This window comes from Sphingomonas melonis, assembly GCF_013409985.1.
Classification (GTDB): domain Bacteria; phylum Pseudomonadota; class Alphaproteobacteria; order Sphingomonadales; family Sphingomonadaceae; genus Sphingomonas; species Sphingomonas melonis_A.
Genome location: NZ_JACCBY010000003.1, coordinates 444,484 through 502,154, shown reverse-complemented (window position 1 = coordinate 502,154; position 57,671 = coordinate 444,484). Strand labels below are relative to the sequence as shown.

Annotated in this window: 39 protein-coding genes (1 of these 39 running past the window's edge); 10 read left to right on the top strand and 29 right to left on the bottom strand. The window is 68.8% G+C overall.

What is annotated here, in order from left to right; genetic code table 11:
• Positions 1-35 precede the first annotated feature (35 nt).
• Positions 36-887, top strand: coding sequence for a class I SAM-dependent methyltransferase (locus HD841_RS13125; protein ID WP_179509306.1), 852 nt, complete (start codon positions 36-38; stop codon positions 885-887).
• 30 nt (positions 888-917) lie between these two features.
• On the opposite strand, the gene uxuA is transcribed toward HD841_RS13125, so the two are convergent.
• The 10 genes from uxuA to HD841_RS13075 form a co-directional block, all read right to left on the bottom strand.
• The gene (uxuA, locus tag HD841_RS13120) at positions 918-2,066 is read right to left on the bottom strand and encodes a mannonate dehydratase (RefSeq protein WP_257015528.1); all 1,149 of its coding nucleotides are present in this window, start codon (positions 2,064-2,066) and stop codon (positions 918-920) included.
• A gap of 109 nt (positions 2,067-2,175) precedes the next feature.
• Positions 2,176-2,973 carry a FadR/GntR family transcriptional regulator gene (locus HD841_RS13115; protein ID WP_179509304.1) on the bottom strand — a complete coding sequence of 266 codons (798 nt, stop codon included), beginning with the start codon at positions 2,971-2,973 and terminating at the stop codon, positions 2,176-2,178.
• Positions 2,974-3,063: 90 nt separating this feature from the next.
• On the bottom strand, positions 3,064-3,453 hold the full coding sequence (locus HD841_RS13110; RefSeq protein WP_179509303.1) for a response regulator: 390 nt from the start codon (positions 3,451-3,453) through the stop codon (positions 3,064-3,066).
• Between the two features lie 55 nt (positions 3,454-3,508).
• On the bottom strand, positions 3,509-5,929 hold the full coding sequence (locus HD841_RS13105; protein ID WP_179509302.1) for an ATP-binding protein: 2,421 nt from the start codon (positions 5,927-5,929) through the stop codon (positions 3,509-3,511).
• 2 nt (positions 5,930-5,931) lie between these two features.
• Positions 5,932-7,212, bottom strand: coding sequence for an EAL domain-containing protein (locus tag HD841_RS13100; protein WP_179509301.1), 1,281 nt, complete (start codon positions 7,210-7,212; stop codon positions 5,932-5,934).
• A gap of 354 nt (positions 7,213-7,566) precedes the next feature.
• Entirely contained in the window at positions 7,567-9,039 is a 1,473-nt protein-coding gene (locus HD841_RS13095) for a flavin-containing monooxygenase (protein ID WP_179509300.1), read from the bottom strand.
• Between the two features lie 7 nt (positions 9,040-9,046).
• Positions 9,047-13,285, bottom strand: a complete 4,239-nt coding sequence (locus HD841_RS13090) for a translocation/assembly module TamB domain-containing protein (RefSeq protein WP_179509299.1) — start codon at positions 13,283-13,285, stop codon at positions 9,047-9,049.
• The gene (locus tag HD841_RS13085) at positions 13,285-15,501 is read right to left on the bottom strand and encodes an autotransporter assembly complex protein TamA (RefSeq protein ID WP_257015563.1); all 2,217 of its coding nucleotides are present in this window, start codon (positions 15,499-15,501) and stop codon (positions 13,285-13,287) included. Before HD841_RS13085 ends, HD841_RS13090 begins: the two co-directional genes overlap by 1 nt.
• Positions 15,502-15,707: 206 nt before the next feature.
• The gene (gene dapD / locus HD841_RS13080; RefSeq protein WP_179509298.1) at positions 15,708-16,535 is read right to left on the bottom strand and encodes a 2,3,4,5-tetrahydropyridine-2,6-dicarboxylate N-succinyltransferase; all 828 of its coding nucleotides are present in this window, start codon (positions 16,533-16,535) and stop codon (positions 15,708-15,710) included.
• Positions 16,532-17,197: a pyrimidine 5'-nucleotidase gene (locus HD841_RS13075; RefSeq protein WP_179509297.1), complete on the bottom strand. Its 666-nt coding sequence runs from the start codon at positions 17,195-17,197 to the stop codon at positions 16,532-16,534. The genes dapD and HD841_RS13075 overlap by 4 nt, the downstream gene beginning before the upstream one ends.
• Positions 17,198-17,310: 113 nt before the next feature.
• Between HD841_RS13075 and HD841_RS13070 the strand changes: the two genes are divergently transcribed.
• Positions 17,311-19,683, top strand: a complete 2,373-nt coding sequence (locus HD841_RS13070) for a S8 family peptidase (RefSeq protein ID WP_179509296.1) — start codon at positions 17,311-17,313, stop codon at positions 19,681-19,683.
• A gap of 36 nt (positions 19,684-19,719) precedes the next feature.
• Entirely contained in the window at positions 19,720-20,718 is a 999-nt protein-coding gene (locus tag HD841_RS13065; RefSeq protein WP_179509295.1) for an LLM class flavin-dependent oxidoreductase, read from the top strand.
• Here HD841_RS13065 and HD841_RS13060 read toward each other — a convergent pair.
• The 4 genes from HD841_RS13060 to HD841_RS13045 all read right to left on the bottom strand — a co-directional run bounded on the left by HD841_RS13060 (position 20,678) and on the right by HD841_RS13045 (position 24,069).
• The gene (locus HD841_RS13060) at positions 20,678-21,355 is read right to left on the bottom strand and encodes an HPP family protein (RefSeq protein WP_179509294.1); all 678 of its coding nucleotides are present in this window, start codon (positions 21,353-21,355) and stop codon (positions 20,678-20,680) included. The two genes, HD841_RS13065 and HD841_RS13060, sit on opposite strands and share 41 nt — an antisense overlap.
• Positions 21,356-21,659: 304 nt before the next feature.
• Positions 21,660-22,982: a sensor histidine kinase gene (locus HD841_RS13055; RefSeq protein WP_179509423.1), complete on the bottom strand. Its 1,323-nt coding sequence runs from the start codon at positions 22,980-22,982 to the stop codon at positions 21,660-21,662.
• Positions 22,983-23,084: 102 nt separating this feature from the next.
• The gene (locus HD841_RS13050; RefSeq protein ID WP_037533025.1) at positions 23,085-23,750 is read right to left on the bottom strand and encodes a response regulator transcription factor; all 666 of its coding nucleotides are present in this window, start codon (positions 23,748-23,750) and stop codon (positions 23,085-23,087) included.
• Between the two features lie 10 nt (positions 23,751-23,760).
• The gene (locus tag HD841_RS13045) at positions 23,761-24,069 is read right to left on the bottom strand and encodes a hypothetical protein (RefSeq protein WP_257015526.1); all 309 of its coding nucleotides are present in this window, start codon (positions 24,067-24,069) and stop codon (positions 23,761-23,763) included.
• 135 nt (positions 24,070-24,204) lie between these two features.
• Here HD841_RS13045 and HD841_RS13040 point away from each other — a divergent pair, with 135 nt between their 5' ends.
• Positions 24,205-25,983 (top strand): ABC-F family ATP-binding cassette domain-containing protein, encoded by a 1,779-nt coding sequence (locus HD841_RS13040; RefSeq protein WP_179509292.1) that lies wholly within the window; start codon positions 24,205-24,207, stop codon positions 25,981-25,983.
• Here the strand turns inward: HD841_RS13040 and HD841_RS13035 are convergent.
• The 6 genes from HD841_RS13035 to HD841_RS13010 all read right to left on the bottom strand — a co-directional run bounded on the left by HD841_RS13035 (position 25,980) and on the right by HD841_RS13010 (position 34,686).
• A complete protein-coding gene (locus tag HD841_RS13035; protein ID WP_179509291.1) occupies positions 25,980-26,969 on the bottom strand; it encodes a sensor histidine kinase in 990 nt (329 codons plus the stop codon). The two genes, HD841_RS13040 and HD841_RS13035, sit on opposite strands and share 4 nt — an antisense overlap.
• A gap of 86 nt (positions 26,970-27,055) precedes the next feature.
• Positions 27,056-27,895, bottom strand: coding sequence for a DUF815 domain-containing protein (locus HD841_RS13030; protein WP_179509290.1), 840 nt, complete (start codon positions 27,893-27,895; stop codon positions 27,056-27,058).
• Between the two features lie 40 nt (positions 27,896-27,935).
• Positions 27,936-29,927: a tetratricopeptide repeat protein gene (locus HD841_RS13025; RefSeq protein ID WP_179509289.1), complete on the bottom strand. Its 1,992-nt coding sequence runs from the start codon at positions 29,925-29,927 to the stop codon at positions 27,936-27,938.
• Positions 29,920-31,275 carry a PEP-CTERM-box response regulator transcription factor gene (prsR, locus tag HD841_RS13020; RefSeq protein ID WP_179509288.1) on the bottom strand — a complete coding sequence of 452 codons (1,356 nt, stop codon included), beginning with the start codon at positions 31,273-31,275 and terminating at the stop codon, positions 29,920-29,922. Before prsR ends, HD841_RS13025 begins: the two co-directional genes overlap by 8 nt.
• Positions 31,272-33,293: an XrtA/PEP-CTERM system histidine kinase PrsK gene (prsK, locus tag HD841_RS13015; RefSeq protein WP_179509287.1), complete on the bottom strand. Its 2,022-nt coding sequence runs from the start codon at positions 33,291-33,293 to the stop codon at positions 31,272-31,274. The genes prsR and prsK overlap by 4 nt, the downstream gene beginning before the upstream one ends.
• Positions 33,294-33,297: 4 nt before the next feature.
• Complete coding sequence (locus HD841_RS13010; RefSeq protein WP_179509286.1) at positions 33,298-34,686, bottom strand: TIGR03013 family XrtA/PEP-CTERM system glycosyltransferase; 1,389 nt, start codon at positions 34,684-34,686, stop codon at positions 33,298-33,300.
• A 159-nt stretch (positions 34,687-34,845) separates the two neighbouring features.
• Between HD841_RS13010 and HD841_RS13005 the strand changes: the two genes are divergently transcribed.
• Positions 34,846-35,886: a mannose-1-phosphate guanylyltransferase/mannose-6-phosphate isomerase gene (locus tag HD841_RS13005; protein ID WP_179509285.1), complete on the top strand. Its 1,041-nt coding sequence runs from the start codon at positions 34,846-34,848 to the stop codon at positions 35,884-35,886.
• Between the two features lie 21 nt (positions 35,887-35,907).
• Here the strand turns inward: HD841_RS13005 and HD841_RS13000 are convergent, their stop codons facing one another.
• The 7 genes from HD841_RS13000 to HD841_RS12970 form a co-directional block, all read right to left on the bottom strand.
• On the bottom strand, positions 35,908-36,369 hold the full coding sequence (locus HD841_RS13000; protein WP_179509284.1) for a DUF3429 domain-containing protein: 462 nt from the start codon (positions 36,367-36,369) through the stop codon (positions 35,908-35,910).
• A 1-nt stretch (position 36,370) separates the two neighbouring features.
• On the bottom strand, positions 36,371-36,553 hold the full coding sequence (locus tag HD841_RS12995) for a hypothetical protein (protein WP_179509283.1): 183 nt from the start codon (positions 36,551-36,553) through the stop codon (positions 36,371-36,373).
• 184 nt (positions 36,554-36,737) lie between these two features.
• A complete protein-coding gene (gene groL / locus HD841_RS12990; protein ID WP_179509282.1) occupies positions 36,738-38,381 on the bottom strand; it encodes a chaperonin GroEL in 1,644 nt (547 codons plus the stop codon).
• A 78-nt stretch (positions 38,382-38,459) separates the two neighbouring features.
• A complete protein-coding gene (gene groES, locus HD841_RS12985; protein WP_179509281.1) occupies positions 38,460-38,747 on the bottom strand; it encodes a co-chaperone GroES in 288 nt (95 codons plus the stop codon).
• Between the two features lie 304 nt (positions 38,748-39,051).
• Complete coding sequence (locus HD841_RS12980) at positions 39,052-40,368, bottom strand: MFS transporter (protein ID WP_179509280.1); 1,317 nt, start codon at positions 40,366-40,368, stop codon at positions 39,052-39,054.
• A 1-nt stretch (position 40,369) separates the two neighbouring features.
• The gene (gene manD, locus HD841_RS12975; protein WP_179509279.1) at positions 40,370-41,581 is read right to left on the bottom strand and encodes a D-mannonate dehydratase ManD; all 1,212 of its coding nucleotides are present in this window, start codon (positions 41,579-41,581) and stop codon (positions 40,370-40,372) included.
• Between the two features lie 11 nt (positions 41,582-41,592).
• The gene (locus HD841_RS12970; RefSeq protein ID WP_179509422.1) at positions 41,593-43,914 is read right to left on the bottom strand and encodes a glycoside hydrolase family 3 N-terminal domain-containing protein; all 2,322 of its coding nucleotides are present in this window, start codon (positions 43,912-43,914) and stop codon (positions 41,593-41,595) included.
• A gap of 182 nt (positions 43,915-44,096) precedes the next feature.
• On the opposite strand from HD841_RS12970, the gene HD841_RS12965 reads away from it, so the two are divergent.
• The 4 genes from HD841_RS12965 (at position 44,097) to HD841_RS12950 (ending at position 53,436) form a co-directional block, all read left to right on the top strand.
• Positions 44,097-46,190, top strand: coding sequence for an alpha-glucuronidase family glycosyl hydrolase (locus HD841_RS12965; RefSeq protein ID WP_179509278.1), 2,094 nt, complete (start codon positions 44,097-44,099; stop codon positions 46,188-46,190).
• 781 nt (positions 46,191-46,971) lie between these two features.
• On the top strand, positions 46,972-47,406 hold the full coding sequence (locus tag HD841_RS12960) for a hypothetical protein (RefSeq protein WP_179509277.1): 435 nt from the start codon (positions 46,972-46,974) through the stop codon (positions 47,404-47,406).
• 1,053 nt (positions 47,407-48,459) lie between these two features.
• On the top strand, positions 48,460-51,525 hold the full coding sequence (locus HD841_RS12955) for a TonB-dependent receptor (RefSeq protein WP_179509421.1): 3,066 nt from the start codon (positions 48,460-48,462) through the stop codon (positions 51,523-51,525).
• 270 nt (positions 51,526-51,795) lie between these two features.
• Positions 51,796-53,436 carry a Na+/H+ antiporter gene (locus HD841_RS12950; protein WP_179509276.1) on the top strand — a complete coding sequence of 547 codons (1,641 nt, stop codon included), beginning with the start codon at positions 51,796-51,798 and terminating at the stop codon, positions 53,434-53,436.
• Between the two features lie 3 nt (positions 53,437-53,439).
• Here the strand turns inward: HD841_RS12950 and HD841_RS12945 are convergent, their stop codons facing one another.
• Positions 53,440-54,537, bottom strand: coding sequence for a GGDEF domain-containing protein (locus HD841_RS12945; protein WP_179509275.1), 1,098 nt, complete (start codon positions 54,535-54,537; stop codon positions 53,440-53,442).
• Positions 54,538-55,027: 490 nt separating this feature from the next.
• On the opposite strand from HD841_RS12945, the gene HD841_RS12940 reads away from it, so the two are divergent.
• A complete protein-coding gene (locus tag HD841_RS12940) occupies positions 55,028-57,016 on the top strand; it encodes a putative bifunctional diguanylate cyclase/phosphodiesterase (protein ID WP_179509274.1) in 1,989 nt (662 codons plus the stop codon).
• A gap of 9 nt (positions 57,017-57,025) precedes the next feature.
• Here HD841_RS12940 and HD841_RS12935 read toward each other — a convergent pair whose 3' ends face one another.
• Positions 57,026-57,671, bottom strand: partial view of a crotonase/enoyl-CoA hydratase family protein gene (locus HD841_RS12935; protein WP_179509273.1) — the 3' portion only. Its footprint extends 281 nt past the window's final position; 646 of the gene's 927 nt are visible here — the last part of the coding sequence; its start codon lies beyond the right edge, outside the window; its stop codon occupies positions 57,026-57,028.

Genomic DNA, 57,671 nt, shown 5'->3' with positions numbered 1-57,671 from the left:
TGTCGCGCACCGCCGCAACAGGCACAAGCCGGGTGGTGAACGCCAACGCCATCTTCGATCGCCCTGCCCGCCGCCTGCGCCGCGACCGCGCCGCCGGGGGCTATCCCGCCCACGCCTTCCTCCGCGACGTCATGGTCGAGGGGCTGGTCGAGCGGCTCGCCGCGGTGAAGCGCACCTTCACCGACGTGCTCGACATCGGCGTGCCCGACCGCAGCCTGACCGTGCCCGGCGCGCGGATCGCGCGGATCGATCCCGGCTTCCGCTTCGCGCACGCCGCGGGCGGGGTGCAGGGCGAGGAGGACCGGCTGCCCTTCGCCGATGCCAGCTTCGATGCGGTGCTGAGCGCGGGGGTGCTCGACCAGGTCAACGATCTGCCCGGCGCGCTGACGCTGATCCGCCGCGTGCTGCGGCCCGACGGGCTGTTCCTCGGCGCGTTCCTCGGCGGCGGCAGCCTGCCGGCGCTGCGCGCGGCGCTGCGCGTCGCGGAGGGCGAACGGCCGGCGGCGCGGCTGCACCCGCAGATCGACGTCCGCTCGGCGGGCGACCTGCTGATGCGCGCCGGCTTCGCGCTGCCGGTCGCCGATATCGAGACGTTCGACGTTCGCTATGCGAGCTTCGGGCGGCTGCTCGACGATCTGCGCGGCATGGCGGCGAGCAACATCCTGATCGGACGCTCGGCGATGACGCGCGACACGCTCGCCCGCGCGGCGGCGGCCTTCGCGGCGGCGGCGGGGCCGGATGGACGCACGACCGAGCGGTTCTCGATCGTCTTCCTCACCGGCTGGGCGCCCGATGCGTCGCAGCCCAAGCCGGCGCGCCGCGGCAGCGCCACCTCCTCGCTCGCCGCCGCGCTGCGCGTCCCGTCCTCGCCGCCACAGCCGGATTAGCCGCCTGCCGGCCCGGTCACGGCCGCCGCCTCACCCGCGCGCGTGGATCAGTCCGGTTTCGAGGCCGCGCAATTCGGCGAGGCCGCGCAGGCGGCCGATCAGCGAATAGCCGGGGTTGGTGCGCTTGTGCAGATCGTCGACCATCTGGTGGCCATGGTCGGGGCGCATCGGCAGCGAGCGGCCGGTGCGGTGTTGCAGGTCGACCACTTCGGCGACGATCGCCGGCATGTCGGCATCGCCGCGCAGATGCTCGGCCTCGTGGAACGCGCCGTCCGCCTCGCGCTGCACCGAGCGGAGATGGAGGAAGCCGATCCGTTCACCCAGACGCCGGACCATCCCCGGCAGGTCATTGTCGGCGCGCACCCCGAACGAGCCGCTGCAAAAGCACAGGCCGTTGGCCGGCGACGGCACCGCGGCGAACAATGCGGTCACGTCCGCCTCGGTGCTGACCACGCGCGGCAGGCCGAAGATCGGGAACGGCGGATCGTCGGGATGGACGACGAGCCGGATGCCCTCGGCCTCGGCGACCGGGCAGACCGCGTCCAGGAAGGCGACGTGATTGGCGCGCAGCCGGTCGGCATCGATTGCCGCATAGGTGCCGATCTGGCGCAGCAGCTCGGCCGAGGTGAAGCTTTCCTCGCTGCCCGGCAGGCCGGCGATGATCGTCCGCTCCAGCCGATGGCGCCCCTGCTCGTCGAGCGCGGCGAACCGCTCCGCCGCCGCGGCCACCACGGCGGGCGGATAGGCCGCCTCGGCGCCGGGCCGGCGCAGCAGGTGGATGTCATAGGCGGCGAGCGCGTGCATCTCGAACCGCAACGCGCGCGCGCCGTCGGGCAGCTCCCAGCCGAGGTCGGTGCGCGTCCAGTCGAGCAGCGGCATGAAATTATAGGTCACCACGTCCACGCCATGCGCGGCGAGACGGCGGAGGCTGACCACATAGGCCTCGATCAGACGGTCCCATTCCGCCGAGCGGGTCTTGAGCCCTTCGGCGACCGGCAGGCTCTCGACCACCGTCCAGTCGAGCCCCGCGTCCGCGATCATCCGCTTGCGCGCGGCGATCTGCGCATCGGGCCAGGCCTCGCCGTTCGGCACCTCGTGCAGCGCGGTCACCACCCCGGTCGCGCCGGCCTGCCGGATCGCGGCGAGCGGCACCGGGTCGTTCGGGCCAAACCACCGCATGGTTTGGGTCATCATCATCTGCCGGCTATCCCCATCCTAATTGGGGAGGTGACTAGCAGCAGGATGATTGGTCTGACAACATAGAAGCGTGCGGTTTGCCAGCTTGGTATCAACCGGCAGGCAAAGCCGTATAGCGCTGGCGCGTACTGGCGAGCGAGCGGCGCACCTCCTCGACCGCCAGCTCCTCGGTGCGGAACAGCAGATGATCCATCACCGCCGACAGATGCGCGCGCATCGCGGCGCGGGCGGCATTGGCGTCGCGCGCGCGCAGCGCCTCGATGATCGCGGCATGTTCCTCGACCACCGGCCGCACCTTGGCGTTGCGCGCCTTGGCATGGAGCAGCGCACATTCGGGCGAGGTCGAGCGCAGATGCCACAGATCCTCGATCGTCCGCACGATGCCCGCATTGCGGGTCGCCGCGGCGATGGTGAGGTGGAAATCGCGATCCGCCTCCTCGGTCACCTCGGGCAACAGATTCTCGGTGGCCATCGCGGCGACGAGCGCGTCGAGCCGATCGATCTGGTCATCCGTCACGTGCAAGGCCGCCAGCGCCGCCGCCTCGCCTTCGAAGATCAGCCGCGCCTCGGTCAGCTCGAAGGCGGTGATCGCAAAGCCGGGCTCCTCGCCCTGCCCGGGCAGGCGGCAGACATAGGCGCCCGATCCGACGCGCACTTCGATGAAGCCCTGGACCTCGAGCGCGATCAGCGCCTCGCGCACCGCCGGGCGGCTGGCGCCATATTCGATCGCCAGTTCGCGCTCGGCGGGCAGGCGATCGCCGATCGCAAAGGCGCCCGAGGCGAGCTGGTCGAACAATTTGCGTGCCAACCGTTGGTACAGCCGGTCGTTGGTGGCGCTCTCCTTACCGAGATCGACGTGCGAAGGCCTGCGAGTGATCGTCTTGGACATCGGACTTACCAATTAGAGCGTCTGAACATCCTCATTACTACGACATGTCCGTGCAAGGAAAGGCCGCTGCGTCGCCCGTCGTCGGTTCCGTCAGACGAGCATGCCGCCGCCGGCATCGCGCGCGAGGATGCGGCCCATCGCCTCGAACAGCGCATCCATCGCCACCGGCTTGAACAGCACCTCGTCCGCCCCCGCGGCGATGCACCGCTCGCGCAGGTCGAGCGCGGTATCGGCGGTGATGACGATGATCGGCACCCGCGCCTTGGCGTCGGGACGGGCGCGGATGTGGCCGATCGCGGTGATGCCGTCCATGCCGGGCATGCGCAGATCGATCAGCAGCATGTCGAAATCCTGCGCGTCGATGATGCTCAACCCGATCTCGGCGCTTTCCGCCTCCATCATCTGGACGCCAGCGACATCGAGCATGTCCCGAACGACGCGCCGGTTCATCCGGTCATCCTCGATGAACAGGACGTTCATCGGAAGGTCTGCAAGGTCGGTGGGATCAGCGAAAACATGCTCATGCGTCTACGCGTCAAGCTGCCTGTGATACAAGCGCCACATGGCCTGTCGGATACAGTAATGCGACCAATTCCGCACCGCTGACGGGTTTAAGAACGCTACGGAAAGCATGGTCCGTTTCGGATGCGATACGATCCGGCACGGCGCCCGCCGGCCAGAGGATCGTGACGTCGCTGCCGACGGCGGCGGCGGCGAGCTGACGCAGCGGCGCAACGGCATCGTCACCGTCGTATAGCGCGCTCGCGTCGATGAGCAATCGCTCGAAACGCGTGCCGGCGAGCGCCGCGATCGCCTCGTCCACCGTCGCGGTCGCCACCACCGATCCGGCATGCGGCATCATCAACGTGCGCAACATGCTGCGCGTGATCGGATTGCGGTCGAGCACCAGCAGGCCCGCCATACCCGGCGTGGCGACGGCGCTGACGGCGGGCGCCTCGGCCCGGACCAGCGGCAGCTCGACGATGAACCGCGACCCCTCGCCCATGACGCTGGTCACCGTAACGTCGCCGCCCATCGCACGCGCCAGATTGCGGCAGATCGCGAGGCCAAGGCCGGTGCCGCCGAAGCGGCGGGTGGTGCTGGTGTCCGCCTGGCGGAAGGATTCGAAGATCGCGTCGCGGGTCTCCGCCGGTATGCCGATCCCGGTGTCGGCGACGACGATCCGCAGCCGGTCTTCGCCGACGGCGGCGGCGTGCAGGGTGACGCTGCCCGTCGTGGTGAATTTCAGCGCGTTGGACATCAGGTTGAACACGATCTGGCGCAGCCGCGCGGCGTCGCCGACGATCATCCCCGGACAATCCGCAATGTCGCGGTGGAAGGCGATGCCCTTGGTCTCCGCCTGATCCTGCCAGAGCCGGGTCGATTCGCCGAGCATCGCGCGCAGGTCGAACGGCGCCTCCTCGACGGTGAGGTTGCCGGTCTCCATCTTGGCGACGTCGAGGATGTCGTCGACGAGCGTCCGCATCGTCACGCCGGCGCTGTGCACCACGCCGAGCCGGTCGCGCGTCGTCCCGCCGATCCGTGCATCGGCGAGCATCACCTGCGTCATGCCGAGAATGCCGTTGAGCGGGGTGCGGATCTCGTGGCTGGTGGTGGCGAGGAATTCGGTCTTGGCCGCGAGCGCCTTGCCGAGCGCGGTGTTGGTGACGGCAAGGTCGTTGTTCGCGGCACGCACCTCGTTGCGGCTGCGGCGCAGCGTGAGCAGGCCGAAGCCGAGCAGGCCGATGGCGAGGATCGTCGAGGCGACGACGCCGAGGAAGATGTTGCGCTGCGTGCGTGCGCGCGCCTGTTCGTAGGCGACGTTGCGGCGGGCCTCGTCGCGCTGCAGGCTGGCGATCTTGAGTTCCTGATTCGCGAAGTCGAACCGCGCCGCCATCAGCGCCGCGCTGGTCGAGCGGGCAAGCGCGGTCGATTCGTCGTCGAGCCGCTTCAGCGCGACGAGATGACGCAGCGCCAGTTCGGGTTGGCCGGCGGCGCGATAGATCGTGTAAGCGGTGCGATGCGCCTCGCGGTCGATCAGGGTCGTGCGGTCGAGGTCTTCGCCGGCAAACCGCTCGGCGATCAGCGCCAGGGCACGTGGAATGGTGCCGCGCTGGTACGCCGCCTGCGCGTCGAGACCGATCAATGTCTTGCGGAAGCCGGCGGCTTCGCCGCGGGTCGACAGCCTGAGGCCCTGGTCGATGGCGCGCTGCGCGCCGGCCACGTCCTTGTCCATCAGCCGCGCCTCGGCGATGTTGCCGAGGATGAGGACGCGGAGCAGCGGGCTGTTCATCCGCTCCGTCAAGGCAAGACCGTTCCGGAACTGCGCTGCCGCCTCGCGATAACGGCCAAGATCCTTCAGCGAATTACCGCGATTGTTGTACAGCGTAAGCGCCAGCATCGGGTCGGATTTGTAAAGCGACAATGCCTGATCGTAATAGCGTAGCGCGCTGACGTGATCGTTGGCATCGGCATACAGCGAACCGATCGATTGCAGTGCCTTCGCTTGACTGCGGGTATTGCCTAGCGCCTGGAAGATGCCGTGGGCGCGCTGATAGTCGCTGAGCGCCTGCGCGACATCGGCATGGACGGTGCTGATCCAGCCGCTGGCGAGCAGCGCGTCGCCCTGCAACTCCGATCCCGGCGCAAGCCGAGAGGACAACGCGACCGCCTTGTCGATCAGCGGCTCGGCAGCCTCGACATCGTTAAGGCGCATCAACGCCTCGCCGCGGAGCCAGCTTGCCGTGGCCTGGCGGATCGCGCGTTCACGCGACGGAGGCTGGCGATCAGCCAGTCGCTCCGCAGCCAGCGCGCGATCGGCGGTCCGATTCGGGTCGCTGAGCATCGCGGTCTTGGCGTCGGCCACCAGCCTGTCGAAACCGTCCGCCATCGCGGAATTGGGGATCAGCGCCAGCAGGGCCGCCGCCAGCCACGCCCGCCACGGCCTGTCGCGCATCGTCACACGACGCGCCGGGTCGCGGCGAAGCCGCCGAAACCGGCGAGCGGATCGGGCGCGGGCGCGCGATGACGCCCTTCGTCCAGATACTCGATGAGCGAGTCGAGCACGACCGGGCGGCTGATCAGGAAACCCTGCACCATGTCGCACCCCATGACGGTCAGCAGCGCGAGCGCGGCGTGCGTTTCCACGCCCTCGGCGACGACCTCCATCTCGAGCGCATGGGCGAGATCGATGGTCGAGCGGACGATGAGCGGATCGCGGTTCGAACTGGTGAGTTGCGTGACGAACAGCTTGTCGATCTTCAGTTCGCGCGCGGGCAGTTGCTTGAGATAGGCGAGCGAGGACAGGCCGGCACCATAATCGTCGATCGCGATGGTGATGCCGAAATCCGCGAAGGTCTGAAGGTTGGCGATCGCGCTCGCGGGATCGCGGATGACCGAGGTTTCGGTAATCTCGAAGCCGAGCTTCGCGTCGCTGCCGCCGACGAGGTCGCAGGCGGCACGCACGAAGGCGCTGTCGGCAAGCAACTGGCCGGCGATGTTGATGAACAGCCGCAAGTCATGACCGCGCGCGGCGAGTGTGCGCTGATCCTCGATGGCGCGGCGGATCGTCCACAGGGTCATCCGGTCGATCAGCATGCACTCTTCGGCGACCGCGATGAAGTCGTTGGGCATCACCAGCCCGCGTTCGGGGTGATGCCAGCGGACCAGGGCCTCGGCGCTACGAATCTCCTGGTGGCGGACGTGGATCTTGGGCTGATAGTGCAGCACCAGTTCGCCGCGATCGATCGCCTGGTCGAGTTCGCGGGCGATATCGAGCACGTCGCCCGCCGCGCGTGGCGCGACCGCATGCGTGATCGCGCGATAGGCGGTCCGCGCCTCGGCCAGCGCATTCTCCGCCTCCTCGACCAGCGCGACCTCATCGACATTGGCCGCGGGCGCAGCCGCGGCGCCGAAGGTCAGGCGGATGCCGACATTCTGGTCATCGAGCGTGAAGGGCTGTTCGAGCGCCGTCTCGATCGCCGCGATATGGCGGTCGACCGCGCCGCGATCGGGATCGCGGAAGCCCGTCGCGATCTGGGTACGGCCAAGCACGGCCACGCTGGCGGTCGGCAACACCTGCGCGACTCGGTCGGTGACGAGGCCGACGAGCAGCTCGGCACGCGCGCAGCCGAGACGCCGGCGCAATTCGGTGAAATTGGCGATTTCCGCGATCAGCTGAAACCGGAACGCCGGTTCGGCCGCCCTCCGCGCGTCCGACCTGACGCGAGAAGCCAGCATTTCTACGGTTTCCGGGCGGTGCGCGACGGTCATGAGCCTTGGGGTAGGCGCTCAGGTTTGAAGATAAGATTAATCGCGCATGAGCCATCTAAGCCCCTGCGGGACGGATTGTTAAATGCTTAACGAAGCGTTAAGAAAGGCATGCATCCTGGAGATGCCACGATAAGGGAGATTAGCATGTCGGTAGTTTTCGCGCTCGTCCTCGCGGCCGTTTCGGTTAACATCAAGCCCTGGTAACCGCCTTTGCGGCTCGGGCCGGAACGACGTCTGCCGCACGCCGGCGGGGTCGAACGGGGCCGGGCCGCATCGATGGGCAGGGGCGCGTCCCCTCCCCTGATACGCCGCCGACCAGGGTCAGGCGGCGTCGCGCCGGACAGGCTCCGGATTGTCGAAGACCATCTCGTCATCGACCGAGCCGAACCGCAGCGCCATGACGTCCAGCAGGTAATTCTGGTTCAGCCTCCAGGGCTTGCGCGCACCCTGCCGCGGCAGCAGATGCGCGGCGCGCTGGATGTAGCCCGAGGTGAGATCGACGAACGGCTCGGTCTCCATCGCGGCATCGCGCAGCCGCGGCGTCGCCTGGCGCAGCCCGCGTCGACGCATTGTCTTGAGCAGCCGGCAGACATAGGTCGCGACCAGCTCCGCCTTCAGCGTCCACGAGGCGTTGGTATAGCCGAACGTATAGGCGAGGTTCGGCACGTCCGAGAACATCATCCCCTTGTACTGGATCGTCTTGTCGAATGCGATCGGCGCGCCGTCGCGGGTGAAGCGGATGTCGCTGAGCCATTGCAGCTGCAGGCCGGTTGCGGTGACGATGACGTCGGCGGCCAGCACCTCGCCCGACGTGAGCCGGATGCCGGCTTCGGTGAAGCGATCGATCGTGCCGGTCACCACCGACGCGTCGCCGCGCGTGATGCTGGCGAACAGGTCCGCATCGGGCACCAGGCAGATCCGTTGGTCCCACGGAGCGTAGCGCGGCGTGAAATGCGTATCGATATCGTAATCGGGACCGAGGTGTTTCCGCACCATCCCCAACAACCACCCACGCACCTCCCCCGGCAGCGCCTTGGCGAGGCGGAAATAGAGCATGCTGGTCAGCACGTTCTTCCAGCGGGTGATGCGATAGGCGACCTTGCCGGGCAGGTGCGAGCGGAGCCAGTTGGCGAGGCGGTCCTCCACTGGCCGCGAGACGACATAGGTCGGCGAACGCTGCAGCATGGTGACGTGCGCCGTGGTCCTGGCGAGTTCGGGCACCAGCGTAACTGCAGTCGCGCCACTGCCGATCACGATTACCTGCTTGCCGGCATAATCGAGATCATCGGGCCAGAATTGCGGATGGAGGATGCGGCCGGCGAAGCGCTTGGCGTCGGGGAAGTGGGGGGTGTGGGCGTGGGCGTAGGTGTAATAGCCCGAGCAGAGACACAGGAAACGGCAGGTAAAAGCCAGCAACTCGCCGTCCGGGCCACTCACTTCGACGGTCCAGCGCGCATCCGCGGTCGACCAGGCGGCGGCGGTGACGCGATGGCGGAAGCGGATGCGGCGGTCGATGCCGTAGGTCCGCGCCGCCTCCTCGACATAGGCGCGGATCGTCGCGCCGGCAGCGATCGAGCGGTCGTCCGTCCAGGGATGGAAGGAGAAGCCCAGCGTGTGCATGTCGCTGTCCGAGCGGATGCCGGGATAGCGGAACAGGTCCCAGGTGCCGCCGAGCGCCTCACGCGCCTCAAGGATCAGATAGCTGCGGTCGGGGCAGCGCGTCTGCAGGTGATATCCCTGGCCGATGCCGGAGATGCCGGCACCGACCACGAGGACATCGACATGCTCGACCATCGCCCCCTCAATAATCCTTCGAATATTTCAGTCGCGCATCCGATCCGCCGGCCGATCCGGTCGAGGTGAGCAGGCTCAACGCCTTGGTCAGAGCGATCTCCAGCTGCGTCGCGGTATAGCCGCGCGCATCGGTGACGATCTCGACGTAGATGTTGTCGGTCAGGTACTTGCCCGCGGCGAGGCTGGTGCCGCGGCCGCTCGCCTCGTCGGCGCCGAGCACGCGCAACCGGTCGAAGCCGGTCGCCGAACGCAATTTGCCGAGCGGGTTGAGCCCGCCGCCACCCGACCCGCGCAGCGAGTTGAGCGCGCTGGCCAATTGCAGCGCCTCGGTCGCCGAAAGGTTCTCGGGGTTGGTGCCGAACAGCAGGCGGCTGAGCACTTCGTCCTGCGGCAGCGCCGGGGTCGAGGTGAAGGCGATCTGCGGCCGCTGGCCCGTACCGGTGATCGCGATGACCGCGGTGATGCCGTTGACGGTGGTCGATGCCTGGATGTTGATATCCGGATCGGTCAGCTGACCGCCGCGGAAGCGGATCGTGCCGCGCGTGACCTCGAACCGCTTGCCGGCGAAGGAATAGGTGCCGCGCACCAGATCCAGCCCGCCGGTGATCACCGGCGCCACCGAGGTGCCGCCGACCTTCAGGTTCATCTCCCACTCGGATTCGAGGCCCATGCCCGACACGAACAGCTGGTTGTCCGCACGGATAGTGAGGTCGAGCTTGATCAGGCTGACCGGCGCGGGCTTGGGCCGGTCGGTCGGCCGCGGCGTCACGATCTGGCTCTTGCGGCGGATGCCGGTGAGTTCGGGCACTTCGGCCGAGCCCTGCCGGATGATCTCGTAACGCGCCTCGGGAATGTTGAGGTTGCCCTGCAACAGGCCGCCGTCACGCCCATAAGTGAAGCGGACGGTGCCCGAGGTGGTCGCCGCGAGCGAATCGCTCTTGGCGAGCTGCGCATTGTCGAGCCTGGCGCGCAGGTCGATCGGGAAGCCGCTCGCCGCGGCGAGGCCGACGCTGCCCTGCGCCTGCACGCTGCCGTTGCCGGCTCGAGCCGACAGATTGGTGAGGTCGAGGCGATCGTTGGTGAAGCGCGCGGCAATCTTCATCTGCGACAGACGCGTCCCGTAGGTCTCGTTGTCATAGGTCAGATTGTCGGCACGGATCAGGCCGGTGAGCTGCGGCGCGGCGACGCGGCCCGAGAAGTCGGCGGCGACGGCGATCGGCCCGCTGAGCTGCTGGTTGGGCAGCGCGGCGAGACTGAACAGCACGCCCGACGGACCGTTGTAGCGGATGCCGCCCGACAGCGGCGCCTGCATCAACCGCGTCATCCACGAGCCCGCACCCGGCGGCAGCGGCCGCAGCGTCGCGAGCAGGCGGCCGACGGTGGTCGGTCCGCGCTTGACCAAAGCACGCGCCTCGCCGCCGTCCGGCACGAGCCGGCCGACGAACTGGACATCGACGGGCTCGGACACCGCGGCAAGGCCGGTCCGCTGGAAGCCCGCGATCGTCAGACGCGCGTCCGCCTGCGGGATCGACGCGCCCTGCTGGCGATAGTCGAGGCTGCCGGTGACCGCGCCGGAGAGGCCGAGATTGGGCATGAACGCCGACAGCATCGACAGGTTGAGGCGGTCGAGCCGCGCCTGCGCCGCGGTGACGCCGCCGCCGAACGAGCCGGCGACCCGCGTCGAACCGGCGGTCGGGCCCTGGCCGAAGTCGATCCGCGTCGCGGCGAGGCGATAGCCGTTGCCGGCCTTGGTGACGTGCGCCGGGTTGACGGTGCGGAACGGGATATTGTTTGCCTGACCCTGCGCGGCGATCAGATAATCGTCCGGCGACAGGCGGGCATTGAGCGCAACCCGCAGCGGCACGCCGCTGGAGCCGGTGAGCAGTGCCTGTGCGGTGCCGCGACCGCCGACATAGTTCACCTTGGCGCGCATCGCCTGGATGACGAAGGCATTGTAGCGGGTGTCGGCGACCTGGACGTCGGCGACCACCTGCGGCGCCTTGGGCGTCATGACGACGCTGGCGTCGACGATCGCGCGACCGATGGTGAAGTCGGCATAGCCCGGAATGGTGGCGTTGAACGCCCGCGCGGTGATGTCCGCGCGCTGATTGCCGCCCTGGTTGCCCAGGCGGACGTTGCCGTTGATACCGCGCCCGGCGAATTGCAGCGCCCCGGCGAACGGACCGGCCGGCGTCGCCGCCACCCGGCCGCGGCCGGTGATGCCGGCGAAGACGAGGCGGTTGACGTCGACGGTCAGCTGCGGGCTTGGCCGCACCAGCACGTCGGCGGTGAACGGGCCGTAATTGGTGCCGCCGCTCGCGTTGACGGCATAGGCGCCGCCGCGACCGACGATGCGGGCGTTGAGGTTGACGAGGCCGACGCCCACGCCGGGCCGCGCCGCGCGCAGCACGACGACGGGCGCATCGGCGCTGCCGGTGACGCGCGCGGTCAGCGGACCATATTGCGTCGAATAAGCGTCGGCCGACACCGCCACCGCACCGCTGGCCGGATCGAACCGGCCCTCGCCGCGGGTGATGCGGAATTGCGGCGCGTTCATCCGCAAATTGGCGAAGGTGACGATGCCTTCGGGGCTGTAGCCGATATCGCTGCGCACCACGGCGTTGCCGCCGAGGAAGTCACGCACGCCGCTGTTGAACAGCTGCTTGGTCTGCGCGACGACGCGGCCGGTGATGCCGAAGCCGCCGCGCGCGCCGGGGACGAGCTTCGCGTCGGTGGACAGGTCGAGGATGCCGATACTCTCGAGCCGGTAATTGTTGACCCGCCCCTTGAGCGCACCGGTGTAGCGGCCGGTCTGCGTGTTGGCGACGATGATCGCGGTGGCATCGATATTGTCCGAACGGATGCGCAGATTGTCGGACAGGATGTTGGGCATCGAGATGGCGAAATCGCCCTGGATGCGCACGTTGTTGGCGAGCCCGCCGACCGCGGCGTTGAGCCCGGTGACGCGGCGTGCGCGCGCGTTGACCGGCACCAGGATGCGGTCGCTGTTCACCCGCGCCAGCCCTTCGGCATAGACGTTCTCGACCGTCGTCGTGCCGAAGCCGAGCGCGGCGGCGTTGATCTTGTAGTTCACCGTCGGGGTGGCGAAGGCACCGTCGAGCACGACACGCGCCATCACGTCGCGACCGCGGACATTGGGGGCGATCGCGCCGGGGGTGAGCAGCCGCGCATCGACCGCGAAATTGCCGAACCGGCTGGACGCCAGATCGAGGATACCGCCCGCATCGACCGCGAGCGCGCTCGACTTCAGCCGCATCCGGGTATCGGCCTTGCGGTCGTTGAGCGTCGTGTCGATCGCGAGATCGAGCCGCGGCGCGGTCAGCCGCTCGACCGGGCCCTGGAGGTAGAGACCGGGGGTGGCGAAGCCGCGCAGCTCGATATGGCCGTCGCGCGCGTTGACATTGACGTTGGCGAGCTGCCCGCCGCCGAGCGTCGCGAGCGCACGGCCCTGCCACGCCTTCCAGCTGCCGCGGCCATCGACCGTGGCGGTCAGCGGCGCCTTGAGCCCGCCCATCGTCGCGACCACGCCGCCGACCGGCGCGTCGAGCTTCAGGTCGACATCGAGCTTGTTCTGTTCGGGCACCGCGTCGAGCTTGAGGTGAAGGCGGTCGCCGCCGGCGATCCCTGCCCCCTTGAGCGCGGCGGCATCGGTGACCAGTTGCGCGCGACGGTCGGCGATATGCACGGCGCCGTCGATGCGGACCATATGCGTCTGGCCGGTGACCGGCCTGGCGATCACCAGCCGGCCGACGTGCAGCCGGTTGACGTCGATATCAAGGTCGGGGAGCAGCGGCGCGTTGGGATCGCTCGGCGTCTGCTTCAGCTCGGGCCGGCGCGCGAGCGTGACGAGATCGGTCGACAGGCTGCGCACGTCGACATGGTTGCTGGCGAAGGCGAACGGCCGCCAGTCGACGCTGAGCTTCGGGCTGGTCAGGAACACGCCCTTGGGATCGGCGACGCGCACGTCGGAGAGCACCATCTGGCCGTAGAGCGACCCGTCGATCCGCCCGACCTTGATGTTGAGGCCCGAGGCGGCCGTATAGCCGCCGATGCGATTGGCGACAAAGCGGCGGCCGGGATCGGTGTTGATGCCGAGCACCACGACGCCGGCGAGCACGACGACGCCGAGCACCGCGATCAGCACCCATTTCAGGATGCGCTGCCACAGCGGGCGCTTGGTCACCGCGACCGGGGTGTCGGTCGCGTCATGTTCGGGCTGCGCCATCAGAATGCCTGCCCGATCGAGATGTAGAGCGCGACCTTGCCGTCGCCCGGCCGCGGATTGAGCGGCGTCGCCACGTCGATCCGCATCGGCCCGAAATTGGTGTAGAAGCGGCCGCCGATGCCGGCGCCGAACTTGAGGTCCGAACCCTTGGGCAGGCTCGATTCATAGCTGTTGCCCGCGTCGAGGAACGGGACGATGCCGAAATTGCCGAAACGGTAGCGCGCCTCGAGCGCGAATTCGTTGAGGCTGCGCCCGCCGACCGGGTTGCCGTTGGGATCGAGCGGCCCGAGCCGCTGATAGCCATAGCCGCGCACCGAGCCGCCGCCGCCGCCATAATAGCGGCGCGACGGCGCGAGATCGTCGCGGTCGATGCCCTGGATCGAACCGGCCTTGGCGCGCCCGGCGATCACCAGGCTCTTCGACACGGGATAATAGACGGTCCCCTCGATCATCGTGCGGACATAGGGCCGCACGCCGCCGCTCACCGCGCCCTCGGGGCTGAGATTGAGACGCAGGCGATAGCCGCGGGTCGGGTTGAGCAGGCTGTCCGACGTGTCCCATTCGACCTGGCCGGGCAGCGCGACGATGCCATAGGTGCGGCGCACGTTCTCGCCGCGGGCGAAGTCGTAGACGCTCTCGTTGGTGCCGACGAGTTCGCCGCCATAGTAATACGTAAAGCGCTTCTGCCAGATCGGCGTCGAGACGCGGCTCCAGCGCGCCGACAGCGTGCCGGTGAAGGCGTCGAACGCGTCATAGCTCTGGTGGACCGCGCTGGCGATCGCGGTGAAGGTCTTGTCGCGCTGGCCGGCGTTGGAGCGGCGGAAGGTGCCCGACAGGCCCTGTTCCTGCGTACCGGCGACGACGGTGCCGATCAGCGCGCCCTCGGGCGGGAACAGGTTGCGGTGCGTCCAGCTGCCCTCGGCCTTGAAGCCCTGGCCGGTCGAATAGCCGGCGCTGCCGGCAAGGCTGCGCGCCGGCCCCTCGGTCTGGCGGACGAGCAGGTCGATCGCCTCGGTACCGTCGGGGTTGGTGCGGCCGGTGCGCTGCGGCTCGACGGCGATGCTGCGGAACAGACCTGTGGCGACGAGCGCGTCGCGCAGATCGTCGGTCTTGCGGCTGTCGTAGAGGTCGCCGGTCTTGAAGCGCGGGAAGACGTTGAGATGATCGACGCCGAACACCGGATCGCCGGCGGGAACCAATTGCCCGAAGCGCGACCGCGGGCCGGTGTCGACCGGCAGGGTATAGGCGCCGGTCGCCTGGTCCGACTGATCGTCGAGCAGGATGTCGCGCTCACCGACCTTGACGAAGGGATAACCCTGTTGCGGCAGAACGAGGCTGACGTTCGCCTCGGCGCCCTGGATGCGCGCCGCCTCGATCGGGTCGCCGACGCGCAACGGCAGGTTGCGGGTGACGAGATCGGGCGGGACGACCGGCTGCGCATCGACCGTGATCGACGACAGGCGGTACAGGCGGCCGGGCGTGCCGGTGACGGTCGCGCGCAGGCGGCCCGGCTTGGCGGGATCGCTGCTCGGCGTGGTCTCGACGACCGACACAGCGGTGGCGTCATAATAGCCGAGCGACTTCATCAGCCGCACCGCGAGCGCCTCGTCCTCGCGGGCGCGGGCGGCAACCTGCGTCGCGTTGGCGGCCTTGCCCTTGCCTTCCTTGAGCGCCGACAGGCTGTTGAACTGGCCGGCGAGTTCGAGCTTTTCCAAGCCTTTCAGCTCGGTGTCGTAGCGGATCTCCGGCGCGTCCTTGTCCTTGATGTCGGCAGCGGTCTGCAACGGCGCCGAATCGAAGGTGTTGAGCGGCTGGAGCGGCTGCGCCAGCTCGGGATTCTCGGCGGCGGCGGGCGGCAGCGTGCCGTCGGCGGCGACCAGCGGCGGGGTCGTGGCGGGTACGGCAGGCGCGGCGGCGGGCGGGGTCGTGGCGGCAGGTGTGCCCGCCTGCTGCGTCGGCATCGGCTCGAGCGGCGCGTTGATGTCGCCGGTCAGCGGCGGGAGGCTGGCGTTGAATTCGCTGTCGGGGACGATCGGCGTGTTGACGTCAGGCGGGGTGACCTGAGCGCCCGGCTTGTCGGAGGTCGCCGCCTGCGCGTCGGACTTGGGCGCATCGGGACCGCGCGCGGGGGCGGTGCCTTGCTGCTGATTGAACTGCGCCGCTGCCGGCATTGCAGCGACCAAGGCTACCGCCAGCCAATAGTGTCGTCCGGTCAGAACTCGCACGCGTTTCCCGTTCCCCTTTGCGAGAGCGTTCGCGTTCGAATCCACCCCCAAGCCTACCGACAACGTCCCGCAATGGGTCTGGTTGCACCGCAGCGGGAAAATAGCTGGGGATGGATCGAGAAGTCCGTTCGGGCGTAACGGGTTAGGGAGACAGGCCAAGGCCCCCTTCCGGGTCGGCGTACCCCCGCCCCGCCCCCTCAGTCGCGCAGCAGGTCGTTGATGCTGGTCTTGCTGCGGGTCTGCGCGTCGACCCGCTTGACGATCACCGCGCAATACAGGCCGGGCTTGCCGTCGCTGCCGCCGGTCGTGCCGGGGACCACCACCGCATAGGGCGGCACTTCGCCCTTGAAGACCTCACCCGTGGCGCGATCGATGATCTTGGTCGAGGCGCCGAGATAGACGCCCATCGACAGCACCGCGCCCTCGCCGACGCGGACGCCCTCCGCCACCTCGGAGCGCGCGCCGATGAAGGCGCCATCGCCGATGATGACGGGATCGGCCTGCAACGGCTCGAGCACGCCGCCGATGCCGGCGCCGCCCGACAGATGGACGTTGCGGCCGATCTGCGCGCAGCTGCCGACCGTCGCCCAGGTGTCGACCATCGTCCCCTCGCCCACATAGGCGCCGATGTTGACGAAGCTCGGCATCAGGATCGCGCCGGGAGCGACATAGGCGCCGCGGCGCACGACGCTGCCCGGCACCGCGCGGAAGCCGGCGGCGCGGAATTCGGCCTCGCTCCAGCCGCTGAACTTCGAGGGCACCTTGTCGAACCAGTGGCCGGCACCCGGACCATTGTCGATCAGCGTGTTGTCGTTGAGGCGGAAGCTGAGCAGCACCGCCTTCTTGAGCCACTGGTTGACGCGCCAGCCGCCGGCGCCGTCCGGCTCGGCGACGCGCGCCTCGCCCGCGTCGAGCAGCGCCAGCGCCCGATCGACCGCAAGACGCACCTCGCCGGTGGTGCCGAAGCCGAGCGACGCGCGATCCTCCCACGCGGTGTCGATGACGGTGGACAGGTCCTGGCTCATGATGCCTCCATGATGTGCTGCAACCACGATGCGAGATCGTGGACGGTAAAATCGATGAACTCGCGGGCGGTTTCCGGCCCCTGTTCGGAGCCGTTGTCGATCCACACCGTGGTCATGCCGATCGCCTTGGCCGGCGCGAGGTTGCGCGCCATGTCCTCGAAGAAGATCGCGCGGGTCGGCTCGATCGCCAGCCGCGCGCACAGGTTCGCATAAGCGGACGGGTGCGGCTTGGGGACGAGGTCCATCGCGTGGATATCGTGGATCGCCTCGAAACTGTCGCCGAGGCCGAGCCGGTCGAGCACCTTCAACGCATAGGGCTTGTCGCCGTTGGTGAAGACGAGCTTGCGCCCCGGCAGGCCAGCGATCGCCGCGGCGAGCGGCGCGTCCTGTTCGAGCACGTCCATCTCGATATCATGCACTTCGGCGAGGAACGCGTGCGGATCGACGCCGTGATCCGCCATCAGCCCGGTCAGCGTCGTGCCGTGCCGGTGGAAATACTCCTTCTGCACCGCCCGCGCCTCGTCCCAGGGCAGGCCGAGCAGCCGCGCGACATAGTCGGTCATCCGCTGATCGATGCGCGCGAACAGGTTGGCGCGTGCCGGATACAACGTGTTGTCGAGATCGAAAATCCACGTGTCGATCGAGGCAAGCCGGGGGTGCATGGCCGCGGCGTCTAGGCGGCGACGCCTGCGCGTACAAGCGAACCGAACATTTTCGTTTAACTAACGGAGCTTATGTCCGTTATAGACACAAAGCGAATCAGGGCGGACAGACAATGACGACGAAGACATGGTTGACGGGCGGTGCCGCCCTGGCGGCGCCGCTGTTTCTGGCTGCCTGCGGTGGTGGCGGCGGCGGTGGGATCAACACCACCCCTGCCCCGCCCGCGGCGCAGACTCCGGCCCCGACGCCGGCACCGGCGCCGATCGTGACGCCGACGCCGGCTCCCGCGCCGACCCCGGCCCCGACCCCAGCGCCGGCACCGACGGGGGATTCGGGCGCGACGGCGTCGAAGATGCCCGCCAATTACGACACGGCAGAATATCGTGCGACGGTCGGCGCGGTGTCGATGAACGCGCTCGCCGCCTATAACAAGGGCGCGACCGGCGCGGGCATCAACCTCGCGGTGATCGACAGCGGCATCGACCTGTCGAGCCAGGAATTCGCCGGCCGGTTGTCGCTCGCATCGCAGGATGTCGCGGGCAATGCGTCGATCGCCGACGAAGGCGGCCACGGCACCGCCGTCGCCTTCGCTGCGGCCGGCCGCCGCAACGATATGGGAGCGCAAGGCGTCGCCTTCGACGCGACGCTGACGGTGCTGCGCGCCGACCGGCCGGGCTCCTGCGCCTCGGGCGGCGACGCCGGCGGCGATGCAGGCTGCAAGTTCGGCACCGATGCGATCACCAAGGGCGTCGATGCCGCCCGCACGGCGGGTGCGCGGGTGATCAACCTGTCGCTCGGCGGCACGGCGATGCCGCAGTCGCTGATCGACGCGATCGGCCGCGCCACCGCGCGCGGGATCATCGTCGTCATCGCCGCGGGCAATGACGGCAACGACAATCCCGATGCCTTCACTGCGGTCGCCGACAATCCCGCCGCCCGCAACCTGGTGATCGTCGCCGGCTCGGTCGGCGCCAACGACGTGATCTCCGCCTTCAGCGACAAGGCCGGGACCGGCGCCGCGCATTACCTGACCGCGGTCGGTGAGAAGGTGCGCGCGCCCAACCAGAACGGCACGCCCTATATGTGGTCGGGCACCTCGTTCGCGGCGCCGCAGATCTCCGGCGCGATCGCCCTGCTCGCGCAGGCGTTTCCCAATCTCAGCGGCGCGCAGATCGTCGACCTGCTGTTCCGCACCGCGCGCGACGTCGGCGCGGCGGGCGTCGACACGACCTATGGCAATGGCATTCTCGACCTCACCAAGGCGTTCCAGCCGGTCGGCACGTCGAGCATCGCAGGATCGCATATCGCCGTCTCGCTCGGCACCAATGCGACGCTGTCGGCGCCGATGGGCGATGCCTCCGTCGGCCAGCTCGGCGCGGTGATCCTCGACAGCTACCAGCGCGCCTTCGCCATCGACCTCGCCGGCACGATCAACCGCGCCGGACCGAGCCGCACGCTGGCCGGCGTGTTGCAGAACCGGCAGCGCAACCTCGCGCTCGCCACGGGCGACATGACCGTGTCGCTGACGCTGGCACCACGGTCCAACGGCACGATCGCGCTCGAACGCAGCCGGATGAGCGAGACGCAGGCCAATGCCGCGCGCGCGATCGCCGGCGCGGTGACGCAGCGGCTCGGCGCCAAGACCAGCTTCGGCTTCGCCTTCTCGCAGGGCACCGGCAGCCTCACCGCGCAGATGACCGGCCAGGCGCAACCCGCCTTCCTCGTCGCCGGTCAGGGCGGCCTCGGCTTCGACAGTGTCGCCCGTTCGGCCGGCGCGCTGCGCCAGCAGGTCGGCGGGATCGGCCTGACCGCGACGATCGAGAGCGGCGACGTGCTCGCCCGGCGCGATGCGATGCTCGCCGGCCTCGAAGGCTATCGCCGCTCGGGCTATCAGCGCGTCACCGTGACCGCCGACAAGCAGTGGGGCGGGCTTGCCGCGACGCTGTCGCTCAGCAACCTCAACGAGGCGGACACGCTGCTCGGCGCGCGGTTCGACGGCGGGCTCGGCGCGGCGCGCGCACGCAGCTGGTTCATCGACGCCGATGCCCGCTGGAGCCTCGGCGCCGGCTGGACGCTCGGCGGATCGTGGCGGCGCGGACGCAGCGATGCGTCGCTGCGCGGCGGCCTCGACGGCCGCGGCCGGCTGATGACCGAAGCCTTTGCGGCGGACGTCGGCAAGGACCATCTGTTCGGCCGCGACAGCATCGGCCTGCGGGTTGCGCAGCCGCTGCGCGTGTCGCGCGGCGGCATCGCCTATCGCCTGCCGACCAATTACGATTATGCGACGATGACCGTCAGCGAGTGGACGACGCAGCGGCTCAACCTCGCGCCGCAGGGCCGCGAGATCGATGTCGAGGCGCGCTATCGCGTGCTGCTCGGCCGCGGCGATTTGCAGACCAACCTGTTCTGGCGGCGCGATCCGGGCAATTACGCGACGCTGCCCGCGGATGTCGGTGGCGCGGTGCGGTACACGATCGGCTTCTGATTGCAGGGACGGATGCGCGTCCCCATCTCCCAAAGCATGACACGCTTTTCCCTGCTCGATCTGGTGCCCGTCGTCGAAGGCGGCACCGTGGCGCAATCGCTGGCCAACGCCGCCGACCTCGCGCGGCATGCCGAGACACTGGGCTTCCAGCGCTATTGGGTCGCGGAGCATCACGGCATGCGCGGCATCGCCAGCGCCGCCACTGCGGTGGTGATCGCCCATGTCGCCGCGGCGACCAGCCGGATCCGCGTCGGTGCCGGCGGCATCATGCTGCCCAACCATGCGCCGTTGGTGATCGCCGAACAGTTCGGCACGCTGGATGCGCTGTTCCCCGGTCGCATCGACCTCGGGCTCGGCCGCGCGCCGGGGTCCGACCAGCGCGTCGCGCGGGCGATGCGGCGGACGCTGGAGAGCGATCCCAACGCCTTCCCGCAGGACGTGATGGAGTTGCAGAGCTATTTCGCCGACGACGGCCGCACCGGCATCGCCGCGACGCCGGGTGCGGGCGCGAACGTGCCGCTGTGGATCCTGGGGTCGAGCACCTTCGGCGCGCAGCTCGCCGCGGCGCTCGGCCTGCCCTATGCCTTCGCGTCGCATTTCGCGCCCGATGCGCTGGACAGCGCGCTGGCGATCTACCGCCGCGACTTCCGGCCGTCGGCCCAGCTCGACAAGCCCTATGCGATGGCGGGCTTCAACGTCTTCGCCGCCGAGACCGACGAGGAGGCGGAGCTGCTCGCCAGCTCGCAGCAACAGTCGTTCGTCGCGCTGCGCACCGGCAATCCGCGCCAGTTGCCGCCGCCGGTGGCGGGCTATCGCGCCGGGCTGGGGGCGCAGGGGGCGTCGATCCTCGACCATGTGCTGCAATGTTCGGCGGTCGGCTCGCCCGCCACGGTGGCGCGGCAGACCGCGGCGTTCATCGAGCGGACGGGCGTGGACGAGGTGATGGTCGCCAGCGCGATCTACGACCATGAGGCGCGCAAGCGCAGCCTGGCGATCACCGCCGAGGTGATGAGCGGACTGACCGTTCCCGCCTGAGCGCGGCATGGCGCGCTGCCGCATCGAGCAGCGCGTCGAGGTCCTCGCGGGCGATGTCGAAGCTTTCGTGCATGTCGGCGAGCGCCGCGTCCATGTCCTCCGGCGCGAACGGCGAGGGCGACGGCGTCGCGGCGGCGGGGCGGTGCGGATAGGCGTGTCGCGACAGGCGGTGGAAGAGGATGCCGCTGAGCACGAGCAGCGCCGAATCGATCCCGACCGGCAGCCACGGGAACAGCCAGCCCGGCTGTGCCTGCCCCGCCGCGAGCACCGCGCCGAGCGCCACCGCGCCGCCGGGCGGATGCAGGCAGCGCAGCAGCGACATCACCACGATCGCGCCCCCGACCGCAAGCGCCGCGGCCGCGACATGATCCGGTACGAGGCGGACGACCAGCAGGCCCCATAGCGCCGACAGCATGTTGCCGCCGATCACCGGCCATGGCTGCGCCAGCGGACTGGCGGGCACCGCAAACACCAGCACCGCGCTGGCCCCGATCGGCGCGACGAGCAGCAGCGATCCCTGATGGGCGAGTCCGGCGGCGATCACGCCGGTGAGTGCGATGCCGAGCGTCGCCCCGATGCCGGCAAGCAGCCGGTCACCGAGCGCGGCCCCGGCGAGGATCGGACGAAAGATACGCATCGCCGCTGCCGCTAGCGGTTCTGCCGCGGGGTGCAAGGCGGCAATGCGCCGGGTGAGCCTGCATGCCGTGGGGGTGGCGGATGATAGCGTTCACGTCAGTCGCTGGACTTCCACCTTCTCTCCGCGGCGGGGGGTAGGGCTTAAGACGGCTCCATCCTCTTGCGGCCCGGTGGCCCGGAACGAGTCCGGGGTGACGGGTGTGAAGAGGAATCCGGTCGCGCCTCATCAGCGCAGGCTTATGCGACTGAGCCGCCGTGTTCCGGTCGGGGTCGAGGCGTCGGAGGCGGCGGTCGCCGCCTTGGGATCAATTCGCCGCGGGCAGGCGCAGGCGCACCAGCAGGCCGCCGAGATCCTCGCTCTCCTCCAGGCTCACCGTGCCGCCGTAGATCTCGGCGACGTCGCGGACGATGGCGAGGCCAAGCCCGGTGCCCGGCTTGCCGGTGTCGAGCCGGACGCCGCGGTCGAAGATGCGGACGCGGTCTTCCTCGGGGATGCCCATGCCGTCGTCCTCGATCAGCAGTTCGACGAAGCCGGCCTCCGCGCCGACGGTGACGAAGACGCTGCCGCCGCCGTATTTGGCGGCATTCTCGACGAGGTTGCCGAGCATCTCGTCGAGGTCTTGGCGCTCGACATGGACCTGGAGGTCCTTGGGTCCGGTGATGTCGATGCGGACGTGGCGGTAGAGACGCCCCACCGCGCGCTCGACCGATTCGAGGCTCGGCCACACTTCGGCGCGGCTGTGCGCCGAGCCGCGGCGGCCGACCGCGCGCGCGCGCGCGAGGTGATGATCGACCTGCCGCCGCATCGTCCGCGCCTCGCGGATCACGGTGTCGGCGAGGTCGTCGGCCTGCGCGGTCGCGGCGTTCATGATGACGGTGAGCGGCGTCTTGAGCGCATGGGCGAGATTGCCGGCGTGGCGCCGCGCCTCCTCCGCCTGCCGCTCGTTATGCTCGATCAGCGCGTTGAGCTCCTCGACCATCGGCGCGACCTCGTCGGGCATGGCGGTGGAGATGCGGTTCGACTGGCCGGCGCGCATCCGCGCAATCTCGTCGCGCACCCGGCGCAGCGGCCAGAGGCCGTAGAAGGTCTGTAGCCAGACGAGCACGATCAGCCCGAGGCCGAGCAGTGCGAAGCTGCGGATCAGCGTGCGGCGAAGGACGGCGATCTGGGCGTCCAGCGCGCGTCGATCCTGCGCCACCTGAAACCGCCAATGGATCTTCGACCTGGGCAGTTGCGCGTCCCGCTCGACGATCCGCAACGTGCCATCGGCGAACTGGTCGCTGTCATAGATGTGGACACCACGATCGACATGCGCGCTGCCGAACTTCAGCCGCCGGTCCCAAAGAGACCTCGAGCTGAAGAACGTATCCTTGCCGGCGCTGCCGGGCGCCGAAACCTGCCAGTACAATCCGGAATAGGGTTCGAGAAACCGTGGGTCGGCCGCTGCTTCACGGCTGAAGATCACCTCGCCCTCGGGACCGATCTCCGACGAGGCGATCAAGGATCGCAGCACATATTGCATCTGATCGTCGAAGTTCTTCGTCACCGCATTGGTGAGCACGCGATCGAGCAGGAAGCCGCCGCCGAACAGCAGCAGCCCGATCCACGCGGCGGCGATCAGGATCATCCGCCGCGACAGCGACCCCGTCGTCTTCGCCCTCTGGCGCGGCGGAGCTTCGGCAAGCGACGGAGTATCCATGACGGTCAGGCCTTCGGTTCGCCGCAGCGATCAGGCGTCGGGGTCTTCGAGGCTGTAGCCGAGGCCGCGGATCGTGGTGATCACGTCCTGCCCCAGCTTCTTGCGGATGCGCGTGACGAACACTTCGATCGTGTTCGAATCGCGATCGAAATCCTGATCGTAGATATGTTCGATCAGCTCGGTGCGGCTGACCACCTTGCCCTTGTGATGCAGCAGGTAGCTGAGCAGCTTGTATTCCTGCGCGGTCAGCTTGACCGGCTCGCCGGCCTTGGTGACCTTGCCCGAGCGCGTGTCGAGGCGAACGTCGCCCGCGGTCAGCTCCGACGAGGCGTTGCCCGAGGCGCGGCGGATCAGCGCGCGCAGGCGGGCGATCAGTTCCTCGGTCTGGAACGGCTTGGCGACATAATCGTCGGCGCCGGCATCGAGCCCGGCTACCTTGTCGGACCAGCTGTCGCGCGCGGTGAGGACGAGGACGGGCATCGTCTTGCCCTCCTTGCGCCAGCGGTCGAGCACGGTCAGCCCGTCGATCTCGGGCAGGCCGAGGTCGAGCACGATCGCATCGTAATTCTCGGTCGAGCCGAGGAAATGCCCCTCCTCGCCATCGGTGGCGAGATCGATCGCATAGCCGGCACCTTCGAGGGTGTTCTTGAGCTGCTGGCCGAGGTTCGGCTCGTCCTCGACGATCAGAACGCGCATATGGTCCCCCTTAATTTCCGGTGCGGCCGATGATCTGGCCCGATCGGCCGTCGACATCGACCCAGACGACGACGCCATCGCGCATGAATTTCAGCGTGTAAACCGCACTGCTGAAATCGAGGTCGAAGCCGAGATATTCATAGCCCTTCATCGTCGGGATGACGCGGGCCTCGATCGCGCGCGGCGACAGCACCTCGCCCTTGCGCCGGGCGTCATAGGCGCGCGCCTGGTCGCTGCGCCGCTGGTCGGGCGCCGCCGCGATGGCGGGGGACACGGCAGCGACCATCGCGAGGAACATCAGGGGCACGACCATCTTCATGAGGACTGGCATAGGCGGAAGGCATTGAACAGCCTGTGAATGGAGCAGTCGCAAAGCATTCAGCCGCCGTCCGGTTCCCAGACGGCGTGCGGCCGCGCTTGCCGCGGGCGCTTCCGCCCCCTACCTGCCCCGGCCATGGCTGCCCCAATCCTTGCGTACGAAGACCTTGGCGTGATCCAGGGTCATGGCTGGCTGTTCCGCCACCTCGACATCCACATCGGCGCGCGCGACCGGCTGGCGCTGATCGGGCGCAACGGCGCGGGCAAGACGACCCTGCTCAAACTGATCGGCGGACTGATCGACAGCGACGAAGGGCGACGCGTGATCGTGCCGGGCACGCGCGTCGTGCTGCTCGAACAGGAGCCGAGCCTCGCCGGCTGCGCGACGCTGGCCGATTACGTGCTCGGCGGCGAGGGCGCGCCCGAGCGGCACGAAGCGGATGCGATCGCGGACCAGCTCGGCATCGACCTCAGTCGGGAATCCGCCTCCGCCTCGGGCGGCGAGCGGCGCCGCGCGGCGATCGTCCGCGCGCTGGCGCAGGACCCCGACGTGCTGCTGCTCGACGAGCCGACCAACCACCTCGACATCGCTGCGATCGACTGGCTGGAGGACTGGCTCGGCCGGTTCCGCGGCGCGTTCGTCGTCATCAGCCACGATCGCACCTTCCTCACGCGGCTGACCAAACAGACGCTGTGGATGGACCGCGGCTCGATCCGCCGCGCCGAGATCGGCTTCGGCGGGTTCGAGGCGTGGACCGAGCAGGTCTATGCCGAGGAGGAGCGCAACGCGCAGCGGCTCGACGCCAAGCTCAAGATCGAGGAGCACTGGCTGCAACGCGGCGTCACCGGACGGCGGCGGCGCAACCAAGGCCGGCTCGCCAAGCTCAAGGACATGCGCGCCGAACGCGCGGCGATGATGGGACCGCAGGGGTCGGCGAACCTCGTGACGGCGTCGGACGACAGCAAGACCAAGGTCGTCATCGACGTCAAGCACGCCAGCAAGAGCTATGGCGAGCGCACGATCATCCGCGACCTCACCCTGCGCGTCACGCGCGGCGACCGGATCGGCATCGTCGGCCGCAACGGCGCCGGCAAGACGACGCTGCTCAAGCTGCTGACCGGCGAGTTGCAGCCGGACGAGGGCGAGGTGAAGCTCGCCAAGACGCTCGACGGCGTCATCATCGACCAGCAGCGCAGCCTGATGGCGCCGACCAAGACGGTGCGCGAGGTGCTGGCGGACGGTGGCGACTGGATCGACGTGCTCGGGGTGCGCAAGCATATCCACGGCTATCTCAAGGAGTTCCTGTTCGATCCGTCACTGGCGGAGGCGAAGGTCGGCACGCTGTCGGGCGGCGAGCGCTCGCGGCTGCTGCTGGCGCGCGAGTTCGCACGCGAATCGAACCTGCTGGTGCTCGACGAGCCGACCAACGACCTCGACCTCGAAACGCTCGACCTGTTGCAGGAGGTGATCGCCGACTACGGCGGGACGGTGCTGATCGTCAGCCACGATCGCGACTTCCTCGACCGCACGGTGACGGTGACCTTGGGCCTCGACGGATCGGGAACGGTCGACGTCGTCGCCGGCGGCTATGAGGATTGGGAGCGGCAGCGCAAGAAGCCGGCCGAAGCGAAGAAGGCATCCGCGCCCAAGGCCGCGCCCCCTCCCCCGGCGCAGGCGAAGACCAAGCTCAGCTACAAGGACCAGCGCGACTACGACCAGTTGCCGGCACGGATCGAGGCGATCGACGCGGCGATCGCGCGCGACGAGGCGCTGCTCGCCGATCCCGCGCTGTACGTGCGCGATCCCAAGCGGTTTGCGGCGCTGACCGCGGCGATCGACGCGGCCCGGGCGGAGAAGGATGCCGCCGAGATGCGCTGGCTGGAACTCGCCGAGCAGGTCGAGGGGCTGGGCTAGGCCGGCAGGTCCATCGTCACCGTCGTGCCCTCCGGGCCACTGTCGGTGGCGAGCGTGCCGCCCGACTGTCGCGCGAAGGCGGGGATGAGGCGCGAGCCGAGACCATGGTCGAGGCCTGCCGGCGCGGCGGTCGCGGGCATGCCGACGCCGTCGTCGCTGACGATCAGCGTCCAGCCGCCGGGCCGCTGGCGGAAGCCGACGGTGATCGTACCGCCGGCGCGGCCGCCGAAGGCGTGCTTGGCGGCGTTGGTGACGAGTTCGTTGACGACCAGCCCGATCGAGACGGCACGGTCGCGTGGCACCTCCACCTCGTCGCTCGAACAGGCGAGCGAGATGCCGCCGCGCAGCAGCAGGGCGTCGGCCAAAGCCGAGCAGAGATCGCCGAGATAGCCGCGCATCTGCACCGCGTCGCTTTGCCCGGCGCCGCGATAGAGGTGGCGGTGCGCCCGTGCGATGCTTTCGACCCGTGCCAGCGCGGTGCCGAGCGCGTCCGCCGCCTCGCCCTCCGACCGGCGGCGCTGGATGTCGAGGATCGAGGCGACGATCGCGAAATTGTTCTTCATGCGATGGTCGATCTCCTGCAACAGCAGGTCGCGGTCGGCGATCTCCTGATCGCGCTCCATCGTCGCGCGGCAGACGGCGCGGCGGAACAGTTCGGCGGTGGCGATGGTCACGATCGCCGCGACGATGATGAAGGCGACCGTCACCATCGCGGCGCGATCCGGCACATCGAAATGCGCGGTCGACGGGAAGATGAAGAGCCACGCATAGGCGATGCCCAGCGTCGCGGCGATCGCCCCCGCCTGCCACCGCGCGAACAGCGTCGCCAGCATCATCGCCGGGAAGCACAAGGCGAACGGCGCGCCGTCGCCGACGGTGAGACGATCGAGCGCGGTATAGATCAGCAAGGCAGTCGCCGCGGCGAGCACGCCGACGCCACATTGCGTCACGGCCCGCGGCACGGTGGGCGCGAGTCGAACAGTCAAATCGAGTTCACTCAGCCGCGACACGCGGCGACTGAGCCGCCTCGGGCCAATGCTGTCAAGTTCTATGGCGTAGCAATGACAACGTTTTACCTAATCTCGCGCAAGCTTCGGCCAAGGCGGCCGGCAAGTTCGGTAACATATTGCCATGCCACGCGTCCGGACCGGCTGCCGCGGCGGGTCGCCCAGTTGATCGCCTCCGCCGCGTCGAACGGAAGATCGTAGCGCGCCGCATAGGCCGCGACGATCGCGCAATAGCCGTCCTGATCGAGCGCGTGAAAGCCGAGGCTGAGGCCGAAGCGGTCGGCGAGCGCAAGCTGATCGTCGATACTGTCGCGCGGGTTGATCGGCCGCGGCTCGTTCCCCGCACCGCCGCCGCTCTGCTCGGCGATGTCGCGCACGACGAGATGGCGGCGGTTGGCGGTGACGAGCAGCCGCACATTGTCGGGCCGCGCCTCCGCCCCGCCCTCCAGCAGCGAGCGCAACGTCCGCGCTTCCGCGGGCACATCGATGCCGAGATCGTCGAGGAACAGGGCGAAGGCGCGGGGGAGCGGGGCCAGTCGGGTGAACAATTGCGGGAGCGCGTCGAGCGCGGCGACCTCGACAAGCGCGATCGCGCCGCCTTCTGCCTGCACCGCGCCGGTCGCTGCCTTGACGAGCGCCGATTTGCCGGTGCCGCGCGCGCCCCAGAGCAGCACGTCCTGCGCCGCCGCGCCGGCGGCGAGACGGCGCAGCGTCTCGATCAGCGCATCGCGCTGGCGATCGACGCCGATGAGCAGGTCGAGCGGCAAGGGCGCGAACGCCCGCGCCGCGGTCAACGCACCGTCACGCCAGACATAGGCGGGATGCGCCAGCGGATCGTCGCTGGCCGGCGGCGGTGGCGCGAGACGGTCGAGCGCCGCGGCGATACGCTCCAGGGGATCGGTCATGGCGGCGGTCATGACCGCGCGCCTGCGCGGGTGCAAGCGGTCAGGCGGCGATCCGCCTGGCATGCGCCGCGATGACGGGATCGCCGGGCGCGAGCGCCACCGCCTTGACCGCGAGCTGGCGCGCGCCGGCAAGGTCGCCGGCGGCGGCGAGCGCCACCGCATAGGCATCGCACACCGCCGCGTTCATCGGCGCCAGCCGATAGGCGGCCTGGCCATAAGCGCGCGCCACCGCGCCATCCGCGCCGCCGGCATAGGCCAGCGCGAGGTCGGCAAGCAGCGCCGCGTCGCGGTTGCCGGCGAGACGGCGGACGCTCTCCAGCGTTTCGATCGCGGCCTCCATCGCGCCATTGCGCACCTGCCAATGGCCAAGGATGCGGCGGCCGGTCAGGCTCTGCGGATTCTGGCCGAGGTACAGCGACAAGGCCGCCGCTGCCTCGCGCGGGCGGGCGGCGCGACCCCAGGCATCGACCAGCCGCAGCATCGTCGGCTCGTCGAAGGCGAGACCGGCGGCACGGGCATACAGCTGCGCCGCCTCGGCAAAGCGTCCGCCGACCGCGAGCGCATCGGCCAGCGCAAGTTGCGCGGCGGGTGCGCCGGGGCTTGCGGCGGCAAGGCCGCGGGCGCGCAGGATCGCGCCGGCGACGTCGCCACGATCGAGCTGGGCGCGGATGATGCCGAGCCGATAATTGGGATCGCCCGGGTCCTGCCGCGCCTGCGCGAGCAAGGTTCCCGGATCGTCGTCGCTGGCGAACGCGGCGGGGTTGCCGTGCGCGCCGAGCGCGGCGCGGTCGAGATAGCGCGCAGCGACGATACGGTTGCCGCTCGCCTCGAAGGCGCGGGCGACGAGCGTCAGCGTATAGGCATCGGCGTCGTCGCGCAGCGCGATCGGTTGCAGCTGATCGAGCGCGCCCTGCACATCGCCGGACCGCAACAGCGCCGCGCCAAGCAGCCGGCGAACGGCGATGTTCATCGGCTGGTCGGTCGCGAGCTGCCGCCAGCTGCCGATCGCGCGCTCGGTCCGGCCGCGCGCGACATCGAGACCGCCGCCGAGCAGCGCCGCCCCCGGCAGGGTGCCGATGCCGTCGCCCGCCCGCTGGAGCAGGTCGCGCGCCAGTTCGACGCGGCCGGCGCGCGCGGCGAGCACCGCCTGAAGGTAGAAGGCCTGCGGACTGGCCGGTCGCGCCGCGAGCGCACGGCGGGTGGCGGCGAGCATATCGGCGTTGCGCCCGACCTCGCCCAGCGTGGCGGCATATTCGATCAGCGCTGGATGATAATATGCGTCGCGCGCCAGCGCCGCTTCGAACCAGGGCAGCGCCGCGATCGGGCCATAGCGGGTGCGGACGATCTCGGCCTGCAGCGCGAGCGCGACGGGATCGCCGGGCGCGAGGCGCTGCGCACGCCCCGCGGCATCCGCTGCGGCGGCGATCTCGCCGGCGTCGAGGCGGATGCGGCCGAGATCGGTCCAGGCGGCGGCGTCGCCGGGGGCAATCGCCAGATGGCCGGTGAGCGCCTGTACGCCGCCGCCACTGTCGCCCTGCATCGCCAGCGCGCGGGCACGGGCGCGGATCGCGTCGCCGTCACCAGCCGGGGCGAGCGCCGCGGTGTCGATCGCGCCTTGCAGGTCGGACTGAAGCACGCGCGCCTGCGCCCGCAAGCCGGCGATCGCGGCCGGCGGGATGCGCAGGGCGCGGGCGCGGCTCAGCGCCCCCTCCGCCGCGACCCCGTCGCCGAGCCGCAGATAGGCGCGGGCGAGCAGCAGCAGCGCCGGCTGCGACCGGGGCGCTCCGGCGAGCGCGGCCAGCGCATGATTGCGCGCGGCGCTGTAATTGCCGATGCGAAAGGCGGTCCGTGCATCGCGCAGCGCGACGACGGGATCGGCGCGCGGGGCGGGACGCAGCGCGAGCCCGGCCACGGCGGCGGCCGCCAGCAGCAGCACGGCAAGCGCGATCACCTGCCCCCGGCGCAGCCGCGGCCATGCGATCCGGCGGCGGCGGCGCCTGCCGTGCAACAGCGGGTAGCGCCGCTCAGCCATGCAGATCGTAGCTCTTGAGCAGGTCGTACAGCGTCGGGCGGCTCACCCCGAGCAGCCGCGACGCGCCGGAGATATTGCCGTCGGCCTGCGCCAGCGCCTGGCGGATCGCCTTGCGGTCGGCCTGCTCGCGGGCGGTGCGCAGGTTGAGCGGCAAGGCCTCGTCGGTCGCGGCGTCGAGGTCGAGATCGGCGGCGGTCACCGCTTTGCCGTCGGCCATGATGACCGCGCGCTTGATGCGGTTCTCCAGCTCGCGGACGTTGCCCGGCCAGCCCCATGCCTCGATCGCCGCCAAGGCGTCGGGGGCGAGGCCGGTGACGGCCGGGTTCATCGCCGCGGCGTGGCGGCGGACGAAGGCGCGGGCGAGCAGGCTGGCATCGCCCGGCCGATCGGCGAGCCCCGGGATACGCACGACGATCTCGGCCAGCCGGTAATACAGATCCTCGCGGAACCGGCCGTCGGCGACCATCGCCTCGAGGTCCTGATGGGTGGCGCAGACGATGCGCGTGTCGACCGCGATCGGCTTGCGCCCGCCGATCCGCTCGATCACCCGCTCCTGGAGGAAGCGCAGCAGCTTGACCTGGAGCGGCAGCGGCACGTCGCCGATCTCGTCGAGGAACAGCGTGCCGCCCTCGGCCTGTTCGATCTTGCCCGGCGTCGTCTTCACCGCGCCGGTGAACGCGCCCTTCTCGTGCCCGAACAATTCGCTTTCGAGCAGCGTCTCGGGGATGGCGGCGCAGTTGATCGCGACGAAATCGCCGCGACGGCGCGGCGAATGATCGTGGATGCCGCGCGCCAGCACCTCCTTGCCCGTGCCGCTCGCGCCGAGCAGCATCACCGAGACATCGGCGGGCGCGACCCGCTCGATCGTGCGCACCACCTTCGCCATCGCGTCCGAGGCGTAGAGGAGGCCGCCAAAGCCGGCCGCCGCCGTCTCGCGTGCGGCAAGGCGGCGATTCTCCGCCTCGAGCGCATGGACGTGGAACGCGCGTGCGACGATCAGGCCGAGCGCGTCGATGTCGATCGGCTTGGCGTAGAAATCCCAGGCGCTTAGCGCGATCGCCTGCAACGCGCTGTCACGCGCACCATGGCCGGAGGCGACGATGATCTTGGTATCGGGCTTGAGCGCCAGCATCTCGGCGAGCGTGGCGAAGCCTTCGCTGGTGCCGTCGGGATCGGGCGGCAGGCCGAGGTCGAGCGTCACCACCGCGGGTTCGCGACTGCGCAGCGCCTCGATCGCCTCGCGCCGGGTGGCGGCGCCGACGATCTCATAGCCTTCATAGGCCCAGCGCAACTGGCGCTGGAGGGCGAGATCGTCCTCGACGATCAGCAGGACGGGCTTGTCGGTCATGCGGCATGCTCCAGGGCGCGCGCGGCGGGCAGGGTCAGGCGGAAGCGGGTGCCCTCGCCTTCGCGGCTCGCCACGTCGAGCGTGCCGCCCATATCCTCGGCCAGTTGCCGCGCCTCATAGGCGCCGATGCCGAAGCCGCCGGGCTTGGACGAGGCGAAGGGGCGGAACAGCTGGTCGCGGACGAAGGCGGCGCTCATCCCGCAGCCGGCGTCGATCACGTCGATATAGGCGCCATCCTCGCCGATGCCGGCGACGAGCGCGATGGTGGCGGACGGTGGGCTCGCCTCGATCGCGTTCTGGAGCAGGTGGCCCAGCAATTGTTCGAGCCGGCCGGGCTGGGCGAGTGCCGTCCCCTGCCCTGCGACGCGCACCGGATGCTGGGCGCGGCGGCTGGCGGCGAGGCGCAAGGCGAGCGTGGCGAGATCGACCGGCTGCAACGGCTCCGGCGTGGCGCGGTGGTGCTGCGACAGGCGGGCGAGCAGCGCGTTCATGCGGGCGGCGGAGTCCTTCAGCGTCTCGACCATGTCGGCGCGGAATTCGGGATTGTCGGCATGGCGCTCCGCATTGCGCGCCACCAGGCTTAGGCCACTGACCAGATTCTTGATGTCGTGCATGATGAACGCAAAGCGGCGGTTGAACTCGTCGAACCGTGCCGCGTCGGCGAGCGCGGCATGGGCGCGATCCTCGGCGAGGTAGCTCGCCGCCTGCCGCCCGGCGACGCGCAACAGGTCGAGGTCTTCCCAGTCGAGCGCACGCTCGAACGGCGGCCGGCCGAGCAGGATGACGCCGATCAGGCTGGTGCCGTGGATCAGCGGGACGAGCGCCCAGGCGTGGGGATGGTCGGCCAGCCAGCGCGGGATCGCCGCGGCTTCCTCAACCGGTGCCTCACCGCGGCGGACCTGATCGAGTTCGACGATGCGGGCGCTGGCGGCAAGGTGGTCGCGCAGGCCGGCGTCGATCGTCCCCGCATCGCCCCAGTGCCAGGCGGCGCCGGGCCCGAGGCCGCTGCCCTCCGGCACCAGCAGCACGCCGGACGGCGAGCCGGTGAGATCGGCAATCGCGCGGACGATGCGCAGGTCGAGCGGATCGGCGCCCGCGCCCGGCGTGCCCAGCGTCGCGGTGAAGCGCTGCCATTCGGCGCGGTAATCATAGCGGTGGCGGAAGAAATGCTTGGCCACCTTCACCTTGAGCCAGGCGCGCAGCCACGGCGTCGACAGCAGCGTCATCAGCGCGGTGGTCGCGCCGAGCACGATCGCGGTCTGGACGATGCGCACGGTGCTGCCGGCATACCGCTCGGCGACCTGGGTCAGCAGGACGGTTAGCGCGGCGTAGAGCAGCACCGCCGCCACCGAGACGAAGCGCAGCACGATGCCGTGCGAAACGGCGAGACTGCGCTCGCCGCGGCGGGTGGCGAGGATCAGCGCCGCGCCGGTCACGACGAAGCCGCGCAGCGCGATCGCCCCCGCCGGCACCGCGCCGAGGCCATAGCCGAGCAACGCGACGAGCAGGTCGACTCCCCATATCCCGCCGAGCGCGACCGCGATCTGCACCGCCGGCTCCGGACGCCGCGCCGCGTCGCCGACCGCGACCTGATGCGCGAGCATCATCCCGGCCACCGCCGCGAGCATGCCCGCGATCAGCCGCATCGCCTCGAGCGCCGCCAGCGCCTCGCGCGCCAGCGGCAGCGTGGCGATAATGGCGAGCAGGCCGGCGGCGGCGGTGATGCCGGCGGCGACGGCATAGACGGCATAGAGCGCGACGCTGCCGCTGCGCCCCTGCCGGACCAAGGTCGCCAGCACCGCCAGCCAGACGAGGTTGCGCAGCGACTCGCCCAGCCGCGCGGCGACATCGCCGACGCCGATGCCCGCCACCGCGAGCGCCCACAAGGCGGTCAGGATGCAGGCGACGGTCAGGCCATGGCGGGCGCCGCCGTCGCGCGGCCGGCGCAGTGCACCGAGCGCGAGCAGCCCGAACGCCAGCGCGGCCAGCGCGTGGCCCCAGAGGATCAGCGCCGCCATCGGCTCAGCGCGCGCCCGCCGGCCACAGCACGACACGCAGCGTCTGCAGGAGGATCAGCAGGTCGAGGAAGGGCGAATAGTTCTTGGCGTAATACAGGTCGTATTCGAGCTTGTGGCGGGCATCCTCGATCGACGCGCCATAGGGATAGTTGATCTGCGCCCAGCCGGTGATCCCCGGCTTCACCATGTGGCGCTCGGCGTAGAAGGGCAGTTGCTGTTCGAGCTGCTCGACGAATTGCGGTCGTTCCGGTCGCGGCCCGACGAAGCTCATCTCCCCCTTCAGCACCGCCCAGGTTTGCGGCAGTTCGTCGATCCGGACGAGGCGGATGATCCGGCCGATGCGGGTGATGCGCGGGTCGTCCTTCTCGGCCCACACCGCCATGCCCGCGACCTCGGCATCCTGGCGCATCGAGCGCAGCTTCACGATGTCGAACGCCTGGTTGTAGAGGCCGACGCGGCGCTGGCGGTAGAAGGCCGGGCCGCGCGATTCGACCTTGATCGCCAGGGCGGTGAGCAGGATCAGCGGCAGCGTCAGGCCGAGCAGCAGCAGGCTGGCGGCGATGTCGAACGCGCGCTTGAACACGCTCGACAGCATCCGGCCGGAGGCGAAGCCGTCCGAAAAGATCAGCCATGACGGATTGACCGAATTGAGGTCGATCCGCCCGGTCTCGCGTTCGAGGAAGGTCGAGATCTCGCTGACCGCGACGCCGGTGGTGCGGACGCGCAGCAGGTCCTTGAGCGGCAGCGCGTTGCGCCGTTCCTCCAGCGCCAGCACCACCTCGCCCGCGCCATGATCGACGACGTGCGCGGCCAGGTTGGGAATGGCGTCGCGCGGCACCGCGCCCTGCACGACCGCATCGGCCTCGCCCATTGCCACATAGCCGGCAACGATGACGTTGGAGCCCGGCTGGTCGGCGAGCGCGCCGATCCGGGCGGCGCGGTGGCCCGCCCCCAGCACGATGATGCGCCGCTTGAACGTATCGCCGCCGAGCGTCCGGTTGAGCATCGCGCGCACTACGACGAGCAGAACCGCGGCGATCAGCGTCGCATAGGCCAGGTTCGAGCGCCACAGCGCGACCGGCGGGATCAGGAAGAAGAGGATCGACAGGAAGGCGACGCCGATCAGGATCGCCACCGCCAGCCGCGCCGCGGCGAACCGCAGCGACAGGAACGAACCGACGCCATAGGCGCCGACCGCGATCAGCGCGATCTGCAACGCCGCGGCGAAGGCGAACAATTGCGGCAGCCGGGTGGTGACCGGTTCGACCGCCATGCCGATCTGATGCGCGCGGATCACCCAGCCCAGCTCGGCCGAGGTCATCAGCAGCAGCGCATCGACCACCCCGAGCAACAGCACGGCATAGGGCACATAATGCTTGAACAGGCGGATCATGCGGTCATCCTCCCATGCCGGTCTGTAAGCTTTTCCGACAGGTATCCCGCAGGTGGCAGAAAAAAGAAAAGAAAACTTGAACAAGGCGCTCTTAAGGATCGTTTCGCGCGCGCTTCATTTCGGTTAGGGATGCGCGTCCCAAGGAGTTAATCACGCATCATGACGATCGTTCCTGTGATCCTTTCCGGAGGGTCCGGCACCCGCTTGTGGCCGATGTCCCGCCCCGAAATGCCCAAGCAGCTGCTGGCGCTGACCGCAGAGGAAACCATGCTGCAGCTGACCGCGAAACGGGCGCATGGCGAGGCCTTTGCGGCGCCGATCGTCGTCGCCAACGCGCGGCATGCCGATCATATCGATGAACAGCTGCACGCCATCGGCGCGGCGCCGCAGGCGGTGATCCTGGAGCCGGTCGCCCGCAACACCGCCCCTGCGATCGCGCTCGCCGCGCTCGCCGCCAAGGGCGAAGAGGCGTTGCTGGTGATGCCCTCCGACCATGTCATCGCCGATGTCGAGGCCTTCCACGCCGCAATCGAGGCGGCGATGCCGCTGGTCGCCGACGGCTGGCTGGTCACCTTCGGTATCACCCCCGATGCGCCCGAGACCGGCTATGGCTGGATCAAGGTCGGCGAGCCGCTCGCGCAGGGCGTCCACCGCGTCGCCCGCTTCGTCGAGAAGCCGATCCGCGAGCGCGCCGAAGAGATGCTCGCCTCGGGCGACCACGCCTGGAATGGCGGCATCTTCCTGTTCCGCGCCGACATCTTCCTCGGCGCGCTCGCCGCCCATGCGCCCGGCATGCTGACCGCGACGCAGGATGCGATGAGCAAGGCCCGGCGCGAAGGCGCGCGCATCTACCCCGATGCCGAGGCGTTCGGCGCGTCGCCGTCCGATTCAATCGACTATGCGGTGATGGAGCGGGCCGAGCGCGTCGCCGTCGTGCCGGTGGCGATGGGCTGGAGCGACGTCGGCAGCTGGGACGCGCTGCATGCGATCAGCGACTGCGACGAGCGGGGCAACGTCCATCGCGGCGACGTGCTGGCGATCGACACCGAGAATTGCCTGATCCGCTCCGACGGCATCCGCATCGCTGCGGTCGGCGTCAGCGACCTGATCGTCGTGGCGAGCGGCAACGACGTGCTGATCCTGCCGCGCGGCCGCAGCCAGGAGGTCAAGAAGCTGATCGAGGCGATGAAGAACGACTGAGGGCGACGCGGACGGTCGGCATCATCCGGCGACCGTCCACGCCCACAGGCCGGCGAGCCCTGCCGCGCCGATCAGGAGCTGGCGGGGCCGCAGCGTCGCGAAATAGGCGGGTGCATTGCCCGCCAGCGCCGCGCGCCGATCGAGAAACGCGGCGAGCACATAGCCGAGAATGAGCGGCAGCAGCGCGCCCGACGGTCGGCCGATCACCAGTGCAAGGCCGGCAAGCGTGAAATAGCCGATGCTCGCCGCGATCTCGATCCCTTTCGAGGCGCGGGGATAGCCGAAGCCGAAGCCGCGCCGCACGCCGGCGATGAAGGCGAGCACCAGAGCCCCCCAGATGATGCCGAGCTGCACGGCCCAGAACGGCCAGGGCGGCGGCAGCAGCCACGCGCCGAGCGCGGCGACGACGAGCGGCACCATCGGGCCATAGCCGAGCAGCACGCCGTCGGCGGGAATATCGGGGCGGTCGGCATCATGGTTCATGTCACCGCCAACGTGCGGCGCGGCGCCGGGTTGCCTCGTCCGCTGATGCGGGCGGGACGACGGTGACACCGTCGAGCGTTTGCCGCCGTGCGGCCATGCCCGGCGGCAACGGCATGGCGGCAAGCAGAACGTAGAGGCGGCCGGGCACCCGCTCGCCGCGCGCGAGGGCGGCGATGCGGTGCATGCGCGGCATCCTGTTCTGGATGCAGCCTATTTTCGGTTAACGGCGGCGCGAACGAAAAAGGGACCGGCGGTTGCCCGCGCGGTCCCTTTCCTTGTGGTGCCGGGTCGGACGGGTCGGCTTGGCCGATCCGCCGGACGATCCGAAGGTCGTGCCGGGAGCAGCGTGACGCTGCCCCCGTTCGACATCAGAAGTCCATGCCGCCCATGCCGCCCATGCCGCCACCGCCGGGCATGGCCGGAGCCTTGTCCTCGGGCAGTTCCGACACGGTCGCTTCCGTGGTGATCAGCAGGCCGGCCACCGAAGCGGCGTTCTGCAGCGCGGTACGGACGACCTTGGTCGGGTCGATCACGCCGGCCTGGACCAGGTTCTCGTAGGTGTCGGTCGAGGCGTTGAAGCCGAACGACGTGTCCGACTGGTCGAGCAGCTTGCCCGAGACGACGGCACCGTCGTGACCGGCGTTCTGCGCGATCTGGCGGACCAGCGCGGTCAGCGACTTGCGGACGATGTCGATACCGCGGGTCTGGTCCTCGTTGACGCCCTTCAGGCCGTCGAGCGACTTGGTCGCGTACAGCAGCGCCGTGCCGCCACCGGGGACGATGCCTTCTTCGACGGCTGCGCGGGTCGCGTGCAGCGCGTCGTCGACGCGGTCCTTGCGCTCCTTGACCTCGACCTCGGTCGAACCACCGACCTTGATCACGGCAACGCCGCCGGCGAGCTTGGCGAGACGCTCCTGGAGCTTCTCACGGTCGTAGTCGCTGGTGGTGTTCTCGATCTGCGCACGGATTGCCTCGGTGCGGCCCTTGATCGCGTCGGCGTCACCCGCACCGTCGATGATGGTGGTGTTGTCCTTGTCGATCGTGACGCGCTTGGCGGTGCCGAGCATGCCGACGGTGACGTTCTCGAGCTTGATGCCGAGGTCTTCCGAGATCATCTCGCCCTTGGTCAGGATCGCGATGTCCTCGAGCATCGCCTTGCGACGATCGCCGAAGCCCGGTGCCTTGACCGCTGCGACCTTGAGGCCGCCGCGCAGCTTGTTGACGACGAGCGTGGCGAGCGCCTCGCCCTCGATGTCCTCGGCGATGATGAGCAGCGGGCGACCCGACTGGACGACGGCTTCCAGGATCGGGAGCATCGCCTGCAGGTTGCTGAGCTTCTTCTCGTGGATCAGGATGTACGGGTCGTTGAGCTCGACCGTCATCTTCTCCGGGTTGGTGATGAAGTAGGGCGACAGATAGCCGCGGTCGAACTGCATGCCCTCGACGACGTCGAGCTCGAAATCGAGACCCTTCGCTTCCTCGACGGTGATCACGCCTTCCTTGCCGACCTTCTCCATCGCTTCCGCGATCTTCTCGCCGACTTCACGGTCGCCGTTGGCCGAGATGATGCCGACCTGCGCCACTTCCGACGAACCCGAGACGGGCTTGGAGCGCGCCTTGATGTCCTCGACGACCTTGGTCACGGCGATATCGATGCCGCGCTTCAGATCCATCGGGTTCATGCCGGCGGCCACCGACTTCATGCCCTCGCGGACGATCGCCTGCGCCAGAACGGTCGCGGTGGTCGTGCCGTCGCCGGCGATGTCGTTGGTCTTCGAGGCCACTTCGCGCACCATCTGCGCGCCCATGTTCTCGAACTTGTCCTTGAGCTCGATCTCCTTGGCGACGGTGACGCCGTCCTTGGTGATGCGCGGTGCGCCGAAGCTCTTGTCGATCACGACGTTGCGGCCCTTCGGCCCAAGCGTCACCTTCACCGCATCGGCGAGGATGTCGACGCCGCGGAGGATGCGCTCACGCGCGTCGCGGCCGAATTTTACGTCCTTGGCTGCCATGGTGGCTACCCTTTCGAAAAATGGAAGTTGTGGAAGTTGACACTACGTCCGGGGCGCAAGCGCGCCCGGACCGCAGGATCAGCCGACGATCCCGAGGATGTCGCTTTCCTTCATGATGAGCAGGTCTTCGCCGTCGACCTTGACCTCGGTGCCCGACCACTTGCCGAACAGGATCTTGTCGCCGGGCTTGACGTCGAGCGGGGTGATCGTGCCGTTCTCGGCGCGGGCACCCGTGCCGGCGGCGACGACTTCACCCTCTTGCGGCTTTTCCTTGGCGGTATCGGGGATGATGATCCCGCCGGCCGTCTTCTCTTCTGCCTCTACGCGGCGGACGAGGACGCGGTCGTGCAACGGACGAAAGTTCATTGCGAAGTCCCTCTTCAGGTCAGTGTTACAGATTTCTGGCACTCACGAAACGCGAGTGCCAACGGGGCGGATATGTGCCGGCCGCACGGGATCGTCAAGGCTCCTGCGGCGCAGAAAAGTGCGCCGCGGCGGCAGACGGTGCGCTGCGCGGGACGGCGAACGGAGGGGGCCGATAAATCAGTGATTTACGAGATGGCCCTGCTTACCCCCGTTCGCCTGGAGCCCGTCGAAGGACGTCGGATCCCACGGTAGTTCGACACGCTCAGCACCAACGAGGTCTTCAGCCCCGTCGTCGTCGAGCGACTCAGCGCGCGCTTACCACGTCGCGATAGCGCGGGTTGAGCAGGTGGAAGGCGAGCAGCGCGACGAGATAGGCCAGGCCGCAGGCGACGAAGAACGGCCCGTAGCTGCCCACCGTGTCGAGCAGCAGGCCGAGCGACTTGGAGGCGATGAAGCCCCCCGCCGCGCCGGCGAAGCCGCCCAGCCCGATCAGCGTGCCCTGCGCATAGCGCGGGAACTGGTCGCCCGGCAGCGCGAACAGGTTGGTCGAGAAGCCCTGATGCGCGGCGCAGGCGAGGCCGATCATGCCGACCGCGACCCAGATGCTGCTCGCCTGCGCGGCGAACATCACCGGCAGCGCGAACAGCGCGCAGACGAACATCGCGCGCTTGCGGGCCCGGCCGACCGCGACGCCGCGCTTGAGCAGCCGCGACGAATACCAGCCGCCGGCGATCGCGCCGAGGTCGGCGAGGATGTAGATCGCGACCAGCGGCGGGCCGAAGTTCTTGAGATCGTAGCCGTAGCGGCTGTGGAAGAAGTCGGGCAGCCAGAACAGGAAGGTCCACCAGACCGGATCGATCAGGAAACGGCCGGTCATATAGGCCCAGGCCTCGCGATGGCGCAGCACGGCGAGGAAACCGGCGCGGCCGGCGTCGTCGGCGGGCTCCGCCTCGATCCACGCGCGCTCCTCGGCGGTGACGCGGGGATGCGCGTGCGGTGGATGATAAAGCCGCCACCAGGCGGCGAGCCAGACGAGGTTGAACAGGCCGGTGATGATGAATGCCCAGCGCCAGTCGAGCACGAGATTGACGACGATGAAGCCGATCAGCAGCGGCGTGACCACCGCACCGACATTGGCGCCGGCGTTGAAGATGCCGATCGCAAAGGCGCGCTCCTTGCGCGGAAACCATTGCGAGGCCGCGGCGAGCGCCGAGGGATAGGTGCCCGCCTCGCCGAAGGCGAGCGGGATGCGCGCGATTGCGAAGCCGGTGGTCGAGGTGACCAGCGTCTGCGCGAAATGGCCGATCGTCCAGCTGCCCATCGCGAGCAGATAGCCGTTGCGCGCGCCGATCCGGTCGATCATCCAGCCGAACAGCAGGAAGCCGAAACCATAGGCGACCTGGAAATAGCCGGTGATGTCGCCATAGCCGGCGTTGCTCCAGCCGTAGAGCGCGGTGAGCTGCGGCTTGAGGACGCCGAGCACCAGCCGGTCGATGTAGCTCAGCACCACTGCGGCAAACAGCAGGCCGCAGATCAGCCAGCGGATGCGGCCGCGCGGCGGCGTCACCGCATGGACCGCGGTTTCCGGGGCGGTGGCCGCGGCGTCGCCGAGGGCGCTCACGTCACCAGCTCCACAGCGTGCCGTCCTCGAGCCGGTTCACCGGCAGATAGGCGCGTTTGTACTGGTAAGTCGCGGCGAGATCCTCGTCGAGCGAGACGCCAAGACCGGGGGCGTCGCCGGGATGCATCGTGCCGTCGGTGAAGCGATAGGCGTGCGGGAAGACCGCATCCGTCTCGTCGCTGTGCGGCATATGCTCCTGGATACCGAAATTGGGGACCGACAGGCCGAAGTGCAGCGCCGCCGCCATCGCCACCGGCGACAGGTCGGTCGCGCCGTGGCAGCCGGTCCGCACCTGATAGAGATCAGCGAGCGCGGCGATGCGGCGCAGATGGGTGATGCCGCCGGCATGGACGACGGTGGCGCGGATATAGTCGATCAGCTGGTTCTCGATCAGATGCTTGGCATCCCAGATCGAATTGAACACCTCGCCGACCGCGAGCGGCGTCGTGGTGTGCTGGCGGATCAGGCGGAAGGCGTCCTGGTTCTCCGCCGGGGTCGCATCCTCGATCCAGAACGGGCGATAGGGTTCGAGATCCTTGCCGAGCCGCGCCGCCTCGATCGGGGTCAGCCGGTGGTGGACGTCGTGGAGCAGATGCACGTCCCAGCCGAGCGCCTCGCGCGCCGCGGCGAACAGTTCGGGGACGACGCGCAGATATTTCTCGGTCGACCACACGGCCTCGTTGGGCAGGTCGCCGTCGGCGGGTTCGTAGCGCTGGCCCTGCTTTGCGACGCCATAGGTCGAGGCGAGGCCCGGCACGCCGCATTGCAGCCGGATCGCACGATAGCCCTCGTCGCGGTGGCGCAGCGCGGTCTCGATCGTATCGGCGATCGTGGTGCCGTTGGCGTGGCAATAGACGAGGCAGGAGTCGCGCGCGGCGCCGCCGAGCAACTGGTAGACCGGCAGGCCGGCGACCTTCCCCTTGATGTCCCACAGCGCCATGTCGACCGCGGCGATCACGGTCATCGTCACCGGGCCGCGCCGCCAATAGGCGCCCTTGTAGAGATATTGCCAGATATCCTCGATCCGGTGCGCATCGCGACCGATCAGGCACGGCACGACATGATCCTCGAGATAGCTGGCGACGCTGAGCTCGCGGCCGTTGAGCGTCGCGTCGCCGAGGCCGGTGGTGCCGTCGTCGCAGGTGATCTGGAGCGTGACGAAATTGCGTCCCGGCGCGCAGGTGATGACGCGGGCGGCGGTGATCGTGGGCATCGGGGCGTCCTTCAGGCGATGTCGAGCGCGACGGTCTGCACGTCGCGGCTGTTCGGGCCGGTCATGATGTCGAAGCGGCCGGGCTCGACCACCTCGCGCATGTCGCGGTTCCACAGGCGGAAGGCGTCGGGGCCGAGCGTCAGGCGCACGGTGCGGCTTTCGCCCGGCTTGAGCGTGACCCGCGCGAAGCCCTTGAGCGCCTTGACCGGACGCGCGACCGAGGAGACCTGGTCGCGGACGTAGAGCTGGACGACCTCGTCGCCGGTGCGCTCGCCGATATTGGCGACGTCCACCTCGACGGTGACCGATCCGGCGACGCCGATCCGTGCCGCCGACAGGCGCGGCGGCGACAGGCGGAAGCGGGTGTAGCTCAGCCCGAAGCCGAACGGGAACAGCGGCGCGTCGTCGTCGAACAGATAGCCGCGCCGCGCCGAGGGCTGATGATCGTAATAGAAGGGCAGTTGGCCGACGTCGCGGACCACCGTCACCGGCAGCTTGCCGCCGGGATTGACGTCGCCCCACAAGGCGTCGGCCATCGCATGGCCACCCTGCTGGCCCATGTACCAGCATTCGAGCATCGCATTGGCGCCGGCGACCACCGTCGGCCAGCTCGGCGGACGGCCGTTGATCGCGACGACGACGACGGGCTTGCCCGTCGCCTTCATCGCGGTGAACAGCACATTCTGCTCACCGAGCAGGTCGAGCCCGGTGCGATCGCCGAGATGCGTCTTGGCATAGCCTTCGCGGCTGGTCTGTTCGGTGTCGCCGATCGCGAGGATGATGACGTCGGCATTCGCCGCGACGGTCACCGCCTCGGCGATCAGTGCGCGGTTGCGCGCGGGGTCGGCGAGCAGCACCTCGTTGGCGGAGCGATCCTCGCTCTGGGTGATGAACACGCCCTGCGCGTGGACGACCTCCGCCCTGCCCTTCAGCTTGGCGCGGATGCCGTCGAGCAGCGAGACGGGATCGGTCGGGATCGACGAATAGCCGCCGAGCCGGGCGACGGCGGCATTGGGACCGATCACCGCGACGCGACGGTGACGGTCGGGCGACAGCGGCAGCGTGCCGTCGTTCTTGAGCAGCACGATCGCGCGCGCCGCCGCCTCGCGGGCGAGCGCCAGCGCCTCGGCATTGGCGGTGAGGCGGGCGGTGGCGCGCGGGTCGACGCGCGGTTCCTCGAACAGGCCGGCGCGGAATTTGAGCGTCAGCATCCGCGCGCAGGCGGCATCGACCGCCGCGACGCTCACCTTGCCGGCGCGGACCTGGTCGGCCAGCGTGCGGAAGGCGACGCCATCGGGCAGGTCGCTGTCCACCCCGGCGGCGAGCGCAAGCCGCGCCGCCTCGCCCAGGTCGGCGGCGACATGGTGGAAATAGTCGAGCTCGGGGATGGCGGCATAATCGCTGACGATCGCGCCGTCGAAACCCCATTCGCCGCGCAGCACGTCACCGAGCAGCCAGCTGTTGGCGTGGCTGGGGACGCCGTCGATCTCGTTGTACGAGGGCATCACCGCCCCCACCCCGGTCCGCTCGACCACGGCGCGGAACGGGGGGAAATAGCTTTCGCGCAATTCGCGCTCGCCGATCTGCGCGGGCGCGACGTTGTTGCCCGCCTGCGGCTGCCCATGGCCGGTCATGTGCTTGAGCGTCGCGAACACCTTGCCCGGCGCGAGCGTGCGCCCCTCGCCCTGCAGGCCATGGACGGCGGCGACGCCCATCTCGCCGCACAGATAGGGGTCCTCGCCGAACGTCTCCTCGATCCGGCCCCAGCGCGGGTCGCGGGCGATATCGACCACCGGCGACAGCGCCAGCACCGTGCCGTGCGCGCGCACCTCGCGGCCGATCACCGACTGGACGCGGGTCATCAGCTCTGGGTCGAAGCTGCTCGCCAGCGCGATCGCCTGCGGGAAGCTCGTCGCCTCCGGCGCCATATAGCCGTGCAGCGATTCCTCGTGGAACAGCACCGGGATGCCGAGCCGGGTGCGGCTGCGTGCCCAATCCTGCGCGGCGTTGACGAAGGCGATGGTGTCGGCGGGCTTGCGCCAGCGGCCGGTGACGTCGGTGCCGGTGTTGGTCGCGGTCGCCGCGCCGCCGCGGTCGGAGGGTCGCGCGATCTGGCCGATGCCGTTGGGATAGGCGGCGCTGGCGCGGGCGGGATCGAAGCTGCGCGCCTCGTCCATCACGTCGCGCTTGGTGGTCGACAGGGTGATGAGCTGCGCCACCTTCTCGTCGAGCGTCATCCGCCCGAGCAGGTCGCGCACGCGCAGATCGACGGGCGCGCGCGCATCCTTGTAAAGCGGCGTCGCGGGCCGCGCCGCGGCGGGCAGCAGCGCCATCAGCGACACCCCGGCACTCCAGCGCAACACTTCACGACGGGACGATACGGCAGGGCGCGAAGTCAAGGCGGACTCTCCAGGGGAATTGGCAAACCATGCGATGCGGCTTGCCTGTTATGGTGATAGCGATAACATGAAAGCTGGACCGCAGGCTTGTCAATCGCCTGCGACGGGAGAGTGAGATGAAAGGCTATCGTGCGCTGGTCGGAGCGCTGGGCGCCAGTTGGCTGGCATTGGCCAGTCCGGCCCAGGCCGACGACGGCTATTCCCTGTGGCTGCGCACCGCCGCGCCGCAGACCGGTCAGGCAACCGTAACGCGACTGGGCGACAGCGCCACGCTGCGGCTCGCCGAGGCCGAATTGCGCCGCGCGCTGCCCGCCGGCACGCCGCCGGTGGTGGTCGCGACCGCCGCCGCGCCGGGGATCGCCGGCCTCAAGCTGCCGTTCGCCGGGCTCGGCGACGAAGGCTATGTCGTGCGCCGCGTCACGCTGTCGGGGCAATCCGTGCTGCTGGTCGCGGGCAATGGCGACCGCGGCGCGCTGTACGGCGCATTCGCACTGCTGCGCGCGCTCGGCAGCGGCGGCAGCGCGGCGACGGTCGCGCTGCGCTCGGCCCCCAAGGTGAAGCTGCGCGTGCTCAACCATTGGGACAATCTCGATGGCACGGTCGAGCGCGGCTATGCCGGCCAGTCGCTATGGGACTGGTGGACGCTGCCCGACTTCAAGGACCCGCGCTACACCGATTACGCCCGCGCCAACGCCTCGATCGGCATCAACGGCACGGTGCTCAACAACGTCAACGCCAAGGCGGACAGCCTGACCGCACCCTATATCGCCAAGGCGGCGGCGCTCGCCGACGTGCTGCGGCCATGGGGCATCCGAGTCTATTTGTCGGCGCGATTCTCGGCGCCGGTCGAGCTTGGCGGGCTCAAGACCGCCGACCCGCGCGATCCCGCCGTCGCTGCCTGGTGGCGCGCCAAGTCGGACGAGATCTACCGCGCCATCCCCGATTTCGGCGGCTTCCTGGTCAAGGCGAACAGCGAAGGCCAGCCGGGGCCGCGCGATTATGGCGCGACCCATGCCGACGGCGCCAACATGCTCGCCGCAGCGGTCGCGCCGCATGGCGGCAGCGTGATGTGGCGCGCCTTCGTCTATGCCGACACCGACCCCACCGACCGCGCCAAACAGGCGTATAGCGAGTTCAAGCCGCTCGACGGCCGCTTCGCCAAGAACGTGCTGGTCCAGGTGAAGAACGGCGCGATCGACTTCCAGCCGCGCGAGCCCTTCCACCCGCTGTTCGGCGCGATGCCGCGCACGCCGCTGATGATCGAATTCCAGATCACCAAGGAATATCTCGGCTTCGCCACCCACCTCGCCTATCTCGGCCCGCTGTTCGCCGAGACGCTGCACGCGCAGACCGGCCATCGCCGCGGCGAGACGGTCGCCGATGTCGTCGACGGGTCGGTCGAGGGCCATGCGCTGACCGGCATGGCGGGCGTCGCCAATATCGGCCGCGACCGCGACTGGAGCGGATCGACCTTCAACCAGGCCAATTGGTACGCCTTCGGCCGGCTCGCCTGGGACCCCGACCTCAGCGCCGACGGGATCGCGCGCGAATGGGCGGCGCAGACCTTCGGCGGCGATCCGCAGGTGATCGCCACCACCAGCGCGATGATGGCCGGATCGCGTGAGGCAGTGGTCGACTATACCGGCCCGTTCGGGCTGGCGCATCTGATGGCCACCGGCCACCATTACGGCCCGGGGCCGTGGGTCGGCGATCTGGCGCGGCCGGAGTGGAACCCGACCTATTATCACCGCGCCGATCAGGACGGCATCGGCTTCGAACGCGGGCGCAGCGGCAGCGATGCCGTCAGCCAATATGCGCCTTCCGTCGCCCGCCAGCTCGCCCGGCCGGAGACGACGCCGGAGCGCGAACTGCTGTGGTTCCACCATGTCCGCTGGGACCGGCGGATGGCGAGCGGCCGGACGCTGTGGGAGGATATGGTCGCGCATTACGATGCCGGCGTCGCCTATGTCGCCGGGATGCAGCGGCAGTGGGACACGCTGCGCGACAAGATCGACACCGAACGCTGGGAGAAGACCGCGACCTATCTGGCGGTCCAGCAGCGCGAGGCGCGCTGGTGGCGCGACGCCAGCCTGGCCTATTGGATTTCGGTCAACCACCGGCCGCTGCCGGCGGGCGTCGCCGCGCCGGAACACGACCTCGCCTGGTACAAGGCGCAAAGCTATCCGCGCGCGCCGGGACATACGCTGTAGCGCGGCCGGGGCGATTGGATTGCGCGGTTGCGCAACCGGCGCCCTCGCCCACGCCACGTCCAATGCGCTCCTGCGAAAGCGGGAGCGCAGGCGTGTTGATACCGATCGCCGTTGCTTGCCGTTCCAGTCCGAGATGACGCCGACCGACAACTGCCGGCCAGGGACTGCGGCCGCATTGCGGACGCCGCCCGAGGCAGACCGCCCGCCCGATCGTCGCGTGATATCGGCCATCGGCGACCGCCTCTCCGGTCATCGCCCTTCGCTGCCGCCCGGAAGCGGACCTGCCGCTTTTGCCCAGAGTGGGACCTTCCGGTGGGCGACTCGCGATCTTGAAAGCGGATATCTGTTCATCACGATGGCGCCAAACTCGGCAATGGAATGATGCAAAGATCAAAAGTTATGCATCAACGCATGGGCGATTTCAGCTCGGCAAACATGGATCCCGTCCCTGATTGCGATCGCGCTATGCGGCCCCGCCGCGTTATGTAATCATGAGAGAATGCCCAGGTTCGCTATAATTGCCACCGCGCTCGTTCTGGGGGTTAGTGCGCCCTCGGCCGCGCAGGATGCCCGTCCCGCGTACGATTTTCGGGATCGGACTCGCGCACTTGCATTCGACCCGTCGCGCTTCTTTCCTGAACAGCCCGAACCGGCGATGTCGATCCGATATATGGGAGACGATTACGGTTATCCCGTTTACGCAATCGCAGTCCGAAAAGGCTGCACCGATGCCGATCAAGGCGAGGCACGCCGGACATGTGGCGGACGACTGATAGCTCGAATGATCCGCTCGCCTTATGAGGGCAAGCCGCCAAGACCGCGAAAGCGTGGGCAAAAACTTTTTGGCATGATCGCTCAAGCAAAGCCGCAAAGCGACGAGGCTCTGCTTCGGTTGCTCGACAACGCGGGATTGCAGTGGTTCGAAGCCGACATTCACAGTTGCCCAGCTGCCATGACGCATCTCGCAACCGGTCGAGATCTCAAATTCTCGTCGGCGATCGACCAATCTGGCGACTTTGCCGAAATCGTGTTGCACGCTGATACGATCTCTTTCGAAGTCGGTGATTACCTGATGCGGTCGCGCTATGAAGGCTGGCTAAAGTCGGGCAGTCCGGGCGCTTGGGCGGACGAATTCGCCAGCAGCTTAGAAACTTGCTGGAAGCCTTCTACGGCGACAGTCCCGTGGCGAATAATCAAGCATAAGTCGCGATATTAGACGTACGCATCGTGGCAATCGCCAGGCACGAGCGGGGGCATTTCCATGGATGCAAAACCCACGGATTTTGCATCAGCTCAAGGATGGTAGGAAACCCAGGGCTCCGGTAATGCAAAATACTGATGCATCTGGGATACTCCTTCAGTGGTCTGTGTCCTGGGGTGTGGCCTCCAAAGCGGGAGGTCCGCTTTCCTCCCAGTCGCGATATTCGCGGAACATGATCACCATCATTACCCCGAATGAGGCCGCCGAAGTGTAGAGCCGAGCCTTGTGGGATCGGGGCGTTGGGGCAGGTCAACCTGAGCCACTTGGAGCGCCGCACCCCCGTCGCGCTCCGGCAGCCTCCGGAGCCATTGTAACAGCTCGCACCACGCCGACTTTCTTGCCCGCCGTGTCTCGTTTCGGGATGGCCTGCCACGGGTCAGCAACGCTCGACGCTCCCGCGTGGCGGCGGATAGCCGAGCGTGCTCGCCATCGCCGATGGGCCCTATGCACGTCCATCGAACCCTCCGCACGACCGTCAGGCGCCTGCATCATACGCGCGCTTGCCCACTCCGGCACATCCACCGCAGCGGAAATCCCGGCATCGCCGGCTGACCGGTCTGTCCAACCGCAGCCGATCTTTGCCCTGCCTTCGGTTCGTCGCATCCGTCGCACGCGTCGGTTGGCCTAACCGAAAGTGATTGACTTGCCGACCAGTTCCGAGAAGATAGCGCTATCAAAGGCCGCGGCAGACGGGCGTGACGAGGGACGGGGATGGTTGACACATCGCTGACATTGCTGACGGGCCGCCGACCCTTGCCGACGATGCCGCACAGGGCATCGCGTCGCGCCGGGGCGTCGCCCGCCGCCTTCATCATGACCAAGACCTGACGCGCGTCTGACGCATCCCACCGGCGGCCGTCCGCCGGCACACACACGCATGGCGCGCAGGCCGCAACGAACGGCAGCGCGTCCCCAGAGAGGAACCTGAACTTGAGCACCGTTCGTACCCTTCGTCTGCGCCGCATCGCCCTGCTGTGCGCGACCACGCTCGGCACGCTGAGCGCCTCGATGGCCGCGGCGCAGGCCGTGGCGCCGCCCTCGGAGCAGACGCCCGCCGACGGCCAGGACAATGGCCCCGCCACCCCGCCCGAGCCGCAGACCGACCAGAGCCAGGGCGCGCCCGGCGAGGACATCGTCGTCACCGGCTATCGCTCGAGCCTCGCCAAGTCGACCGACTCGAAGCGCGCGTCGACCGGCTTCACCGATTCGATCTTCGCCGAGGACATCGGCAAGTTCCCCGACACCAACATCGCCGAATCGTTCAACCGCATCCCCGGCGTGACGATCACCCGCGACGTCACCGGCGAGGGCACCAACGTCGCGATCCGCGGCCTCGGCTCCAACTTCACCAACGTGACGCTGAACGGCGCGACGATCGCGGTCGCCTCGTCGGGCGCCACCGACGCGCAGGGCACCGACCGGTCGGTCGACCTCAGCTTCTTCCCGACCGACCTGTTCACAAAGCTGACCGTCAACAAGAGCTATACCGCCGACCTGCTCGAAGGCGGCGCGGCGGGTAACATCGACCTGCGCTCGGCGCGGCCGTTCGACCGCAACACCTCGTTCCTCGCCTACAACATCCAGGGCAGCAAGCAGACGCCGGAAGACCGGATCGGCGCGCGCGGCTCGCTGATCGGCAGCTGGCGCAACGACACGTTCGGCATCCTCGCCGGCGTCTCGGCGCAGCGGCTGTTCACCGACACGCGCGGGTTCGAGACGATCGGTTATACCAACCCGGCGCTCACCGCAGCGCAGTGCGGCGCGGCCACCGGCTGCAACCCCACGGGCGGCGGCAACTGGACGATCCCGGCGGTGGTGCCCGCCGGCGCTGGCGCCGGCCTGGTCGCCGGTACGACGATCGACCGCGGCTTCCTGCTCGCCAACAATCCCGGCGCGACGATCCAGCAGATCGACAACGGCCTGCTGCCGCGCCTCGGCCGCAGCACCAGCATCCGCGGGCCGCGCGACCGCGTCAACGCGATCATGAGCGCCGAATGGCAGGCGTCGGACACGCTGCATTTCTACGTCGATGGCCTGTACGGCTATAAGAAGAACGAGCTGACCCGCGAGAACATCGCGTGGATCGTCCGCAACGGCGCGATCATCCCGACCAACCTGACCTTCGACAAGTCGGATTGCAGCGTCGGCTGCACCGTCACCGGCGGCACCTTCGCCAACGTGCAGTTCTTCAACGAATTCCGCCCCTATACCGAGACGACGAAGCTGTTCAGCGTCAACCCGGGCGGCGAGTGGGAAATTTCCGACAGCCTGAAGCTGACGCTGCAGGGCAATTACGCGCGCTCCACCTTCCATCGTGAGAGCCCGAGCGTCGGCATGACCACGCCGCTCGGCGTCGGCAACACCGTCACCTATTCGAACGACGGCGGCATCCCGCAGATCACCAGCGCGCTCGACCTCAACGATCCCGCCAATTTCGGCTGGTACAACGGCAGCCGCGTCAACATCAGCGACGAGCGGCGCCTCAACGTCAACAAGGGCTTCCGCGGCGACCTGACCTGGGGCGACAAGTCGCTCAACCTGAAGGTCGGCGGCGCGTTCGACGACGTGTCGCGCCGCATCCGCGGCTACGACAATTCGCAGGCGTGGCAGAATGCGGTCTGCGGCAACAACCCGAGCGTCTTCCTGCCCTCGCCCAACCTCCAGCCGCCGTGCGAAGGCCTGAACGCGCCGGGTGCGGCGCCGGCGGGCTATCCGACCTATCCGGGTCTCGGCACCGGCTACAGCGCCGGCTCCGGTCCGCTGTCCTATGGCGGCTCGCTCGTCCCCAACAGCGCGGCGCCGACCTATCTGCGGCCGGGCCCGGCGGGCTTCGTCACGGTCGACTGGCCGGCGTTCGCCAAGGCGACCAACTACGACTTCTACCACGACAATGCGCCCGAGACCGGCGCCGCCAACACCGGCGCGAGCGGCGGCACGATCCGCGAGGTCGTGAAGTCGGCGTTCGCCACGGTCAACGGCGCGCAGGAGCTCGGCGGCAACATGCTGCGCTTCAACGTCGGCCTGCGCTACGTCAACACGATCCAGACCATCTCGGGCCGGGTCTCGATCCCCGATCCGCGCAACACCACCGCGGCGGGTGCGAGCCTGCCCGACGGCAGCCGCTATCCGAACATCGTCAACATCGCCGAGACCCGCAACGTCTACACGAAGTGGCTGCCGGCGGCGACCTTCGCCTATGACGTCAGCGAGCATGCCGTGGTCCGCGTCGCCGGATCGCGGACGATGACCCGCCCCGACCCGTCGGCGCAGCTGCCGGGCGTCAACTTCGGTGCGCCGTCGGCGGACCAGGCGTCGATCGGCAACCCTGCCCTCGCCCCGTATCTGTCGACCAACCTCGACCTCGGTTTCGAATATTACACCGGCCGCGAGGGCGTGGTCAGCTTCAATGCGTTCCGCAAGTCGATCGAGGGCTTCACCACCACCGCGATCAACACGGTGCCGTTCGCCGACCTGGCGCAATATGGCATCACCTACGACACGCTGAACCCCACGCAGCAGATCGCGCTGAACTCGCGTGGCGGCCCGACCGCGGCGCAGGTGCAGGTGACCTCGCAGATCAACGTGCCCAACAAGCTGACGATCAACGGCCTCGAATTCCAGTGGGTCCAGCCGCTCGACTTCCTAACCCGCAAGATCGGCATCACCGGCTTCGGCTTCAACGCCAACGCCACGATCGTCGACCAGCGCAGCGACGGCCCGGCACAGGCCTTCGGCGTCGCGCCGTTCACCTACAACATCACCGGCTATTACGAGAAGAACGGCATCATGCTGCGCGTCTCGACCACGTCGCGTGAGGGGTCGCAGAACAGCGGCGCGGCGCAGAACGGCATCCCGGCGGCGGCGCTGTTCGGCACCGACTATACGACCTACGACTTCTCGTCGTCGTTCGACCTGGACAAGATCTTCGGCTTTGCCGGGGCGCCGCAGCTCACCGTCAACGTGGCGAACTTCACCAACGCGACGCTGCGCTCCTACTTCCAGTTCGAGAATGCGACGTTCACGCAGTACAAGCCGGGACGCCAGTTCCTCGTCGGCCTGCGCGGCACCTTCTAGGCGCCGGATCGACCTTCAGCGCTTGCAAAAACTCCTCCCCCGCCAGGGGGAGGTGGCGCGGCGCAGCCGTGACGGAGGGGGAGGTAAGCGACCACATCGGTGGACGTGCCCTCCCCCTCCGTCATGCCTTCGGCATGCCACCTCCCCCTGGCGGGGGAGGACTTTGACCGGGTATCGATTTCGCCTGGGTCGATTACCGACGGCGCGGACGGGGTTGTCCTGCGGTGACGGAGCCAGATAGGGAAACACTATCTGACCCGGGAGTGTTGTTTGGAAGCCGTATCGATCGTCCTGTTCCTGTTGCTTGCCGTGGTGATGAGCGGCGCGGTGTCGCGCATGCTGCCGGTGTCGGTGCCGACGCCGCTGGTCCAGATCCTGCTGGGTGCGGTGATCGGCCTGTCCACCTCCTACCGGGTCGAACTCGACCCCGAACTGTTCCTGCTGCTCTTCCTGCCGCCGCTGCTGTTCCTCGACGGCTGGCGCATTCCCAAGGACGAACTGCTCAAGGACCTGTCGACGGTCGTCGAACTGGCGCTCGGCCTGGTGCTGCTGACGGTGATCGGCATGGGCTTCTTCATCCACTGGATGATCCCGGCGATGCCGCTGGCGGTGGCGTTCGCCCTTGCCGCAGTGGTGTCGCCGACCGACCCGATCGCGGTGTCGGCGATCGCCGCGCGGGTGCCGATCCCGAAGCGGATGATGCACATCCTCGAAGGCGAATCGTTGCTCAACGACGCGTCGGGCCTCGTCTGCCTGCGGTTTGCGATCGCCGCGGCGCTGACCGGCACCTTCTCCGCGACCCAGGCGGCGACCAGTTTCCTGTGGGTCGCCGGCATCGGCCTGGCGGTCGGTGTCGTGGTGACGCTGGTCGTCACGCGGATGAAGGCCTGGGTGTCGCGGCGCTTCGGCGAGGAGCCGGGCTCACAGATCCTCGTCAGCCTGCTGATCCCATTCGGTTCGTATCTGCTCGCCGAGCATATCCACGCCTCCGGCATCCTCGCCGCAGTGTCGGCCGGCGTGACGATGACCTTCGCCGAAATCTCGCGACAGGCGCTGGCGACGACACGGATGCGGCGCAATTCGGTCTGGGACACGATCCAGTTCGCGCTCAACGGCATCATCTTCGTGCTGCTCGGCGAGCAATTGCCCGCCATCCTCGCCGGCGCCACGTCGACGGTGTTGCTGACCGGCCATCACGGCCCGGAGTGGCTCGGGCTCTACGTACTGGCGATCGTCGCCGGCCTCGCGCTGCTGCGCTTCGGCTGGGTGTGGGTGTCGCTGCGGCTGACCTTGCTGCGGCGGCGGCTGAACAGCGAGGCGACGCTGCACAGCCCGGACTGGCGGCTGGTCGCCGCCATGTCGCTCGCCGGGGTGCGCGGCGCGATCACGCTCGCCGGTGTGCTCACCATCCCGCTGACGCTGAACGACGGCACCCCCTTCCCTGCCCGCGACCTCGCGATCTTCCTGGCGGCGGGCGTCATCATCGTGTCGCTGGTGCTGGCGAGCGTCGCGCTGCCGATCCTGCTCAACGGCCTGACCATGCCCGCCGAACCCTCGCGCCAGGCGGAGGAGGATGCCGCGCGCGTCGCCGCGGCGGAGGCGGCGATCTCCGCGATCGAGCGCTCGCAGCACGAACTCGCCGAGCGCGACGGCAATGCCGATTTTTACGCCGCCGCCGGCACGCGGATCATGGACCTCTACCGCGAGCGGATCGAAAGCCGCAGCGGATCGGCCAAGGCCTCGGCCGAGGCGCGCCTGCAGGACCGGCTGGACCGCACCTTCCGCCTCGCCGCGATCAAGGCGGAGCGCGCCGCGGTGGTCGAGATGGTGCGCGACCGCCGTGTCGGCAGCGCCATCGCGCAGAAGCTGATCCGCGAACTCGACCTGCTCGAAGCGCGCTACCGGATCTGACGCTCAGTGCGCGGCGAGCGTCGCGCGCCCGATGCCGCCGCCCGTCTGCTTCGCCTGGTAGAGCGCGGCATCGGCGAGCGCGACCAGCTCGTCGAGGTCGTTCGCGTCGCCGCTCGCGGTGACGAAGCCGAGGCTGACGCCGATGCGGATCTGGTGGGTATCGATCTCGTAGGGCGCCATGATCCGGCGGACCAGCGTGCGCGCGAACAGATCGGCCTCGCTCTGGCTGCGCACGCCGGACTGGATGATGACGAATTCGTCGCCGCCGACCCGCGCCGCGGTGTCGTGCGGCTGGAGGACCGACCGGACCCGGTCGCTGACCGCGGTCAGCAGCGCATCGCCGGTCGGATGGCCGTAGCGGTCGTTGACCGGCTTGAACGCGTCGAGATCGAGGCAGTGGATCGCGATGTCATTGTCTTCGCGCCTGTGGCTGGTGAACGCCTCGCGCAGGCCGAGCCGATTGGGCAATTTGGTGAGCGGATCGACCCGCGCCAGCGTCGCCATCGCGTGGCGCGTGATGATCTGCTGCCGCGTCGCCTGATAGAGGTGGCGGACGCTCTGGAACGCGGCGAGCATGAAGCAGATCAGGCTGGCGGCGAGCAATTGATGCGCGCTGTCCGTGCGCAACGCCGCGCTGATCGCGATCGGCACCGCGCTGCACACGAGGCAGATGACGGCGAGCCAGGGCCGGATCGACGTATGCGCGACCAGCCCCGAACAATAGCCGAACAGCAGCCCCGTCGCGAGCATCTGCAACAGCACCGCATCGTGGACGAAGGCGCGCGCGCCGAGCAGGCCGAGCGAGAAGGCAAGCCCGACGCTCAACACCGCGAAGGCGCGCGCCCAGCGATCGTGCTGCGCGGCCGACCGGTCGCGCCGCCGATGCGCCGCGATCAGCAGCAGCTTCAATCCCGCGCACACGACGCCCGAGACCAGGGCGGTCCAGGCGATCGGGTCGCGCAGGCTGCTGGCGATCTTGAACCCCAATGTCGCGAAGATCGCCGTCATCACCGCATTGGGCAATGCCGTCGCGAACAGGGCATTGCGCAACTCGATTCGCACCGACTCAGCTGAGGCACGGCGATGGGAAGGCGACATCATGCTCATCGGCTAGCCCGATACAACGAATTAGGGGTTAATTTCACGCCAAATTGACTGTTCGCGCAAGTAGAGTCGCCTTGTGTCATAATGTCTGAATTGGACACAAGTCTGGCATCATCGAGCAGGTCCCGGTGAATTCAGCGACGAGCACTTCGGCAGCCCGGTCCTGTCAAATCTACTATGCCGACGTTATTGATCACCGTCGCGCGACGTCAAATGGAAAGCGGCATGTGACCCCGCGACATCTCTGCCATCACGCGGCTCTCCGCTAAAATCGATTGTGCAGGCCGCGCGCAGGGCCGCCACGAACGGATGCGTCACTCCCGCTCATCGAGAGTGCGCCGCGCCTGCCTCACGCAGAGGTCAATGCCCTGACGCAAACGTAAGATGCTGTATTCCGGCAGATTTGTCGGAGCAGATATGCGGCAGGACGAGCCCGATCGCGGCTTTTGTTTGTTTCTTCTACACCTCTTCCGCGCATGGTAACCATATGACCGGTCTCATAACCCGCCTCAGACGCCTGCGGCATTCCGATCAGGCGATCGCGGCCTCTGTCCGCGAGACGCTGGTCGAATCGCTGTACGCGTCGCCGCAATCCCTGGTCATCGGGGCCGTGACGAGCAGCGCCATCGTCGCGATCGTCGCACTGGTCAGCCGCACGCCGTCGATGCTCGCCTGTGCGGTGGCGATCGCGATCGTCGCCAGCATCCGCGTCGGCGATGCGGTGCGGCCGAAGCGCCATGCTCCCCCCGGATCGCCGACGACCGGACGATGGGCGCGGCGACAGGAATTCATCTACCGCGCCGGTGCCGTCTGCTACTCCGCGCTGCTCGGCACCTTCGGCATGCTGACGCTGGTCAACAGCGGCAACGGCGTGCTCCAGTTGCTCGCGGTGACGACGACGATCGGCTATGCCGCGGGCATCGCCGGACGCAACGCCGGCCGCCCGTGGATCGCGCTGGCGCAATTGTGCTTCGCGTCGCTGCCGCTCGCCGCCGGGCTGATCGTCTCGCTCGAACCGCTCAAGATCGCGCTGGCGATCGTCATCCTGCTGTTCGTCGTCGCGATGATGGACATCACGCTGCAAACCTATGGCGTCATCCTGAAGGCGACCGTCGTCTCGCGCGAGAAGGCTGCGCTCGCCGAACATCATGCCGCGATGGCGCGTCGCGACGATCTGACCGGCGTCGCCAACCGCACCGCGTTCCGCGAACAGTTCGAGGCGCGCTTGCAGGCGCTGGGCGATGCCGACCGCCGCCTCGCGATCCACTGGATGGACCTCGACCGGTTCAAGGAGATCAACGATTCCTTCGGCCATCTCGCCGGCAACGCGCTGCTCGCCGGCGTCGCGCGGCGCCTCGACGAGGCGTTCGCCGGCGCGGGCATCGTCGCCCGGCTCGGCGGCGACGAATTCGCCGTGGTCTGCGAGATCGCCGAACCCGAGGACGCGCTGACCACCGGCCGCCGGATCATCGACCTCGTCGAGCTGCCCGTGCAGCACAATGGCCGGATGCTGCATATCGGCGCCTCGCTCGGCATCGCGATCGCACCGGCGGACGGCCGGGACGCCGACACGTTGCTAAAAAACGCCGATCTGGCGCTCTATCGTGCCAAGGACAGCGGCCGCGGCCAGATGTGCCTCTATGAACCGTTGATGGACGAGAAAATCGAACGCAGCCGTACCCTCGCCGCCGATATGCAGGGCGCATTGGAACGCGGCGAATTCCACCTGATGTTCCAGCCGATCTACGATCTGGCCGGCGAACGCATCCTGTCGTGCGAGGCGCTGCTGCGCTGGACCAGCCGCAACCATGGCGCGATCTCACCGGCCGAATTCATCCCGATCGCCGAGGACAACGGTCTGATCGTCGCGATCGGCAGCTGGGTGATCCGCGAGGCGTGCCGCATCGCCAGCGACTGGCCGCCCGAGGTGAAGATCGCGGTCAATCTGTCGCCGATCCAGCTGCGTTCCGCCAACCTGCCGACGGTCATCATGGGTGCGCTGGCCACCAGCGGCTTCGCCGCCGACCGGCTCGAACTGGAAGTCACGGAATCGGTACTGCTCGAGGATATCGATGCCTCGCTCGCCGCGCTCGACGCGATCAACCGCCTCCACGTCCGCACCACCCTGGACGATTTCGGCACCGGCTATTCGTCGCTGAGCTACCTCACCAAATTCCCGTTCCAGACGCTCAAGATCGACCGGTCGTTCATCACCGACCTCGAACAGAGCCACGCCTCGGTGGCGATCGTCCAGACGGTGATCGATCTCGCCGCCAAGCTCGGCATGCGCACCGTTGCCGAAGGCGTCGAGACGCAGGCACAGCTCGACCAGTTGCGCCGCACGCAGTGCGACGCGGTGCAGGGCTATCTGCTGGCGCGGCCCATGCCGGCAAACATGGTGACGACCATGCTTGCCGGCGGGCCCGCCGGTGAGGCGCTTGCCGGGACCGGGGTCAGGGCACAGGGGCGCTCCTGACCGCGGCGATCACGCCACCGCCTTCTCGAGCAGTCGCGACTGCGCGCCGACCAGGCGGCGCATCAGCTTGAGGTCGGTGTCGTTGAGCCGCAGCGCGGCGTCCGCCCACAGATCGACCACCGCCTCCAGTTCGGCGAGCGGCAGCGGATTGACCGAGCGCGACGCCTCGTAGATCGCGCAATGGCCGCTGTGCCGACGGCGGTTCTGGCGGATGTAGGTCTCCACCTCGGCCCGCCCTCGCCCCGGTTCGGCGAGCGCATGGATGATGCCGAGGTCGTACAGCTCCTCCGCGCTATACGACCGGCCGCTGAGGATCATCTGCTCGGCGCGGGCCGAGCCGAGCCGCCGCGACAGGAAGCAATGCGCCCCCATCCCCGGGAACAGGCCGAAATTGGTCTCCGGCAGCCCGAAGTTGGTGCCGCGCTCGGCGATCACGACGTTGAACGACAGCAAGGCCTCGAAGCCGCCGCCGAGCGCGTCGCCCTCGACCAGCCCGATGGTGATGATCGGCCGGTCGAGGCTGAGCATGTTGCGGTGGAGGATCCGCACGCAGGCGCGGCCGTAGCGGACCAGCGCCTCGCGATCACCGCGCCGGATGTGCGCGGCGAACAGGTCGAGATCGCCGCCCAGCGAGAAGACGCCGGGAAAGCGCGAG

Excerpts from the sequence above, each read along its gene's own strand:
- uxuA (WP_257015528.1), bottom strand. The coding sequence starts at position 2,066 with ATGCGGTGGTTTGGCCCGAACGACCCGGTGCCGCTCGCCGCGATCCGG.
- HD841_RS13115 (WP_179509304.1), bottom strand. The coding sequence starts at position 2,973 with ATGTCCAAGACGATCACTCGCAGGCCTTCGCACGTCGATCTCGGTAAG.
- HD841_RS13110 (WP_179509303.1), bottom strand. The coding sequence starts at position 3,453 with ATGAACGTCCTGTTCATCGAGGATGACCGGATGAACCGGCGCGTCGTT.
- HD841_RS13105 (WP_179509302.1), bottom strand. The coding sequence starts at position 5,929 with ATGCGCGACAGGCCGTGGCGGGCGTGGCTGGCGGCGGCCCTGCTGGCG.
- HD841_RS13100 (WP_179509301.1), bottom strand. The coding sequence starts at position 7,212 with ATGCTGGCTTCTCGCGTCAGGTCGGACGCGCGGAGGGCGGCCGAACCG.
- HD841_RS13095 (WP_179509300.1), bottom strand. The coding sequence starts at position 9,039 with ATGGTCGAGCATGTCGATGTCCTCGTGGTCGGTGCCGGCATCTCCGGC.
- HD841_RS13090 (WP_179509299.1), bottom strand. The coding sequence starts at position 13,285 with ATGGCGCAGCCCGAACATGACGCGACCGACACCCCGGTCGCGGTGACC.
- dapD (WP_179509298.1), bottom strand. The coding sequence starts at position 16,535 with ATGAGCCAGGACCTGTCCACCGTCATCGACACCGCGTGGGAGGATCGC.
- HD841_RS13075 (WP_179509297.1), bottom strand. The coding sequence starts at position 17,197 with ATGCACCCCCGGCTTGCCTCGATCGACACGTGGATTTTCGATCTCGAC.
- HD841_RS13070 (WP_179509296.1), top strand. The coding sequence starts at position 17,311 with ATGACGACGAAGACATGGTTGACGGGCGGTGCCGCCCTGGCGGCGCCG.
- HD841_RS13065 (WP_179509295.1), top strand. The coding sequence starts at position 19,720 with ATGACACGCTTTTCCCTGCTCGATCTGGTGCCCGTCGTCGAAGGCGGC.
- HD841_RS13060 (WP_179509294.1), bottom strand. The coding sequence starts at position 21,355 with ATGCGTATCTTTCGTCCGATCCTCGCCGGGGCCGCGCTCGGTGACCGG.
- HD841_RS13055 (WP_179509423.1), bottom strand. The coding sequence starts at position 22,982 with ATGATCCTGATCGCCGCCGCGTGGATCGGGCTGCTGCTGTTCGGCGGC.
- HD841_RS13050 (WP_037533025.1), bottom strand. The coding sequence starts at position 23,750 with ATGCGCGTTCTGATCGTCGAGGACGAGCCGAACCTCGGCCAGCAGCTC.
- HD841_RS13045 (WP_257015526.1), bottom strand. The coding sequence starts at position 24,069 with ATGAAGATGGTCGTGCCCCTGATGTTCCTCGCGATGGTCGCTGCCGTG.
- HD841_RS13040 (WP_179509292.1), top strand. The coding sequence starts at position 24,205 with ATGGCTGCCCCAATCCTTGCGTACGAAGACCTTGGCGTGATCCAGGGT.
- HD841_RS13030 (WP_179509290.1), bottom strand. The coding sequence starts at position 27,895 with ATGACCGATCCCCTGGAGCGTATCGCCGCGGCGCTCGACCGTCTCGCG.
- HD841_RS13025 (WP_179509289.1), bottom strand. The coding sequence starts at position 29,927 with ATGGCTGAGCGGCGCTACCCGCTGTTGCACGGCAGGCGCCGCCGCCGC.
- prsR (WP_179509288.1), bottom strand. The coding sequence starts at position 31,275 with ATGACCGACAAGCCCGTCCTGCTGATCGTCGAGGACGATCTCGCCCTC.
- prsK (WP_179509287.1), bottom strand. The coding sequence starts at position 33,293 with ATGGCGGCGCTGATCCTCTGGGGCCACGCGCTGGCCGCGCTGGCGTTC.
- HD841_RS13010 (WP_179509286.1), bottom strand. The coding sequence starts at position 34,686 with ATGATCCGCCTGTTCAAGCATTATGTGCCCTATGCCGTGCTGTTGCTC.
- HD841_RS13005 (WP_179509285.1), top strand. The coding sequence starts at position 34,846 with ATGACGATCGTTCCTGTGATCCTTTCCGGAGGGTCCGGCACCCGCTTG.
- HD841_RS13000 (WP_179509284.1), bottom strand. The coding sequence starts at position 36,369 with ATGAACCATGATGCCGACCGCCCCGATATTCCCGCCGACGGCGTGCTG.
- HD841_RS12995 (WP_179509283.1), bottom strand. The coding sequence starts at position 36,553 with ATGCACCGCATCGCCGCCCTCGCGCGCGGCGAGCGGGTGCCCGGCCGC.
- groL (WP_179509282.1), bottom strand. The coding sequence starts at position 38,381 with ATGGCAGCCAAGGACGTAAAATTCGGCCGCGACGCGCGTGAGCGCATC.
- groES (WP_179509281.1), bottom strand. The coding sequence starts at position 38,747 with ATGAACTTTCGTCCGTTGCACGACCGCGTCCTCGTCCGCCGCGTAGAG.
- manD (WP_179509279.1), bottom strand. The coding sequence starts at position 41,581 with ATGCCCACGATCACCGCCGCCCGCGTCATCACCTGCGCGCCGGGACGC.
- HD841_RS12970 (WP_179509422.1), bottom strand. The coding sequence starts at position 43,914 with ATGGCGCTGCTGCCCGCCGCGGCGCGGCCCGCGACGCCGCTTTACAAG.
- HD841_RS12965 (WP_179509278.1), top strand. The coding sequence starts at position 44,097 with ATGAAAGGCTATCGTGCGCTGGTCGGAGCGCTGGGCGCCAGTTGGCTG.
- HD841_RS12960 (WP_179509277.1), top strand. The coding sequence starts at position 46,972 with ATGATCCGCTCGCCTTATGAGGGCAAGCCGCCAAGACCGCGAAAGCGT.
- HD841_RS12955 (WP_179509421.1), top strand. The coding sequence starts at position 48,460 with ATGGCCGCGGCGCAGGCCGTGGCGCCGCCCTCGGAGCAGACGCCCGCC.
- HD841_RS12945 (WP_179509275.1), bottom strand. The coding sequence starts at position 54,537 with ATGATGTCGCCTTCCCATCGCCGTGCCTCAGCTGAGTCGGTGCGAATC.
- HD841_RS12940 (WP_179509274.1), top strand. The coding sequence starts at position 55,028 with ATGACCGGTCTCATAACCCGCCTCAGACGCCTGCGGCATTCCGATCAG.